50 protein-coding genes and 1 riboswitch (1 of these 51 cut by a window edge) are annotated in these 57,671 nt (G+C 65.0%); of the genes, 31 read left to right on the top strand and 19 right to left on the bottom strand.

Annotation, left to right across the window (positions count from 1 at the left end):
- Nucleotides 1–401, bottom strand: partial view of a ComF family protein gene (locus B2W55_RS13630; RefSeq protein WP_024581963.1) — the 5' end (the start) only. 409 nt of this gene lie to the left of the window's left edge; only the first 401 of its 810 coding nucleotides appear in the window; the start codon lies at nt 399–401; its stop codon lies beyond the left edge, outside the window.
- Nucleotides 402–478: 77 nt separating this feature from the next.
- Between B2W55_RS13630 and B2W55_RS13625 the strand changes: the two genes are divergently transcribed.
- A complete protein-coding gene (locus B2W55_RS13625) occupies nt 479–1,321 on the top strand; it encodes a methyltransferase domain-containing protein (RefSeq protein WP_024581964.1) in 843 nt (280 codons plus the stop codon).
- Between the two features lie 401 nt (nt 1,322–1,722).
- On the opposite strand, the gene B2W55_RS13620 is transcribed toward B2W55_RS13625, so the two are convergent.
- Nucleotides 1,723–2,133 (bottom strand): (deoxy)nucleoside triphosphate pyrophosphohydrolase, encoded by a 411-nt coding sequence (locus B2W55_RS13620; protein ID WP_024581965.1) that lies wholly within the window; start codon nt 2,131–2,133, stop codon nt 1,723–1,725.
- Nucleotides 2,134–2,305: 172 nt separating this feature from the next.
- Between B2W55_RS13620 and B2W55_RS13615 the strand changes: the two genes are divergently transcribed.
- Nucleotides 2,306–3,634 (top strand): TadE/TadG family type IV pilus assembly protein, encoded by a 1,329-nt coding sequence (locus B2W55_RS13615; protein ID WP_024581966.1) that lies wholly within the window; start codon nt 2,306–2,308, stop codon nt 3,632–3,634.
- Between the two features lie 164 nt (nt 3,635–3,798).
- Here B2W55_RS13615 and argJ read toward each other — a convergent pair whose 3' ends face one another.
- Nucleotides 3,799–5,040, bottom strand: a complete 1,242-nt coding sequence (gene argJ, locus B2W55_RS13610) for a bifunctional glutamate N-acetyltransferase/amino-acid acetyltransferase ArgJ (RefSeq protein ID WP_024581967.1) — start codon at nt 5,038–5,040, stop codon at nt 3,799–3,801.
- Between the two features lie 276 nt (nt 5,041–5,316).
- Nucleotides 5,317–6,255: a peptidylprolyl isomerase gene (locus tag B2W55_RS13605; protein WP_024581968.1), complete on the bottom strand. Its 939-nt coding sequence runs from the start codon at nt 6,253–6,255 to the stop codon at nt 5,317–5,319.
- 371 nt (nt 6,256–6,626) lie between these two features.
- Here B2W55_RS13605 and secA point away from each other — a divergent pair, with 371 nt between their 5' ends.
- The 3 genes from secA (at nt 6,627) to B2W55_RS13590 (ending at nt 13,802) form a co-directional block, all read left to right on the top strand.
- Nucleotides 6,627–9,491, top strand: a complete 2,865-nt coding sequence (secA, locus tag B2W55_RS13600) for a preprotein translocase subunit SecA (RefSeq protein WP_024581969.1) — start codon at nt 6,627–6,629, stop codon at nt 9,489–9,491.
- A 392-nt stretch (nt 9,492–9,883) separates the two neighbouring features.
- Nucleotides 9,884–12,886 (top strand): tetratricopeptide repeat protein, encoded by a 3,003-nt coding sequence (locus tag B2W55_RS13595; RefSeq protein WP_080890909.1) that lies wholly within the window; start codon nt 9,884–9,886, stop codon nt 12,884–12,886.
- A gap of 160 nt (nt 12,887–13,046) precedes the next feature.
- Complete coding sequence (locus B2W55_RS13590) at nt 13,047–13,802, top strand: outer membrane protein (protein WP_024581971.1); 756 nt, start codon at nt 13,047–13,049, stop codon at nt 13,800–13,802.
- 76 nt (nt 13,803–13,878) lie between these two features.
- On the opposite strand, the gene B2W55_RS13585 is transcribed toward B2W55_RS13590, so the two are convergent.
- Nucleotides 13,879–14,313 (bottom strand): VOC family protein, encoded by a 435-nt coding sequence (locus B2W55_RS13585; RefSeq protein ID WP_024581972.1) that lies wholly within the window; start codon nt 14,311–14,313, stop codon nt 13,879–13,881.
- A gap of 169 nt (nt 14,314–14,482) precedes the next feature.
- Nucleotides 14,483–14,926 (bottom strand): MarR family winged helix-turn-helix transcriptional regulator, encoded by a 444-nt coding sequence (locus B2W55_RS13580; protein ID WP_024581973.1) that lies wholly within the window; start codon nt 14,924–14,926, stop codon nt 14,483–14,485.
- A 178-nt stretch (nt 14,927–15,104) separates the two neighbouring features.
- Here B2W55_RS13580 and B2W55_RS13575 point away from each other — a divergent pair, with 178 nt between their 5' ends.
- The 8 genes from B2W55_RS13575 (at nt 15,105) to B2W55_RS13540 (ending at nt 23,884) form a co-directional block, all read left to right on the top strand.
- A complete protein-coding gene (locus tag B2W55_RS13575) occupies nt 15,105–16,286 on the top strand; it encodes a substrate-binding domain-containing protein (RefSeq protein WP_024581974.1) in 1,182 nt (393 codons plus the stop codon).
- Between the two features lie 68 nt (nt 16,287–16,354).
- The gene (locus tag B2W55_RS13570; protein WP_024581975.1) at nt 16,355–17,554 is read left to right on the top strand and encodes a substrate-binding domain-containing protein; all 1,200 of its coding nucleotides are present in this window, start codon (nt 16,355–16,357) and stop codon (nt 17,552–17,554) included.
- A gap of 162 nt (nt 17,555–17,716) precedes the next feature.
- Nucleotides 17,717–19,231 carry an amidase gene (locus B2W55_RS13565; RefSeq protein ID WP_024581976.1) on the top strand — a complete coding sequence of 505 codons (1,515 nt, stop codon included), beginning with the start codon at nt 17,717–17,719 and terminating at the stop codon, nt 19,229–19,231.
- 42 nt (nt 19,232–19,273) lie between these two features.
- The gene (locus B2W55_RS13560) at nt 19,274–20,131 is read left to right on the top strand and encodes a branched-chain amino acid ABC transporter permease (RefSeq protein WP_024581977.1); all 858 of its coding nucleotides are present in this window, start codon (nt 19,274–19,276) and stop codon (nt 20,129–20,131) included.
- Between the two features lie 3 nt (nt 20,132–20,134).
- On the top strand, nt 20,135–21,355 hold the full coding sequence (locus B2W55_RS13555; protein WP_024581978.1) for a substrate-binding protein: 1,221 nt from the start codon (nt 20,135–20,137) through the stop codon (nt 21,353–21,355).
- Between the two features lie 7 nt (nt 21,356–21,362).
- On the top strand, nt 21,363–22,469 hold the full coding sequence (locus B2W55_RS13550) for a branched-chain amino acid ABC transporter permease (protein WP_024581979.1): 1,107 nt from the start codon (nt 21,363–21,365) through the stop codon (nt 22,467–22,469).
- Nucleotides 22,456–23,190, top strand: coding sequence for an ABC transporter ATP-binding protein (locus B2W55_RS13545; protein ID WP_024581980.1), 735 nt, complete (start codon nt 22,456–22,458; stop codon nt 23,188–23,190). Before B2W55_RS13550 ends, B2W55_RS13545 begins: the two co-directional genes overlap by 14 nt.
- Nucleotides 23,183–23,884, top strand: a complete 702-nt coding sequence (locus tag B2W55_RS13540; RefSeq protein WP_024581981.1) for an ABC transporter ATP-binding protein — start codon at nt 23,183–23,185, stop codon at nt 23,882–23,884. The genes B2W55_RS13545 and B2W55_RS13540 overlap by 8 nt, the downstream gene beginning before the upstream one ends.
- 58 nt (nt 23,885–23,942) lie before the next feature.
- Here B2W55_RS13540 and B2W55_RS13535 read toward each other — a convergent pair whose 3' ends face one another.
- The 4 genes from B2W55_RS13535 to B2W55_RS13520 form a co-directional block, all read right to left on the bottom strand.
- On the bottom strand, nt 23,943–24,440 hold the full coding sequence (locus B2W55_RS13535; protein ID WP_024581982.1) for a RidA family protein: 498 nt from the start codon (nt 24,438–24,440) through the stop codon (nt 23,943–23,945).
- Between the two features lie 48 nt (nt 24,441–24,488).
- A complete protein-coding gene (locus B2W55_RS13530) occupies nt 24,489–24,962 on the bottom strand; it encodes a c-type cytochrome (RefSeq protein WP_080890908.1) in 474 nt (157 codons plus the stop codon).
- Nucleotide 24,963: 1 nt separating this feature from the next.
- The gene (locus tag B2W55_RS13525) at nt 24,964–26,511 is read right to left on the bottom strand and encodes a flavin monoamine oxidase family protein (protein ID WP_244442226.1); all 1,548 of its coding nucleotides are present in this window, start codon (nt 26,509–26,511) and stop codon (nt 24,964–24,966) included.
- Nucleotides 26,512–26,870: 359 nt separating this feature from the next.
- Nucleotides 26,871–27,248 (bottom strand): nuclear transport factor 2 family protein, encoded by a 378-nt coding sequence (locus tag B2W55_RS13520; protein ID WP_024581985.1) that lies wholly within the window; start codon nt 27,246–27,248, stop codon nt 26,871–26,873.
- Between the two features lie 160 nt (nt 27,249–27,408).
- Here B2W55_RS13520 and B2W55_RS13515 point away from each other — a divergent pair, with 160 nt between their 5' ends.
- A complete protein-coding gene (locus B2W55_RS13515; protein WP_245438869.1) occupies nt 27,409–28,569 on the top strand; it encodes a helix-turn-helix transcriptional regulator in 1,161 nt (386 codons plus the stop codon).
- Nucleotides 28,570–28,591: 22 nt separating this feature from the next.
- Here the strand turns inward: B2W55_RS13515 and B2W55_RS13510 are convergent, their stop codons facing one another.
- The 4 genes from B2W55_RS13510 to B2W55_RS13495 form a co-directional block, all read right to left on the bottom strand.
- Nucleotides 28,592–30,091 (bottom strand): L,D-transpeptidase family protein, encoded by a 1,500-nt coding sequence (locus B2W55_RS13510; protein WP_024581987.1) that lies wholly within the window; start codon nt 30,089–30,091, stop codon nt 28,592–28,594.
- Nucleotides 30,092–30,319: 228 nt separating this feature from the next.
- Nucleotides 30,320–31,282, bottom strand: a complete 963-nt coding sequence (locus B2W55_RS13505; RefSeq protein ID WP_024581988.1) for an acetyl-CoA carboxylase carboxyltransferase subunit alpha — start codon at nt 31,280–31,282, stop codon at nt 30,320–30,322.
- Between the two features lie 212 nt (nt 31,283–31,494).
- Entirely contained in the window at nt 31,495–32,514 is a 1,020-nt protein-coding gene (gene xerD / locus B2W55_RS13500; protein ID WP_080890915.1) for a site-specific tyrosine recombinase XerD, read from the bottom strand.
- A 17-nt stretch (nt 32,515–32,531) separates the two neighbouring features.
- Nucleotides 32,532–32,678, bottom strand: a complete 147-nt coding sequence (locus B2W55_RS13495) for a hypothetical protein (RefSeq protein WP_016843561.1) — start codon at nt 32,676–32,678, stop codon at nt 32,532–32,534.
- Nucleotides 32,679–32,823: 145 nt separating this feature from the next.
- On the opposite strand from B2W55_RS13495, the gene B2W55_RS13490 reads away from it, so the two are divergent.
- From B2W55_RS13490 to B2W55_RS13480, 3 genes are all read left to right on the top strand, one after another.
- Nucleotides 32,824–33,456, top strand: a complete 633-nt coding sequence (locus tag B2W55_RS13490) for a shikimate kinase (RefSeq protein ID WP_024581990.1) — start codon at nt 32,824–32,826, stop codon at nt 33,454–33,456.
- On the top strand, nt 33,453–34,598 hold the full coding sequence (gene aroB, locus B2W55_RS13485; protein ID WP_024581991.1) for a 3-dehydroquinate synthase: 1,146 nt from the start codon (nt 33,453–33,455) through the stop codon (nt 34,596–34,598). The genes B2W55_RS13490 and aroB overlap by 4 nt, the downstream gene beginning before the upstream one ends.
- A gap of 86 nt (nt 34,599–34,684) precedes the next feature.
- Nucleotides 34,685–35,995, top strand: coding sequence for an HlyC/CorC family transporter (locus B2W55_RS13480; RefSeq protein WP_024581992.1), 1,311 nt, complete (start codon nt 34,685–34,687; stop codon nt 35,993–35,995).
- Between the two features lie 276 nt (nt 35,996–36,271).
- Here the strand turns inward: B2W55_RS13480 and B2W55_RS13475 are convergent, their stop codons facing one another.
- Both B2W55_RS13475 and B2W55_RS13470 read right to left on the bottom strand, forming a co-directional pair.
- On the bottom strand, nt 36,272–36,721 hold the full coding sequence (locus B2W55_RS13475) for a hypothetical protein (RefSeq protein WP_024581993.1): 450 nt from the start codon (nt 36,719–36,721) through the stop codon (nt 36,272–36,274).
- 126 nt (nt 36,722–36,847) lie between these two features.
- Nucleotides 36,848–37,123 carry a BolA family protein gene (locus tag B2W55_RS13470; protein WP_024581994.1) on the bottom strand — a complete coding sequence of 92 codons (276 nt, stop codon included), beginning with the start codon at nt 37,121–37,123 and terminating at the stop codon, nt 36,848–36,850.
- A 109-nt stretch (nt 37,124–37,232) separates the two neighbouring features.
- Between B2W55_RS13470 and B2W55_RS13465 the strand changes: the two genes are divergently transcribed.
- Nucleotides 37,233–37,868 carry a J domain-containing protein gene (locus tag B2W55_RS13465; protein WP_021082239.1) on the top strand — a complete coding sequence of 212 codons (636 nt, stop codon included), beginning with the start codon at nt 37,233–37,235 and terminating at the stop codon, nt 37,866–37,868.
- Nucleotides 37,869–37,947: 79 nt separating this feature from the next.
- Here the strand turns inward: B2W55_RS13465 and B2W55_RS13460 are convergent, their stop codons facing one another.
- The gene (locus B2W55_RS13460; protein WP_024581995.1) at nt 37,948–39,042 is read right to left on the bottom strand and encodes a citrate synthase/methylcitrate synthase; all 1,095 of its coding nucleotides are present in this window, start codon (nt 39,040–39,042) and stop codon (nt 37,948–37,950) included.
- 76 nt (nt 39,043–39,118) lie between these two features.
- Between B2W55_RS13460 and B2W55_RS13455 the strand changes: the two genes are divergently transcribed.
- A complete protein-coding gene (locus B2W55_RS13455; RefSeq protein WP_024581996.1) occupies nt 39,119–40,342 on the top strand; it encodes a citrate/2-methylcitrate synthase in 1,224 nt (407 codons plus the stop codon).
- Here the strand turns inward: B2W55_RS13455 and B2W55_RS13450 are convergent, their stop codons facing one another.
- Nucleotides 40,343–41,005 carry a DedA family protein gene (locus B2W55_RS13450; protein ID WP_024581997.1) on the bottom strand — a complete coding sequence of 221 codons (663 nt, stop codon included), beginning with the start codon at nt 41,003–41,005 and terminating at the stop codon, nt 40,343–40,345.
- Between the two features lie 294 nt (nt 41,006–41,299).
- On the opposite strand from B2W55_RS13450, the gene cobS reads away from it, so the two are divergent.
- The 8 genes from cobS (at nt 41,300) to B2W55_RS13410 (ending at nt 50,056) form a co-directional block, all read left to right on the top strand.
- The gene (gene cobS, locus B2W55_RS13445; protein WP_024581998.1) at nt 41,300–42,298 is read left to right on the top strand and encodes a cobaltochelatase subunit CobS; all 999 of its coding nucleotides are present in this window, start codon (nt 41,300–41,302) and stop codon (nt 42,296–42,298) included.
- A gap of 3 nt (nt 42,299–42,301) precedes the next feature.
- Nucleotides 42,302–42,712: a GNAT family N-acetyltransferase gene (locus tag B2W55_RS13440; RefSeq protein WP_024581999.1), complete on the top strand. Its 411-nt coding sequence runs from the start codon at nt 42,302–42,304 to the stop codon at nt 42,710–42,712.
- Nucleotides 42,709–44,607: a cobaltochelatase subunit CobT gene (gene cobT, locus B2W55_RS13435; protein ID WP_024582000.1), complete on the top strand. Its 1,899-nt coding sequence runs from the start codon at nt 42,709–42,711 to the stop codon at nt 44,605–44,607. The genes B2W55_RS13440 and cobT overlap by 4 nt, the downstream gene beginning before the upstream one ends.
- 3 nt (nt 44,608–44,610) lie before the next feature.
- Nucleotides 44,611–45,705: an esterase-like activity of phytase family protein gene (locus B2W55_RS13430; RefSeq protein ID WP_024582001.1), complete on the top strand. Its 1,095-nt coding sequence runs from the start codon at nt 44,611–44,613 to the stop codon at nt 45,703–45,705.
- Nucleotides 45,706–45,833: 128 nt separating this feature from the next.
- The gene (locus tag B2W55_RS13425) at nt 45,834–46,946 is read left to right on the top strand and encodes an NADH:flavin oxidoreductase/NADH oxidase (protein ID WP_024582002.1); all 1,113 of its coding nucleotides are present in this window, start codon (nt 45,834–45,836) and stop codon (nt 46,944–46,946) included.
- Between the two features lie 130 nt (nt 46,947–47,076).
- Nucleotides 47,077–47,184, top strand: a riboswitch (SAM-I-IV-variant riboswitch).
- 39 nt (nt 47,185–47,223) lie between these two features.
- Nucleotides 47,224–48,147 (top strand): homoserine O-succinyltransferase, encoded by a 924-nt coding sequence (locus tag B2W55_RS13420; protein ID WP_024582003.1) that lies wholly within the window; start codon nt 47,224–47,226, stop codon nt 48,145–48,147.
- Between the two features lie 136 nt (nt 48,148–48,283).
- The gene (locus tag B2W55_RS13415; protein ID WP_024582004.1) at nt 48,284–49,384 is read left to right on the top strand and encodes an LLM class flavin-dependent oxidoreductase; all 1,101 of its coding nucleotides are present in this window, start codon (nt 48,284–48,286) and stop codon (nt 49,382–49,384) included.
- Nucleotides 49,385–49,636: 252 nt separating this feature from the next.
- On the top strand, nt 49,637–50,056 hold the full coding sequence (locus B2W55_RS13410; protein ID WP_024582005.1) for a hypothetical protein: 420 nt from the start codon (nt 49,637–49,639) through the stop codon (nt 50,054–50,056).
- 6 nt (nt 50,057–50,062) lie between these two features.
- Here the strand turns inward: B2W55_RS13410 and B2W55_RS13405 are convergent, their stop codons facing one another.
- Nucleotides 50,063–50,677 (bottom strand): TetR/AcrR family transcriptional regulator, encoded by a 615-nt coding sequence (locus B2W55_RS13405; protein WP_024582006.1) that lies wholly within the window; start codon nt 50,675–50,677, stop codon nt 50,063–50,065.
- Between the two features lie 52 nt (nt 50,678–50,729).
- Here B2W55_RS13405 and B2W55_RS13400 point away from each other — a divergent pair, with 52 nt between their 5' ends.
- From B2W55_RS13400 to B2W55_RS13385, 4 genes are all read left to right on the top strand, one after another.
- Complete coding sequence (locus tag B2W55_RS13400; RefSeq protein WP_024582007.1) at nt 50,730–50,987, top strand: hypothetical protein; 258 nt, start codon at nt 50,730–50,732, stop codon at nt 50,985–50,987.
- Nucleotides 50,988–51,272: 285 nt separating this feature from the next.
- The gene (locus tag B2W55_RS13395; RefSeq protein WP_024582008.1) at nt 51,273–54,719 is read left to right on the top strand and encodes an acyl-[ACP]--phospholipid O-acyltransferase; all 3,447 of its coding nucleotides are present in this window, start codon (nt 51,273–51,275) and stop codon (nt 54,717–54,719) included.
- A gap of 75 nt (nt 54,720–54,794) precedes the next feature.
- Nucleotides 54,795–56,579, top strand: coding sequence for an NAD(P)-binding domain-containing protein (locus B2W55_RS13390; protein WP_024582009.1), 1,785 nt, complete (start codon nt 54,795–54,797; stop codon nt 56,577–56,579).
- 14 nt (nt 56,580–56,593) lie between these two features.
- Nucleotides 56,594–57,556 carry an alpha/beta hydrolase gene (locus B2W55_RS13385; RefSeq protein WP_024582010.1) on the top strand — a complete coding sequence of 321 codons (963 nt, stop codon included), beginning with the start codon at nt 56,594–56,596 and terminating at the stop codon, nt 57,554–57,556.
- The last annotated feature ends 115 nt before the right edge of the window (nt 57,557–57,671 follow it).

Here is a 57,671-nt window from a genome sequence, read left to right as displayed (position 1 = left end):
GCCATCCAGTGGCCCATTGTCGGCGCCAGATCGGTGCGATCCTGGTATTTCAATGCATGCACCAGGGTACGGGCGATATCGTCATAGCGCACCGCGGCGCGCGCACGCTGGTAGGCCGGCGGATTGGCGATCGCCTCCATCGACAACAGCTCCGGCCCGGGATCGTAGACAAAGGGGATGCCGAGCCGCGGACAGAATGGCGGCGCGATGAACGACAATTTGGCCCAGCAGGCCGCGCACACCCCCTCGCCATGGACCGGCTCGCGGCAGGACACGCATAGCGTCGGCAGCGCGATGTCGAGCGCCAGCCGCGCGGTGCGCAACCAGGCGCCGCCGACCGCGCCGAGCGCGCGCTGGACCTGACCGGTAATGGAGCGTGTCGGTGATGCCTCGGCGTCCATGACACGAAGGCTAGCGTTTGCGCAACGCGGGCTCAAGGCGCATTGCCTGCGGCGGCGGTCCGGCGTAACCAGCCGGCATGGCAACCACCCCGGCCTCAGCCCCCATCCTGTTCGACCGCGCCTTGCTCGGCGCGCGGCTGGCGCGGGCACGGCGTGAGGGGGCGGCGACGTTCCTGCTCGAGCGCGCCACGGAGGACCTGGCTGACCGGTTGCGGGCGGTATCGCGCAGCTTCTCGGCGGCGGCCGATATCTGGACACCGGGTGACGGGCTCGCGAACGCCGTGCGCAAGCGTGTCGCCTCGGTCGATGCGGTCGCGTTCGCCGAGATGGAAGCGACCGGCCTGGCACCGGAGTCGCTCGACCTCGCGGTCTCCGCACTGGCTTTCCAGTTCGTCAACGATCTGCCCGGTGTGCTGGCGCAGATCCGTCGCGCGCTGAAGCCGGACGGACTGCTGCTGGCTGCAATGCTCGGCGGCGATACGCTGACCGAGCTCAGGCAGAGTTTTGCCGCGGCGGAAGCGGAATGCGAAGGCGGGGTGTCGCCGCGTGTCGCGCCGTTCGCCGATCTGCGCGACATCGGCGCGTTGTTGCAGCGCGCGGGCTTCGCGCTGCCGGTCACCGATGTCGACCGCGTCGTGGTGCGTTATTCGAGCGCGTTCGCACTGATGGCCGACCTCAGACGGATGGGCGCCACCAACGTGCTGCGCGAGCGCCGCCACACCCCGACCCGCCGCGCCACCATGCTGCGCATGGCGCAGATCTACGGCGAACGCTTCGCCGATCCCGACGGCCGCATCCGCGCCACCTTCGACATCGTCTGGCTCTCCGGCTGGGCGCCGCACGACAGCCAGCCGAAGCCGCTGCGGCCTGGCTCGGCGAAGGCCAGTCTGGAGGCGGCGGTGAAGCAGGTGAAGCGCTGAGGCGTAAGGTAAGCACGCGGCTCAGGCTCCCTCTCCCCTTGCGGGAGAGGGGTAGCCCCGGGCGAGATACCGGTGTGATCATCGCTTTTGCAATTCTGAGCCCGTCTTCAAGATGCATGCTGAGAGAGCGCGCCGTGTGGCACCCCTCTCCCCAGCCCTCCCCCGCAAGGGGGGAGGGAGGCCGTCCACCGTGTGTCCCTTACGGTCGGTGCCGCTTGATCTGCGCCGGCGAAACCACATCAGATGCGATGGCGGCCTGCACGATTTCGGAATAATGGAATTATGCCGGTGAGTTGCCCGACGTGTCAAGTCGCCTGGTCGAGGGCCGGCCACCGCCGGCTGCTTTGCATGGGGTTGTTTTCGATATTCTGGCAATGTGCCTCTCTCGCGAGAGGCGCAGATCACAGCAGCAGATCGATCAGATGCGGCAGCAGCGGGATGTCGGCGGGCGGCATCGGGTAGTCGCGCAGTTTGTTGGCCCGCACCCAGGCGAGGTTCTGGCCTTCGCGCGCCACCGCGATGCCCTCCCAGCGGCGGCAGATGTAGAGCGGCATCAGCAGATGGAAGGTCTCGTAGGCGTGGCTCGCGAAGGTCAGCGGCGCGAGGCACGGCTCGGCCACGGTGATGCCGATCTCCTCATGCAACTCGCGGATCAGGGTCTGCTCCGGCCGCTCGCCCGGCTCGATCTTGCCGCCAGGGAATTCCCACAGGCCGGCCAGCGCCTTGCCTTCGGGGCGCTGCGCCAGCAGCACGCGCTTGTCGGCGTCGACCAGCGCGCAGGCGACGACGAGGGTCAGCTTGATGTCAGCCATGCGGTGAGGACTTCCTTCTCGATCTTCAGATTTCATTAACCAGCAAAGCGCTCCGGGCCAAACGATTTGTGTCCGAGTGTTTTTCTGCGATCGCGATAAGCCTGCCTTAATTCGCAGCCGGCAGGGTGAAGTGTCACGTTATGTGTCCATCATATTCTTTGCCGATATAACCATGCGCATCTTGATCCGGGCTATCAGCCGTTTCCGCCGCGATCGCTCCGGCAACATCGCGATGACGTTTGGCCTCGCCGTGCTGCCGCTCGTCGTCGCCGTCGGATGCGCGGTCGACTATTCCCGGGCCAACCAGATCCGCAGCAAGTTGTTGTCCGCCGCCGACGCCGCGAGCGTCGGATCGGTTTCCAAGTCGTCGCCCGGCTTCATCGCCGCCGGCGCCATGACCTCGGACGGCCCGATCGCGGCCGGCCAGGCCGATGCGACCAACATCTTCAACGGCAACGTCCTGAACCAGAGCGGCTTCACCGTGACCAGCGTGACGCCGACCATGACCAAGACCGGCAGCGTCGTCACCTCGACGGTGCAGTTCACCGCGGTCGTTCCCACCCTGTTTCTCGGCGTGATCGGCCAGAGCAACATGACGGTGAAGGGTTCGTCGACCTCGACCGCCAACATGCCGCTCTACATCGACTTCTATCTCCTGCTCGACAATTCGCCGTCGATGGGGGTCGCGGCCACGCCGACCGACGTGACCAAGATGGTCAACAACACGCCCGACAAGTGTGCCTTCGCCTGCCACGACTACAACGATGCCAACAACTACTACAATCTCGCCAAGAAGCTCGGCGTCACCACCCGGATCGACGTGCTGCGCAGCGCCACCCAGCAATTGATGGACACGGCCGCGACCACCGCGACCTATTCCAACCAGTTCCGGATGGCGATCTACGATTTCGGCGCATCGTCGGCGACGATTGGCCTGCGCGCGCTGTTCTCGCTGTCGACCAGCCTGTCGAGCGCCAAGACCGCAGCCGGCAACATCGACCTGATGGGCGTCTACGGCAACAACGATTCCTACACGGCCGACAAGGACACCCAGTTCAGCGCGGTGCTTCCGGCGATCAGCTCTGCGATCAGCGCGCCCGGTCCCGGCACCTCGGCGGCGCCGATGAAATATCTGTTCTTCGTCTCCGACGGCGTTGCGGACGAACCGAATTCGAGCTGCCTGAAGCCGATCACCGGCGGCAATCGCTGCCAGTCGCCGATCAACCCGGCGCTGTGCACCGCGATCAAGAATCGCGGCATCAAGATCGCGGTGCTCTACACCACCTATTTGCAGCTGCCGACCAACAGCTGGTACATGAGCTGGATCGATCCGTTCAACAAGGGCCCGTTCGGACCCTCGCCGAACAGCGAGATCGCGCAGAACATGCAGGCCTGCGCGTCGCCGGGCTTCTACTTCGAGGTCAGCCCGACCCAGGGCATCGCCGACGCGATGAACGCGCTGTTCAAGAAGGCCGTCGCCGACGCGCGGATCAGCAGCTAGCGGAGGCCGATGCCTTCTCTCCCCGTCACCCTGAGGAGCCGCGCTTTCGCGCGGCGTCTCGAAGGGTCGACGGCCCGACTCTCTCCACGCGGCGCCATCCGGGCCGTGCATCCTTCGAGGCTCGCTCCGCTCGCTCCTCAGGATGACGGGTAAAGAGATGAACCCTACGACCGATAGTCCCCGTTGATCGCGACATATTCCTTGGTGAGATCGCAGGTCAGCACGCGGTCCTTGGCCTTACCGAGGCCGAGCGCGACCTTGATCTGGATCTTCGGCGCCTTCATCGCCTCCGACACTTCCTTCTCGTCGTAGGACGGGTCGCGCGCGCCGCTCTTGGCGACACGGATGCCGTTGAAGGAGATCGAGAGCTTGTCGCGATTGGCGGGTTCGCCGGCCTTGCCGACCGCCATCACCACGCGACCCCAATTGGCGTCCTCGCCGGCGATCGCGGTCTTCACCAGCGGCGAATTGGCGATCGACATCGCGATCTTGCGTGCCGACGGTTTCGTCGTCGCGCCCTCGACCACGACCTCGACCAGCTTGCGGGCGCCTTCGCCGTCGCGCGCCACCTGCTCGGAGAGGTCGGCGAGGATCTGCTGGAACGCCTTGGCAAAGGCCTTCAGGCGCGGGTCGCTGGCGCGCGAGATCTTCGGCGCGCCGTTGGCCGCCGCGGCGCCGGTCGCGAACGCCAGCAGCGTGTCCGAGGTCGAGGTGTCGCCGTCAATGGTCAGCGCGTTGAAGGTGTCCTCGACACCGGCCTTGAGCAGCGATTGCAGCACGCCGGCCGACAGCGGCGCGTCGGTGAAGATGAAGGACAGCATGGTCGCCATGTCGGGCATGATCATGCCGGCACCCTTGGCCATGCCGTTGATCGTCACCTTGGCCTTGCCGAGCTTCACGGTCGCGGTCGCGACCTTCGGGAAGGTGTCGGTGGTCATGATCGCACGGGCCGCATCCATCCAGAGATCGGGCGTCGCGGTCTCGGCGAGCTGCGCCAGCACGCCGTCGAACTTGGTGGCGTCGAGTGGCTCGCCGATCACGCCGGTCGAGGCAAGGAACACATCCGAGGTCGAGCAGCCGACCGCCTTGGCGGCGATCTGCGCGGTCAGCGCGGTGGACGCCTTGCCGGTCTTGCCGGTGAAGGCGTTGGCGTTGCCGGAGTTGACCACCAGCGCGCGCGCAGCCCCGCCTTTCAGCTTGGCGCGACACCATTCGACCGGCGCTGACGGGCATTTCGACTTGGTGAAGACGCCGGCGACCGTGGTGCCTTTGTCCATCAGTGCGAGCAGCACGTCGGTGCGCCCCTTGTAACGGATGCCGGCGGCGGCGGTTGCAAGCCGCACGCCCGCGATCACGGGCATCTCGGGAACATCTGGCGGGGCGAGGGGGGAGACGGCGGTGGACATCGGCAAGCTTCCGGCTACGGGGAGGGAAGCGCTGCATAACATCTTGGCGGCTGAATCGGGAGAGGGCTGCGAAGCGAACGCGCAACGCCGTCGTCCCGGACCCATAGCCACCGTCATCAATTGTTCAAGAAACGACTGCCGCGGCAAGAAGTGCTCCGCCGCGGCGTATGGGTCCTGGTCTGCGCCGGGACGACGCGATCAACCGAAGGTACCGCAAAAGCAAATGGCCGGGACGTGCCCGGCCATCGCAACGCAATCGGTTCGGCTTCGCGAAGCTTACTTCTTCGCCGGCGCCATCTTGTTGTCGGCCGGCTTCGGCGCGTCCTTGGCGGCATCCGCCGGCGGCGTCGCGTCCTTGGCTGCATCGGCCGGCTTGTCCATGCGCTCGACCTTGGCGGCCTCGCGCAGCTTGGCGACATAGTCGGCCTGGGCCTTGCGGGTCACGTAGGTCTCGATCTGGGCCTTGACCTGCTCGAAGTCGGGCGCCTTGCGGTTGCGCTTTTCCTCGACCTTGATGATGTGCCAGCCGAACTGCGACTTGACCGGATCGGAGATCTTGCCCGGCTCGAGCGAGAAGGCGACCGCGGAGAATTCCGGCACCATCTGTTCCTTGGTGAAGAAGCCGAGGTCGCCGCCGTCGGAGGCGCCGGGGTCCTTGGACTTCTTCTTGGCGAGCTCGGCGAAGTCGGCCCCCTTGTCGAGCTCGGCCTTGATCGCCTTGGCCTCGTCCTCGGTCTCGACCAGGATGTGGCGGGCGCGCACCTCCTGCTCGCCGGTGATCTGCTTGGCGGCGTCGTCATAGACCTTCTTCATGGCCTCGTCGGTGGTCGCGGCCTTGCCCTCGCTGGCCAGCAGGCTGTCCATCAGCAGGCGGCTGCGGGTGAAGGCGAGGCGCTTCTTGAAGTCGTCGCTGTTCTCGACCTTCTTGTCCTCGGCGGCCTTGGACACGATCTTCATGTCGATCAGGAAGGACAGCACGTTGTCCTTCTTGGTCGCCGGGTCCATCTGCGCGAGGCTCGGGCCCAGTTCTTCCTCGGCGAGCGCGACGTCGCTGGCGCGGATCTCGGAACCATTAACCTTCGCCAGCACCGGGTCGGAATCCGCGGCGCGGACCGGCAGGCTGGCAGCCAGCACTGCGACAAGACAGCCCGTTGCGGCCAGGGTGGCGAGGCCGAGGCGCAGGCCGGTTTTGGTTTCCGGAGGCGAGGTGGTCATGCAAAATCCTTGGTCTAAAGGGGGGAAGCTCGAGCGGGGCGGACACTCGCCCAATCGTGTTACATTGGCAACGCGAAAGTCTTGTCAAAATGATGAATTCCTTGACATCTTGGCGGCGTTGACAACCCCCCGGGCGGGCCATATCTCTGGCCGGCCGTGTCGGCGGTGAGAGCGCTTATTTTGCTGCGTTTTTCGCCGTTGAACCGAGGATGGCCGGTTTCCCACTCAATTGGCGGAGGAGTGCCGGGTCGGGGCTCGACCAGCAGCGCGTCACGGTGAGTTGATAGGCGATCCGGCGGACCATCTCAGGCTGTAACGCAAGACCGAATTGAACCAAGACCGAACTCGAGACCGAAGAACAGGAATTTCGCATGATCGGCGCGCTCGCCCGCAAGTTTTTCGGCTCCTCCAATGACCGCCGCGTCAAGGGATATCAGTCCCGGGTCAACGCCATCAACGCGCTGGAGCCCGAGCTCATCAAGCTCACGGACGATCAGCTCAAGGCCCGCACCGCCGAGTTCAAGCAGCAGCTCGCCGAAGGCAAGACGCTCGACGACATCCTGGTTCCGGCCTTCGCCACGGTGCGCGAAGCGGCCAAGCGGACGCTCGGCCAGCGCCATTTCGACGTGCAGCTGATCGGCGGCATGGTGCTGCACGAGGGCGACATCGCCGAGATGAAGACCGGTGAAGGCAAGACGCTGGTCGCAACCCTCGCGGTCTACCTCAACGCGCTCGCCGGCAAGGGCGTCCACGTCGTCACCGTCAACGACTACCTCGCCCGCCGCGACTCCGGCTGGATGGGCCAGATCTACGCGTTCCTGGGGCTGACCACCGGCGTGATCGTGCACGGCCTCGACGATGCCGAGCGCAAGGCGGCCTATGCCTGCGACATCACCTACGGCACCAACAACGAATACGGCTTCGACTATCTGCGCGACAACATGAAGTACCGCCTGGAGGACATGGTCCAGCGCGCGCACTTCTACGCGATCGTCGACGAAGTCGACTCGATCCTGATCGACGAAGCGCGCACGCCGCTGATCATCTCCGGCCCGCTCGACGACCGTTCGGATTTCTACAACACCATCGACACCTTCATGCCGAAGCTCGCCAAGAAGGACGACTACGAGGTCGACGAGAAGCAGCGCACGGTGACGCTGACCGAAGGCGGCATGGAGAAGCTCGAGAACCTGCTGCGCGATGCCGGCCAGCTCAAGGGCGATTCGCTGTACGACGTCGAGAACGTCTCCGTCGTGCATCACGTCAACCAGGCGCTCCGCGCGCATACGCTGTTCACCCGCGACAAGGACTATATCGTCCGCGACGACGAGGTCGTCATCATCGACGAGTTCACCGGCCGCATGATGCAGGGCCGGCGCTACTCGGAGGGCCTGCACCAGGCGCTGGAAGCCAAGGAACACGTCACGGTCCAGCCCGAGAACCAGACGCTGGCCTCGATCACCTTCCAGAATTATTTCCGGATGTACGCCAAGCTGTCCGGCATGACCGGTACGGCGCTGACCGAAGCCGACGAACTGTTCGACATCTACAAGCTCGAGGTCGTGGAGATCCCGACCAATCTGCCGGTGGCGCGCCTCGACGAGGACGACGAGGTCTACCGTACCCAGAACGAAAAATACGGCGCGATCCTCGCCGAGATCGAGCGCGCCAACAAGCGGTTGCAGCCGGTGCTGGTCGGCACCGCCTCGATCGAGAAGTCGGAAGTGCTGGCCGACTACCTCAAGAAGCACGGCTACAAGCAGATCGATTTCACCTCCGAATCCGGCATGGAGAAGCTCTATGCCGCGGCTCGCGCCGGCAAGCCGGCAAAACTGTTCGCGGTGCTGAACGCGCGCTTCCACGAGCAGGAAGCCTATATCGTCGCCGAAGCCGGCGTGCCGGGCGCGATCACGATCGCGACCAACATGGCCGGCCGCGGCACCGACATCAAGCTCGGCGGCTCGCTCGAGATGCGGATCCAGCAGGAGACCGCAGGGATCACCGACGAGGCCGAGAAGGCCAAGAAGATCGAGCAGATCAAGGCCGACATCGAGCGCTTCCGCGAGATCGTGCTGAAGGCGGAAGAGGATTTCGAGGTCGAGCCCGCCAAGGGCAACAAGCCCGCCAAGACCGTGAAGAAGCCGGGCGGCCTCTACATCATCGGCTCCGAGCGCCACGAATCCCGCCGCATCGACAACCAGCTGCGCGGCCGCTCCGGCCGTCAGGGCGACCCCGGTCGCTCGAAGTTCTTCCTGTCGCTGGAAGACGATTTGATGCGCATCTTCGGCTCCGACCGGCTCGACAGCATGCTGCAGCGGCTCGGCCTCCAGGAAGGCGAAGCCATCATCCATCCCTGGATCAACAAGGCACTGGAGAAGGCGCAGCAGAAGGTCGAGGCGCGCAACTTCGACATCCGCAAGAACCTGCTCAAATTCGACAACGTCCAGAACGACCAGCGCAAGGTGATCTTCGACCAGCGCGTCGACCTGATGAAGGATGACAGCGTCGTCGAGATGGTCACCGGCATGCGGCATGATTTCATCGAGGATGTCGTCGCCAAATACATCCCCGAGCACGCCTATGCCGAGCAGTGGGACACCGCGGGCCTCAAGGAGGAATTGAAGCGCGTGCTCGATGTCGACCTGCCGGTTGACGAATGGGCCAAGGAAGAGGGCATCGCCGACGAGGAGCTGTTGGCGCGCATCGAGAAGCATGTCGATGAGCGGATGGCGGCCAAGGTCGCGCAATGGGGTCCCGACGTGATGCGTTACGTCGAGAAGACCATCCTGTTGCAGACCCTCGACCATCTCTGGCGTGAGCATCTGATCATGCTCGACCATCTGCGCCAGGTGATCGGCCTGCGCGGCTACGGCCAGCGCGATCCGTTGCAGGAGTACAAGACCGAGGCCTTCAACCTGTTCCAGGAGATGAGCTCGCATCTGCGCGAGGCGGTCACCGCGCAATTGATGCGGGTCGAGATCGTGCCGCCGGAGGAGCCGCCGCAGCCACTGCCGATGATGGAAGCACACAAGCTCGATCCCAACACCGGCGAGGACGAGTTCGCGCGTGCCAGCCTGACCGAAGCGACCTACGCCCAGGCCTCGCTGGCGCCGGGGTTGCCGGCCGCCGAGCGCAATCCGAACGACCCGGCAAGCTGGGGCAAGGTCGGCCGCAACGAGGACTGCCCTTGCGGAAGCGGCAAGAAGTACAAGCACTGCCACGGCCGGTACGCCTGAGCCGCGGCTTCAATGAGGTCGGCGTCCATTACGGACGCCGGCAATCCGTCGCGAACGGCGTTTCGCGCGATCACCATTGTACAATGTGTCGAAGGTCGGCTTGCTCTTGCCGACGATCGGGACGGTCGGCGGCGTGATCGCCCCGTCACCGGCGGCCCCTGCATGGGCACCGGCTCGAAGCCGAGCGGGTCATCCGCAAAGCGCTCGGTATCAGCCCCTCGAAGCGATCGTTGACGAAGCTCTGCGGAGCCGTCCCGCGATTCGGGCGTTGCACCCTGGGATTGCGTGATGGTATTGCCGGACGCTATCATAGATTGACCGGCGGGGAGGACGCACTCCAGCCGGCATCGGGAACGATCCAGGATCAAGCCAGCGATGATTGGCCAGGGTGCATGAGCGCCGCCGCGAGAGCATTCCAAGATGCCACAAGGGCGATGAATGGCGGGAAGCCGCTGGAGGCCGAAGCGTTGTTCGCCAAGGCCGTGGCGCTCGAGCCCGGTCTGGCTGAAGCCTGGCTCGGTCGCGGCAATGCGTTGGCGGGACTCGGGCGCCATGACCAGGCGCTTGCAGCCTATGACAAGGCGCTGGCGCTCAAGCCCGGTCTGGCCGGGCCATGGCTCGGTCATCTGCTCGCCAATCTGGGGCGTCACCAGGAGTCGCTGGCGGCTTACGACAAAGCGCTGGCCATCAGGCCTGATCTCGCCGAAGCGTGGCTTGGGCGTTGCCATTCGCTGGTCAAGCTGGAGCGTTATGCCGACGCCCTGGCCGCCCACGACAAGGCGCTGACGATCGAGCCTCGAATGGCTGCGGCGTGGCTCGGCCATCTGTTCGCGAGCCTGGGCCGTCATCAAGACGCGCTTGCCGCCTACGACAGGACGCTGGGCTTGAGGGCGGACCTGATCGAAGCATGGTTTGGTCGCGCAGGCGTATTATTCAATCTGGGGCGTTTCGACGATGCGCTTGCGGCTTACGACAAGGTGCTGTCGCTCAAGCCCGACCTCGCCGAAGCGTGGCTCGGTCGCGGCAATTTGCTGATGGCCGTTCAGCGCTATGAATCGGCGCCCGCGGCTTACGACAGGGCGCTGTCGCTCAAACCTGATCTGGCCGAGGCGTGGCTCGGTCGCGGCAATCTGTTGGTCAGGTTGAATCGTCATGAAGAGGCCCGCACCGCCTACGACAAGGCGCTCGCGCTCAAGCCCGCTCTGGTCGAGGCATGGCTCAGTCTTGGCAATATTCTTGTGCAACTCGAGCGCCATGGCGAGGCCGATGCCGCCTTCAACAGGGCGTTGGCGCTCAAGCCCGATCTGGCGGAGGTGTGGCTTGGTCGGAGCCATTCATTCGTCAAGAGCGGACGCTTCGACGAAGCGCTCGCGGCCATCGACAAGGCGCTGGCATTGAGACCTGACCTGGCCGAGGCATGGCTCGGTCGGGGCAACGCGTTGTTCGAACAGGGGCGTTGCAACGAAGCTCTTGATGCTTACGACAAGGCATTGGCACGCAAGCCCGACCTCGCCGAGGCTTTGCTTGGCCGGGGCAACGTGTTCTCCAGGCTGGAACGGCCTGACGACGCCCTTGCTGCCTGCGACAAGGCGCTGGCGCTCAGGCCTGACCTTGCCGAGGCGTGGCTTGGTCGGGGCAATGCACTTGCCGAGCAGGAGCGTTGTGACGAAGCCCTTGCCGCCTACGACAAGGCGCTGGTGCTCGGGCCCCGACTGGCCATGGCATGGCTTGGCCGCGGCAATGCATTCTCCAAGCTGAAGCTGCTCGACGAAGCCCTCATGGCTCACGGCAGGGCGCTGGCGCTCAAGCCGGATCTCGCCGAAGCATGGCTCGGTCGCGGCAACGTGTTCGCGGAACTGGAGCGCTATGACGAGGCGGTTGCGGCCTACGACAAGGCGCTCGCGGCAAAGCCTGGCCTGGCCGAGGCTTGGATCGGCCGTGGTGATGTGTTCATGGCAATGGAACGTCATGGCGAGGCGCTTGCGGCCTACGACAGCGCGCTGGCGCTCAAGCCCGATCATGTCGCGCTCGAAGGCCTCCGTCTGCGCGCGAAGCAGAATATTTGCGATTGGGATGGCTTCGAGGCCGATTGCAGCCACCTGATCGAATCGGTCGCCAACAACAAACCGAGTACCGATCCATTCACGTTTCTCTCGCTGGCGTCGCGTGGCACGGACCAGCACAATTGTGCGCGGCTGTGGATCGACAGGCGGCATCCGGCAGTCAAGCCGCCGCTCTGGAATGGCGAAATCTATCGGCACGACAAGGTTCGCGTCGGTTACGTATCCGCCGACTTCCAGGAACATGCAACGGCCTATCTGATGGCCGGCATGTTCGAAGATCACGACAAATCGGTGTTCGATGTCACCGCCATCTCGATCGGCCAGCGCGACGATTCACCGATGCGCCGCCGCCTCGAGGCCGCCTTCGACACCTTCCTCGACGCCGGACGACTTAGCGATGCCGAAGTCGCCGCGAAGATACGAGCCGCGGAGATCGACATCCTGGTGGACCTGAAGGGCTTTACCAGAAACGGCCGCACCAGCATCTTCGCGCACCGGGCAGCCCCGATCCAGGTCAACTATCTGGGATTCCCCGGCACGATGGGAGCCGATTACATCGACTACGTCATTGCCGATCGGACGGTCATCCCGAGCTCCAGGCAGAGCGAGTTCTCGGAGAAAATCGCCTATTTGCCGAATTGCTATCAGGTGAACGATTCAAAGCGAGGCATCTCGGAGAAGGCGTTCACGCGGGAGGAATGCGGGCTGCCCGAATCCGGTTTCGTGTTCTGTTGCTTCAACAACAACTACAAGATCACGCCGGAGGTCTTCGATCTCTGGATGCGGATTCTGGGCGCGGTGGAAGGCAGCGTCATTTGGCTGTTCGAGAGCAGCGCGACTGCGGCAGCGAACCTGAAAGCGGCGGCGGAGCGGCGAGGCGTCGCCGCCGAGCGCGTCGTGTTCGCCAAACGAATGCCGCTTCCCGATCATCTGGCGAGGCATCGTCTGGCGGATCTGTTTCTCGATACGCTGCCCTACAATGCGCATACGACGGCGAGCGATGCCTTGTGGGCAGGTCTGCCGGTGCTGACGCGGATCGGCGAGACCTTCGCGGGCAGAGTGGCTGCGAGTCTGTTGAATGCCGTCGGGCTGCCGGAGCTCATTGCGCGGGATGCGCGCGAATACGAACATCGTGCGATCGAACTCGCACAACACCCTCAGGCGCTCCAGGCCATCAAAAGCAAGCTCGCGGACAACCGCCTCACGAGCCCGCTGTTCGACACCAGGCTTCTGACCCGGCAGATCGAGGCGGCCTACATCGCGATGTACGAACGACATCAGGCCGGCCTGCCGCCGGACATGATTGCCGTTCCGGATCGTGCACAGGGCTGACGGTTCCGCAGCCTGCGCGCGCCGGGCGGGTTGTGCCAGACACGATCGGCCTCCGGCTCTGGAGGTATTCGGGTCATCTTTCCTTCATTGTTGTATTGCCGCAACAGCGCTGGAGGCTTGGCCGCTGTATCGTCGGTGAGGGTGTACTTGAGGGGGACGCATGCTCAAGACAGCGCTCATTGGCCTTGGTGCCATCGCCGTGCTGGCGGGATCGCCGGCCCTCGCGGCTGACATGGCGGTGAAGGCTCCGCCGCCGGTCATGTTGCCCGTCTATAGTTGGACGGGCTTTTATATCGGCGCCCAGGCCGGATACGGTCTCAGTGACTACAGAAGCACGTTTTCCGGCTTTGATGCCGGCGACACGCCTCCGCCCCAATCGCCGCATGGCGACGGGTTCGTCGGCGGCGGCGAGGTCGGGTACAACTTTCAATCCGGAAAATTTGTGGTCGGCGTCGAAGCCGATATTTCCTATGCCGACATGCGCGGACGCGCCACCGGCGTCAGCGCGTTCGGCATCGTGCAGACCGTCGAACAGAAGATTGACTGGCTCGGCACGGTGCGAGGCCGTCTTGGCGTCGTGCCGGTTGAGCGGCTGTTGCTGTTCGCGACCGGCGGTGTGGCGTTCGGCGGCACCGGTTTGTCGGGCAGTGATAATCCCGGCGTGAATTGCGCTGTCACGTCGTGCGGTGCGGGATCGACCTCGAGCACCAACACGGGTTGGACTGCCGGCGGAGGCATCGAATATGCCTGGTCCAATCAGCTCTCACTGAAGGCTGAATATCTGCACGTCGATCTCGGCAGCAATTCTCTGACCTATCCGGTTACGCTCGCGGTCAGCCAAAGCACGACCCGCGCCGAGTACCGGGCGGACATCGTACGGTTTGGCATCAACTGGAAGCTCGGCGCCTACAATTGAGTGCGCGCGAATTCCGATCCGCGCCTGGGGCGGGCGCGGACGGGTTGATTGGCCTGGGGCGCGTGACCGGCGTTGCTCAGCCCGCGTACGCCCTGTCGAGATCGGCGATCACGATCTTCTGCATCTTCAGCATCGCCTGCATCACGCGGTCGGCGGCCTTGCGGTCGGCGTCGCTGAGGTAGCGGCCGAGCGCAGTCGGGACCACCTGCCAGGACAGGCCGAATTTGTCCTTGAGCCAGCCGCAGCGCGATTCCTGGCCGCCATCGGTCAGCTTGCTCCAGAAGTAATCCACCTGCTCCTGGGTCTCGACGCTGATGAAGAACGACACCGCCTCGTTGAACTTGTGCTGCGGCCCGCCATTGAGCGCATAGAACCGCTGCCCCTCGAGCTCGAAACTCGCCATGAAGTCGCTGACGGTCTCGATCTCGGCGTTCGGGAACACCGATTGGTAGAAAGCCACGGCGTCGCGGACGTTGTTGTCGAGCCAGAGGAACGGCGTGATCGAAGGCATGATGGGGTGTCCTCGCTAGTTTGTCGAACAGGATGGACCTCATGCGCCCAGGCGCGAAGGCTGCGCCACTGGCGCGCCCAAAGGACGCGCCGGTGCGCGATATCCCGACATTTCCCTGCCGGTCTTTTTCGATGATTTTCGATCGTGACGGCGCCCGACTGGCGCGGGCTCAGTTGGCGGTGCCGATCAGGCTTTCCAGCAGGCGCTTCAGCTCGCTGGTCGATTTGTCGCCATAGCTCTCGACGATGTGCTCTTCCTGGCTCACCGCCAGCGAGTTCAGCCGGCGGCACAGCGCCTTGCCGCGATCCGAGACGAACATCAGCACCTTGCGGCGATCCTTGGGGTCCTGCACGCGGTAGACCAGGGCATCCGACACCATGCGGTCGATCATCTTGGTCAGCGTCGGATGGTTGAGCAGCACGGCATCCGCGAGCTCGCCCATCGAATGACCGTTGCCGTCGGACAGCACTTTCAGGATGCGCCACTGCTCGACCGGCACACCTTCCTTGGCGAGCCGCGTCTCCAACTGCCGGTTGATCTCCCGGTTGGCTTGCGCGAGCAGGTAGGTGAGGTGTTCGGTGATCGGGGAGTTTTCTTTCGGCGGTTTAGCCACGGCGTGAGACCTGGTTCCTGACCCGGTGAATGAATGTCCGGCAACGCATGCCGTTTCTATATGCACTTCAATTGTTGAATATTCAATATTTTCACATAGGATATTCCCCCAACCAAAGGGCGGCTGCCGTGACCGCCCGCTGGCTGCGTTGCGTTCTGCTTCCCAGACAGGAGTTGGCGTGCTTTCGACGGACTCTTCCCAGGCGTATGGCGGCATGCCCGTCGCGCCGCCGAACCTGTTTCGAACCCCGTCGTCCTGCGCGGCCGATCTCGCTTTGATCGCCAAGCCGGGCTCCTCGCGCCGCGGCGGCACCGACAGCAAGCTTCGGGTCGGCAATTTCATCACCTTTTCCGGCGCTCCCGGAATCTGGGGGCCGATCTCGGCCAACAGCGTCATGCTCGCGGTCGCCGAGATCAACAAGCGCGGCGGCATCCGCGGCCGCGAGGTCGAATTGTCGATGTACGATGCCGGCGGGCCGATCGTGGATGTCGTGCGCCGCGCCGAGCGGGCGATCGCGTTCGACGAGATCGACATGATCATGGGGTCGCATATCTCCGCGGTGCGCCTCGCGCTGCGCAAGGTCACGAGCGGCCGCATCCCCTATGTCTACACGCCGGTCTACGAGGGCGGCGAGCGGACGCCGGGCGTGATGGCGATCGGCGAGACGCCCCGCGCCGAAAGCCGGCCGGCGATCCACTGGCTCGCCGAGGTCAAGAAGGCAAAGCGCTGGTATCTGATCGGCAGCGACTATGTCTGGCCCTGGCAATCGCACCGCGCGGTGAAGCACTACATCGCAGAGTCCGGCGGCCAGGTGGTCGGCGAGGAATTCGTCCCGCTCGGCGAGGACGATCACGAACCGCATCTGGCGCGGATCCGCGCCGCAAAGCCCGACGTCGTGCTGATCACCTTGATCGGCACCGACAGCATCACCTTCAACCGCGCCTTCGCCGAGGCCGGGCTCGCTGCCACCACGTTGCGCTATGCCGGCGCAATGGACGAGACCGTGTTGCTCGGCATCGGACCCGACGCGACGGAGAACCTGTTCTGCGCGTCCGGCTATTTCGGCTGTATCGACTCGCGCGCCAACGACGATTTCCGGATCAGCTACCGCGCGATGTTCGGCGCGCACGCGCCGCCGATCGGCTCGGTCGGACAATCCAATTACGAGGGGATGCGGTTCGTCGAGGCGGCGGCCAACCGGGCCGGCTCGCTGGCGGTCGGGCCGCTGTTCGCCGCGGGACGCAACGTCATCTACAGCGGCGGGCGCGGCGAAGTCACCATTCGCGACGGCCGCGCCGAAATGCCGATCTATCTCGCGGAGGCCGACGGTCTCGACTTCAATGTGATCAAGACGATCTAGCGTGGCACCGCTGCCCGCGAGGGCAACGCCGGGCTCGCCCCAGGGCGCGGTGCCAGACAGGAGCAGGTGTGCATTCGACGCTCAACGTCAGGGCCGGGCGATTCAACGGGAATGACAATCTCCCGTTCCCGCCGTCCCTGCTGTTCAAGAACCTGGCGTCGGCGGGGTCGGATCGCGTGCTTGCGCCGATGGATCGCAGCAGGTTCGGTCCGCGCGGCGCGCGCAACCGGCTGCGGGTCGCCGGCTTCGTCTGCTGCACCGGCTCGCCCGGGATGTGGGGCCCCGCCACGACCTCGGCCGCGCAGCTCGCCGTTGCGGAGATCAACCGGCGCGGCGGCATCCTTGGCCGCGAGATCGAGCTCTCGGTCTACGACGCCGGCGGACCGCTCGAAGAGGTGCTCGACCGCGCCGAGCAGGCGATTGCGTTCGACGAAGCCGATCTCGTCATGGGCATGCACACCAGCGCGGTGCGCGTCGCGCTGCGCAAGGTTACCCGTGGCCGGATTCCCTACATCTACACGGCGGTCTACGAGGGCGGCGAGCGGACGCCCGGCGTGGTCGCGATCGGCGAGACGCCGCGCTGGCAGATCCGGCCGTCGATCCACTGGCTCGCCGAGACCAGGCGCGCCACGCGCTGGTACCTGATCGGCAGCGATTACGTCTGGCCGTGGCAATCGCACCGCGCGGTGAAGCGCTACATCAAGGAGACCGGCGGCCTCGTGGTCGGCGAGGAGTTCGTGCCGGTCGGCGAGGACGATCACGAGGCGCAACTGGAGCGGATCCGTGCCGCGAAGCCCGACGTCGTGCTGATCTCGTTGATCGGCACAGACAGCGTGACCTTCAATCGCGCTTTCGCCGATGCCGGGCTTGCGTCCACCACGCTGCGCTTTGCCGGCTGCGTCGATGAAACGTCGCTGCTCGGCATCGGCGCCGACAAGACCGAGAACCTGTTCTGTGCGTCGGGCTACTTCCCCAGTGTCGGCTCGCATGCCGGCGACGGTTTCAGGGACCGCTATCGCGCGATGTTCGGTCCGTACGCGCCGCCGGTCGGCTCGTGCGGCGAGTCCGCCTATGAAGGCTTCTGCCTGCTCGAGGCCGCCGCCAACCGCGCCGGCACGCTCGACATGCGGCCGTTGCTCGCGGCCGCCGACAACCTCGTCTATCGCGGCCCGCGCGGTCCGGTCACGGTGCGCAGCGGCCACGCCCGGATGCCGATGTATCTCGCGGAAGCCGACGGCCTCGACTTCAGGGTGATCAAGGCGATCTGAGCCGGGTGCGACGGTGTCGCGAGCCTGTTTGTGAAATAATACTTGAAAAGGAAAATATTTCCGTTTTCAATACAGCGAAGGGGTGAGCGGTTCGCGCGGGTCAACGCGCAGCCCGCTGCCCCGAGGGATCAAATCCAAGATCAAAAACTTCAGGAGAGCGCCGTGACCGTCGTCCTTCCCACGCCAATCCAACTTCGCGCCGTCGCCGAGCAGTGCGGCCTGTCGCTCACCGATGAGGATGTGGCCTCGTTCCGCGGCCTGATGCAGGGCTCGATCGATGCCTACAATCTGGTCGCCGCGATGCCGGACGAACTGCCCGAGGTGAAATATCCGCGCACGCCGGGCCATCGGCCCGCGCCGGAAGAGAACAAGCACAATGCCTGGTACCGCAAGTCGACCGTGAAGGGTGCGGCCTCCGGCAAGCTCAAGGGCAAGACGGTGGCCCTGAAGGACAACATCATGCTGGCCGGCGTGCCGATGATGAACGGCTCGGCGACGCTGGAAGGCTACGTCCCCGATTTCGACGCCACCATCGTCACCCGCATGCTGGACGCCGGTGCCGAGATCGCCGGCAAGGTGCACTGCGAATCCTTCTGCATGTCCGGTGGCAGCCACACTGGCGCGGTCGGCGCGGTGCACAATCCGCACAAGATGGGCTATTCGGCCGGCGGCTCGTCGTCGGGCTCGGGCGTGGTGGTCGCGCTCGGCGAGGTCGATATGGCGATCGGCGGCGACCAGGGCGGCTCGATCCGGATGCCGTCCTCGTTCTGCGGCACCTATGGCATGAAGCCGACCTGGGGCCTCGTGCCCTATACCGGCATCATGCCGATCGAGATCTATGTCGATCACACCGGTCCGATGACCGCGACGGTGGAAGACAATGCGCTGCTGCTCGAGGTGATCGCCGGCGACGACGGCTACGATCCGCGCATCAAGGCGCCGAAGGTCGAGGACTACACCAAGGCGATCGGCAAGGGCGTCAAGGGTATGAAGATCGGCATCCTCAAGGAGGGTTTCGAGCAGCCGACCGCGGAAACGGCCGTCAATGAAAGCGTGCGCGAGGCGGCCAAGCGCTTCAAGGATCTCGGCGCCAGCGTCGAGACGGTCTCGGTTCCGATGCACATGACGGGGCCGGCGATCTGGACCCCGATCGGCACCGAGGGCATGACCCAGACCATGATGTTCGGCGACGGCTACGGCCTCAGCCGGGCGGATCTCTATTCCACCACGCTGATGGACTTCCATCGCGGCTGGCGCCGGCAGGCGGACTCGCTGTCCGAGACCACCAAGCTGTTCATGCTGCTCGGCACCTACATCAACAACAATTTCGGTCCGCGCTTCTATGGCAAGGCGCTCAACATCTCGCGCCGGCTGACCGCGGCCTATGACAAGGCGTTCAAGGACTACGACCTGCTGCTGCTGCCGACCACGCCGATGAAGGCGACGAAGCTGCCCGAGGCCAATGCCAGCCGCGAGGACTACGTCGCTCGCGCGCTGGAGATGATCTCCAACACCGCGCCATTCGACATCACCCATCACCCGGCGATGTCGCTGCCCTGCGGCATGGTCGACGGGCTGCCGGTCGGCCTGATGCTGGTCGGCCGGATGTTCGAGGAATCCACCATCTACCGCGCTGCGCACGCCTTCGAGCAGGCCGGCGACTGGAAGAAGATGTGAGGCGCCGCTTGTTGCAGACGCAGGCTGGATGGATCGAGCGCCATGGCTAGCACCTTCGCCGCGGCGTTCGAGATCATAAGCTTCGGCGCGATCATCGTGCTGGTCGTGCTCGGGCTCGGCATCATCGCCAGCATGATGGGCATCTTCAACTTCGCGCAGGGCGAGTTCGTCCTGCTCGGCGCCTATGTCACCTATCTGGCCTATGCCCATGGCGCGCCGGTCTGGGCCGGCATGGTCGCGGCGCCCTTCGTGGTCGGCGCGATCGGCTTCGTGCTGGAGGCGCTGATCATCCGGCGGTTCTACGCCGCGCCGATCGTGGCGATGCTCGGCACCTATGCACTCGGCCTGATCATCCGCGAAAGCGTGCGCGGCCTGATCGGTGGCTTCTATCTCACGGTGCCGGAGCCGATCGGTGGCTCGATCGACCTCGGCTCCGTGCACATCTCGGCCTGGCGCTTCACCATCATCGTGATCACGCTGCTGGTGATGGGCGGCTGCTATCTGCTGCTGGCGCGCACCTCGTTCGGGCTGCGCGTCCGCGCCACGCTGGAGAACCCGGCGCTGGCGCGCGCTTCGGGTATCTCGACGCCGTTGATTTATGGCGCGACGTTTGCGTTCGGGGCCGCGCTCGCAGGTCTCGCCGGCGCGCTGATCGTGCCGGTGTTCAGTCTGTTCGCCGATCTCGGCATCCGCTTCCTGATCCAGGGCTTCGTCGCCGTGATGGTCGGCGGGGTCGGTTCCTTCATCGGCCCGGTCGCCGGCGCCGGCGTGATCGGCACGCTCAGTGCCGCGCTGCCATGGGTGATGTCGCCCGTCGTCGCCGACGTGCTTGTCTTCGTGCTCGCCATCGCCTTCATCAAATTCCGGCCGCAAGGCCTCATTGCTGGGAAAGGGGTCTAGTCAATGTCGATTGAACGCATGAACCTCACACGCCGCCGTTTCATGGGCAATTTCGCCTTCGCGACCGGCGCACTCGCGACCGGGGTCGGCAGTTGGGTGGTCCGGCCAGATTGGGCCAATGCCGCCGAGGGGCCGATCAAGGTCGGCATCGCGACCGACCTGACCGGGCCGATCGCCTATGCCGGCAATGCCGATGCCAACGTCGCCAAGATGGTGATCAAGGAGATCAATGCCGGCGGTGGGCTGCTCGGTCGGCCGCTCGAGCTCTACATCGAGGACACCGCCTCGAACGAATCGGTCGCGGTCGGCAATGTCCGCAAGCTGATCCAGCGCGACAAGGTCGACATGGTGCTCGGTGGCATCACCTCGTCGATGCGCAACGCGATCAAGGACCCGATCGTGGCGCGCGGCAAGACGCTGTACATCTATCCGCAGCTCTACGAGGGCAAGGAGTGCACGCCCTATCTGTTCTGCACTGGACCGACCCCGGCGCAGCAATGCGACACCTTCATTCCATGGCTGATCAAGAACGGCGGCAAGAAGTTCGCGCTGCCGAGCGCCAACTACGTCTGGCCGCACACGCTCAACGTCTACGCCCGCAAGGTGATCGAAGCGAACGGCGGCGAGGTCGTGTTCGAGGAGTATTACCCGCTCGACCAAGTCGACTTCTCGGCGACGGTGAACCGCGTCATCTCCAACAAGGTCGACGTCGTCTTCAACACCGTGATCCCGCCGGGCGTCGGGCCGTTCTTCAAGCAGCTCTATGAAGCGGGCTTCCTCAAGAACGGCGGGCGGCTCGCCTGCGTCTACTATGACGAGAACACGCTCAACATCAATCAGGCCAACGAGATCGAGGGCCTGGCGAGCTGCCTCGATTACTTCAAGGTGCTGACCAAGGAAAACCCGTTCGACGCCAAGATCCAGGCCGCCTACGAGAAGGATTTCCCCGGCAACTTCCTGTTCGCCGCCGGCAGCGCCGCCACCGGAACCTATCGCGGCCTCAAGCTGTGGGAAGCCGCGGTCAAGGAGGCCGGCAAGGTCGACCGGGAATCGGTCGCAGCCGCGCTCGACCACGCCAAGATCGCCGAAGGACCCGGCGGGCCCGCCGAAATGGTGCCGGGCAAGCGTCACTGCAAGATGAAGATGTACACCGCTGTTGCCAAGGGCGGGAACTATGAGATCGTGGCGCGCAGCGACGGTCTCGTTGATCCCAAGGAATGCTGAGCGATCAATGGGTGGAGCAAGAGAGGCCGTCGCGCGCATCGACCAGGGATCGGATGTCGTGACGGGTGAGCATGCACCGGCCGCAAGCGCGCCGGCGGGACGGGCATCGACAGGATGGAAGGTCCTGCCGATCGTGGAAGGGCTGGTGCTGCTGATCGCACTGGTCCTGCCATGGGTGTTGCAGGACTACCTGACGGTGTTCGCAACTCGCGTGGTGATCCTCGCGCTGTTCGCGCTGTCGTTCGACCTGGTGTGGGGCTATGCCGGCATCATGAGCTTCGGCCAGGCACTGTTCTTCGGCGCCGCCGGTTACGGCGTGGCACTTCTGGCACGCGACCTCAACGTCACCTCGATCCTCCTGATCCTGCCCGCCGGCACGCTGATCGGGCTCACCGCATCGCTGCTGCTCGGCGGCTTCCTGCTGCTCGGGCGCTATCCCTCGAGCGTGATCTTCGTCTCGCTCGGAACGCTGACCGGCTCCTATGCCGCGGATCGGCTGGCGCGCGGCTGGTACTATCTCGGCGGCCAGAACGGCATCCCGTCGATCCCGCCGCTCACCCTCGGCAGCTACGAATTCGAGGAAGGCGCGGTCTATTACTACATGGTGCTCGGCATCCTCGTGGTCGCCTATCTGCTCTGCCGCTTCCTGGTCCGCTCGCAATTCGGCCTCGCGCTGGCCGGCCTGCGCGAGAACGAGCCGCGCATCGCTTTCTTCGGCTACAAGACGCAGCATCTGAAGGCGATCATCTTCGCGGTCGGCGGCACCATCGCCGGCCTTGCCGGCAGCCTCTATGCCTTCCACGAAGGCTTCGTCTGGCCCAACATGCTGGGCGTCGTGTTCTCGACCCAGGTCGTGCTCTATGTGCTGTTCGGCGGCTCCGGCACCTTGATCGGCGCTGTCATCGGCACTGTGATCATCGAGGGCGTCTCGTTCTGGCTGTCGGACAATTACCGCGACGTCTGGCCGATCATCCTTGGCGTGCTGCTGCTGCTCGTCATCATGTTCCGCCCGCTCGGGCTGATCTCCTTCGTGCTCGGCGAGCGCGAGCGGGTTGGCAGTTTCGGCAAGGCACCCAACAAGGCGTCAAAGGAGGCCGGCAATGCCGCTCCTTGAGGCGCAAGGGATCAGCAAGGTGTTCGGCAAGCTCACCGCGCTCGACGGCGCGGCGCTCACCGTCGGCGAGAACGAATTTCACGGCCTGATCGGCCCGAACGGCTCGGGCAAGAGCACGCTGATGAAATGCGTCGCCGGGGCCGAGGTGCCGACCACGGGCAAAGTCAGCTTCATCAACACCGACATCACCGCGTTCACGCCGACCGAGCGCGCCCGCGCCGGGATGAGCCTGAAGTTCCAGATCACCTCGGTACTCCCCACGCTGACGCTGTACGACAACATCCTGCTGGCATTGCAGGCGCAGTCCTCGCTGTTCGACCTGGTGCTGTCGCGCACCCGCAGGAAGCTGCACGACCAGGTGATGACGATGCTGACCCAGTTCCGGCTCGCCGATCGCGCGCATGATGCCGCGGCAGCGCTGTCTCATGGCCAGCAGCAATGGCTCGAGATCGCGATGGCGCTCGCCGGCAAGCCGCGGCTGTTGCTGCTCGACGAGCCGACCGGCGGCATGAGCCTCGAGGAGCGCCGCGTCACCGGCGAGCTGTTGCAGCCGATCAAGCAGCATTGTTCGCTCGTCATCGTCGAACACGACCTCGATTTCATCCGCGACATCTGCGATCGCCTCACCGTGCTCGACCAGGGCAAGGTGCTGGCGTCCGGTACGGTCGCGGAGATCCAGGCCAACAAGAACGTCCAGGAGATTTATCTTCGCCGTGCCTGACCAATCCTTCCTCGATATCAGGCATCTCGATGCCGGTTATGGCCGCAGTCAGGTGCTGTTCGATGTCAACATCGGCATCCCCTGGCGCGGCGGTGTCGCCGTGCTCGGCCGCAACGGCGCTGGCAAGACCACGCTGATGAAGACCATCGTCGGCGAACTCGCGAGCTCGCAAGGCGAGTTGTTGTTCGACGGCCGCGACATCACCCGCCGCCGCACCGAGGAGCGCGTGCGTTCCGGCATCGGCTATGTGCCGCAGGAGCATTCGGTGTTCGCGCGACTGTCGGTGCGCGACAACCTCGCGGTCGGCTCGCTGTTCAATGCCGATGCCAGCGCGGTCGATCGGGTGCTCGAGATCTTCCCCAAGCTCGGCCAGCGGCTCGACCAGCCGGCCGGTACGCTGTCCGGCGGCGAGCGCAAGATGCTGGCGATCGGCCGGGCCATGCTCGGCAATCCGAAGCTGCTGCTGCTGGATGAGCCGACCGAAGGCGTCTGGATCGGCGTGATCGAGGAGATCACCGAGCGGCTGACCGAGCTCGCGAAAAGCATCTCGGTCGTGATCGTCGAGCAGCATCTCGATCTCGCGCTGCGCGTCGCCGACTACGCCTATGTGCTCGACCGCGGCCGCGTCGCGCTGCAAGGCGAGGCGGCCAAAGTGCGCAGCGATCCCGAATTGCTGCGCTATCTTGCACCGTAGATCATGATGCGTTTCCATCGAAACGCATCATGATCGCATCTTGGGTTCGCGTGCGGCCTTATGGGCGAATCGCCACCACCTCGATCTCGACCAGGAAGCCCGGATTGGCCAGGCCGGCAACCTGGACCACCGATCGCGACGGCAGGTTCGGCTGCGCCGCGGTGCCGAAGAACTGGGTATAGCCCGCCATGAAGCCGGCAAAGTCCATCTTGCCGCCCTTGGCGGGATCGCCGACCAGGAAGACTTGCATCTTGATGACGTCGCTCATCTTGAGATGGAGGCTTTCGAGCGTGGTGTTGATCGACTTGAACACCGATACGGTTTGAGCCGTGGTGTCGCCATAGGCTGCGACGGAATTCTTGTCAGCCTTCTCGTCGGCAACGCTCGGCACTACGCCGCTAAGGTACACGGTCGTCTTACCTGCCGGAACCTCGACCGCCAGCGAGATCGGAAAGCTTGAATTCGGAATCTTGTGGCGGACGATATCGTCGGCTCTGACGACGGTCGCCTGCGTGGCGAGCAGTATCACGGCGGCGGCCGCGGTGGTGAGTCTCATGTCTCGTTCCTTTTACATGGATTGCCGAATCCTGGTCGGCAGGTTGCTTCAGTCCAGTGTGGAGTAGATGGCGTTTGGCTGGCGGTTCGACTTCACGTCATCGCCGGAGACCTTGTCGGTGTAGCTGTTGCCGAAATTGCTGCGGACATAGTTCACGACCGCCGCGACCTGGTCGTCATCCAGGAAGCCGCCGAAGCCGGGCATGGCTTTCTGCCCGTAGAGAACGAGATAGATCGGATAGCCCGCACTCTCGAGATTCTTGTTGCTGGCAAGCGCGGGATAAGCGCCTGCGCCGACCGCGCCCTTGCCGTTCGGCATATGGCAGCCCTGGCAGATGGTGGCATAGAGCGTCTTGCCATCCTTGGCTGCGAAGTTATTGGCGCCGACCACGCCGGCCGAATCCGCAAGGCCCGTTCGTGCGGGAAAGCTGATCGCCGCCATCACCATGAGGCCGATCGCGAAGCATTGGGGTGCGCGCCGTACTGCGGGGAGATCACGAAGTGATGTGCCGTTGCTCGCCATGTCAGTTTCCTCCAACCGCGCGCTTGTGCAGGCGCTCAATGGCGGAAAGCGAAGACAGGATGGCGCCCTCCTGCCAGGCGTTGACATAGGAGCAATGCTCGCCGGCGAGCACGATGCGGCCATCGATGTCGCACAGGTTCTTGTAGTGGTCGCGCCGCGTATCCTCTTTCCACATCCCGAAGCAACCCAGCGTCCAGGGCACGCGATGCCAGGACACGGCGATGCCGTTGTCGAACTCCTTCGTCATCTGGGGATGCAGCTTGCTGCCATGTTCGAGCGCGCGCTTGACGCGGTCTTCCGGCGCCAGCGCGGTGAACTCGACCCCGGCGACGCCGAACACATAGGCGCCGAGCAACACGCCCTTGCCGGGGCTCAGATAATCCGTGCTGGGGTAGGAGATCTGCCCGATCGGCAGGTCGGTGAAGCTGATGCCGCCATAGATCGCCTCGTCCTGCTCCCAGAAACGGCGCTTGAATTGTAGGCCGACCTTGGTGGACGGCGCGTAGGGCACCGCCTCGATGGCGCTCTGCATCTTGGGCGAGAAGTTGGCCTTGATCTGGCTGAGAACCGAAAGCGGAATCGTGCAGACGCACCAGTCGGCCTTGAGCTTCTGCACCGGGCCGTCGCCCTTTGCGCCGGAATAGCTGACGGTGACGCCGTCATTGCCCTGGGCAATCTCGGTGACCTTGACGTTGAACTTGATGAGATGGCCGACTTTGCTTGCAAAGGCGTCCGCAATCCTCCCCATGCCGCCGACCGGCTGGAACAGGGTCTGTCCATATTCGTAGGAGAGCGGGAAGTTCAGATAACTCCACAGCCGCGATCGCAGGATGTCGTTGCCCGCGATCGGGGTAGACGGCGTCGGTGCGCCGTCGGGGCCGCCGCCGGGATCCTTGTCGTTGCCGCGCAGCGCGCTTGCGGTGGCCGCGCTGTATTTGTAGTTCTTGTCGAGCGCTCCCCAGGTGCGTAGCGCTTCGAGCAGGATTTCCCGGTCTTCCTTGCTCACGGGCTCGTCGAGCTTGTCGGCATTGGCCGCCTTCGCCAGCAACTCCGATGTATAGCCGTTGAAGTCGGACATGATATGGCGCCAGCGTTGCGGCTTGCCGCCAAAGGCGGCGCTGCGATGCAGATAAGCATTGGCGTTGTGTTCGACAAAAGCCTCCAGCTTCACGCCAAGCAGCCCGCAATAGTAAAGCAGGGCGCGGTGATGATAGGGGATGCGCCACGGACCGGGATTGATATAGAGCCCCTTGTCGAAATTGCAGGTTTGCGAGAAGCCACCGAGCTCGGTGTAGGTGTCGCCGCCGCGCAGTGTCCAGCTGCGGCCGCCGGCCCGCTCGCGATATTCCAGCACCGTGACCTTGTAGCCGGCCTTGCTCAATTCGAGCGCGGCCGTCATGCCGGCAAGGCCCGCGCCGAGGACGACGACCGACGCGCCCTTTGGCGCTCCCTGGAGTTTGATCGGATCGGTAAAGTCGGACTCCGCAGCATGTCCAAGACTGCTCATCGCCTGATACAGCACCGCTGTACTCGTGGCGGTGCCGATCATCGACAACAGATTTCTGCGCGTGAAGGGGGATGAATTCCCGCAATCCATTGATTACCTCTCGGATTTTTCGAGGTCAGCACCGCGAGCGTGGACCGTCGCGCAAGCTGTCGCCAAATCCGGATGACGGGCTGAACGTCTGGGAATTTTGCGGAACCCTCGATTGCATTGTTGAGTATCACACCAAGTGCGAGGCTTGGCAATCGGTCGTGGGAGTTCCGCAGTTGTCGTCAGGAATTCTCTGTTGTCGTGTGAATTGGAATCGCCGCGACCGCAATCGCGATGGCGCCATGATGATTCGTAATGCCCTCCAGAATGCATTGGCGATCAAGAGCTCACGAGCAGCATCGTGCGGCCCGCTTTCATTGGCGCTCGACAAGATGCGCGCGCGACGGTCCGGGATCGAACGCGTCGGCGAAGTACTGCGTTTCGTGCGCGACCAGCCCGTCGCGGAATTCCATGATGCTGACCACATAGGATGGCTTGCCGTCATAGGTCAGCACGAATTCGGTGACCCAGAGGTCGCCGCTGCCGATCATGCGCCGGATCGTGAATCGCTTCGTGTTCGGCTGGACCGTCCGGCTCTCCTGGATCTTGCGTCGGCCGCGGATCCGTTCGCCCGATTGCGGATAGTCGAGCACGGCATCCTCCCGGTAGATGTCGTGCTCGCGCTCGAAATCGCTCGCGTCCGAAGCGTCCCAATGGCGCTGCAGCGCCGCTCGCGTGGCTTGATCGTCCATCGCTGCCTCTCACGTCGACATCCCGCTTCATGTCATCGCGGTCCGCGCGCTTGGCAAGGGGGCAAGGGGGATCAACGCGACGCTGACGCCATATCGCCGAGCCTCGAAGAGTCCGATGCTGCCGTGCCGGGCGGTTCCAAGGCTTGATAATCTCCGGCCCTTGGCGCACGCTGACCCGATTGGGCTATGTTTTTGCGAGCCTTGGCGGACTTTGGTCCAACCGGGATGGTGCATGGAACCGTTTGATCAGGAACGGATCACGCGTGCCTTGGCCGCCGCCGCGGTCGATCCCTCGCTTTGGACCGAGGCGCTCGAGACAGCCTCCAAATGCACGGGATCATTTGGCGCCGTCCTGTTCCCGCTGGTTGGGGCGCTGCCGTTCGTCTCGTCCGCCCCTGCGATGGAGAAGAGCTGGAATCTCTACGTCGAGGATGGTTGGATCGATCGGGATGAACGCTACCGCGCGGAGGCCAAGCTGTTGCGCGACGGCGTGGTGACGGATGATGATTGCCTGCCCGCCGAGGTCCGCAAGCGGTCGCCCTACTATCAGGACTTCCTCGGGGCCTGCAATCTGACCGACTGGGCCGGCGTGCGGGTCGGTCGCGGCGAATTCGTCTGGGTGCTGAGTATTCAGCGAACCCGCGACCAGGGGCCGTTTTCCGCGACCGAATTGAGTGGGCTCGCCGCATTGTCGAATACGTTCGACTCGGTTGTCCAGACCGGCGCAGCACTCGGATTGGCCAGGGCGGAGGCCGCGCTCGATGCATTCGATTTTTCCGAGCGCGCCGCGATCCTGCTCGATCGGCGGGGAAGCGCGGTCCGCGCCAATGCCGCGGCCGAGCGCCTGATTGGAGAGGACCTCGGCATATCCGCAGGGCGGATCTTCTGCCAGGATGCCGAAGCCAACGAGCAACTGGCGGGTGCCATCAAGACGCTGCTGTGGAGCCAGACGACTTCGACGGTGCCACCGGTCGTGCTGCCCAAGAGGTCGGGCGGCAAGCTCGTCATCTATCCGATGCGGCTTCCCGGGCTGACGCGTTCTCCGCTGTCAGCATTTCACGGAATCCTGGTCATCTCGGATACCGATGCGCCGTACGCCGCCGCGACGGCAACCTTCAGCGAGGTGTTCGATCTGACGGCCGCCGAGGCGCGCCTTGCGGTGGCAATCGCCACCGGCAAGGACCTCAATTCGTTCTCCGTCGAACGACGGCTCTCGAAGGAGACGGTGCGCAACCAGCTCAAGTCGATCTTCCTGAAGACCGGGACCAACCGCCAGGCGCAACTGGCGGTGATGTTCTCGACCCTCGTCCCGAAGAAGTGAGGTCGTGCGGTGCGCGCCGCGACTACTTCGCCGCCGAGAAGCGGGTGTCGAACGAGTTGGACTGCACCACCGGCGCGGAGCCGGCGAGCTGAGTGCCGGTGCCTGCGGCCGGAGCGGCTGCGGCAGTGTCGGTGACCGATGGCTTCAGCGCCGGCCTGGCGGCCTGCTTCGGTTCAGCCTTCGGTGCGACGCGAACCACGGATTGCGGTTTTGTCTCGGCGACCTTCGGCCTGACCGGCGCGGCGACGACCGGGGCCTGTGGTTGGGGCCTGGTGGCCGGCTGGCTCGCATCGGCGGTGCCGCCGATGCCGACCTTGCGCGCGAAGCTGGAGAGGAAGCCTTCCGACTTGTCAGACGCGTTCGCCGAGGCGACACGGGTGCCGGCCGGCGGGGTGGACGACGGCGCTCTCGCGACCGTGGTCGATGATGTCGTCGCGACCACGGGCTCTTCCTGCTGGACCGCGAGGTTGGGCCGGGGCGGATTGACCGTTCCGGGGATCGTGCCGGGCGCGCGGGCGAGCGACATCGATTGCAGTGCCTGGCTGTCGCCGCCTTCGGAGAGACCGGTGTTTCCTTCCGGAATCTTCGAGGCGAAGATCGCGTTCATGCCGCCGTCGATGCCGGTGTTGAGGCGCGCGACCGGCGTGCCCTTGGCGGCCAGCTTGGCCATCTCGGCGTCGTCGCGCTGTTCCTTCTCGCGCACCGCGCTCGCGATCTCCTCGGGGATCACATAGGCCGGGCACTTCGCCGAGGCATTGAAAACCGGATCGCGGGTCGCGTCTGCCGGCTTCGCTGCGTCGAAGACGTACTTCTTCTCGCAGAAGTCGACCTTCGGCTCCTGCTTCGTCACTTCGAAATGATCATTGCCGACCTTGATCATCTTCCAGAACGGCATGTTCGGGTTGTTGCGGTGCTTGGCCATGTTCACCGCGGTCATCCGGAACGGATAGGCCTGAAACTGGAACGCCTTCTGGCCGCCGAAGAAGGATTCGCGGCCGAGCGAATAGATTTCCGCGATCTGCTCGTCGGTCATCGCGTAGCAGCCGCGCGACGAGCAATCGCCATGCACCATCAGCTCCGAACCGGTGCGGCCGAGCGACTTGTCGAAGGCGTTGGGATAGCCGGTGTTGAACGACAAATAATAGGCCGACTGCGGATTCATCTGGCTGGGGTTGATCGAATAGAACCCTTCGGGCGCCTGGCGATCGCCTTCGCGGACCTTCGGGCCGAGATCGCCCGACCAGCGGCAGATCGGATAGGTCTTGAGCAGCGCGAACTGGCCGGAGCGGGTCTGCTTCCAGACCTCGAGCTCGGCCTCCTGCTTGAACAAGCGGATCAGGATCGGCGACTGCATATCCATGTCCTTTTCGGCCATGGCAGCGACGAGTTTTGGCGGGACCGGCTGGTTGGCCTTGGCGTTCTGGGCGAGCGAGATCTGATCGCTGTCGCAACCGGCGAGCAAGGCACTCGCGGCGAGCATCGCCGAAGTCAGAAGCGCGCGTACGAGCGTGCGATGAGTCAAGTCCGAGCTCCACACCCACCGGGCGATTTTCGCGACCCCAACACGGCGAATATGCCCTGAAGCCATTGTGTAAAATATTAGCCTTCGACGACCCCTGCTCGCAACCTGAACCGGGGCTGACGGCCCTCACGGTAGCAGGCATGGTTCAAGGAACGTTAAAGACCCGGCTCGGGGCCCAATTGCGGCGAAATTGCCCAGTTTGGGCGAAAAATCCGGCGTTTGGGCGCCTCAGCCGAGCTTGCGGCCGATATCCAGGAATTTCTGGCGTCGCTGCTTGCGAATCGCGTCCGGATCAAGATTTCGTAGGTCGTTGAGCGCCTGGGCGACGGCATCGCCGGTGGTCGCGATCATCGCGGCGGGATCGCGATGAGCGCCGCCGGCGGGCTCCTTCAGGACCTGGTCGATCACCCCGAAGCGCAGCATGTCCTGGGCGGTGATCTTCATGCTGTTGGCGGCTTCCTGCGCCTTGCTGCCGTCGCGCCATAGGATCGAGGACGCCGCCTCGGGCGTGATCACGCTGTAGATCGCGTGCTCCATCATCAGCACGCGGTTCGCGGTGGTGATGGCGATGGCGCCGCCCGACATGCCTTCGCCGGTGACGATCGCGACATTGGGCACGCCGAGCGACAGGCAGGCATCGATCGAGCGCGCGATCGCCTCGGCCTGGCCGCGCTCCTCGGCGCCGATGCCGGGATAGGCGCCCGCGGAATCGACGATCGACAGCACCGGGATGCCGAAGCGGTCGGCCATCTCCATCAGGCGCACCGCCTTGCGATAGCCTTCGGGACGCGCCATGCCGAAATTGTGCTTGATACGGCTCTCGGTGGTGCCGCCCTTCTCCTGGCCGACCACGCAGATGCTCTCGCCGCGGAAGCGGCCGAAGCCGCCGATCAGCGCCTCGTCGTCGGCGAATTTGCGGTCGCCGGCCATTGGCGTGAATTCGGTGATCAACGCGCCGACGAAATCGGTGAAATGCGGCCGCTGCGGATGCCGCGCCACCTGCGTCTTCTGCCACGGCGTCAGATTGGCATAGAGCTCGGTGAGCGCCTGCGCCGCCTTGTCCTCGATCCGTGCGACCTCGTCGCCGATATCGCTGCCGCTGGCGGCAAGCGTGCGCAACTCGTCGATCTTGGATTCAAGCTCGGCGACAGGTTTTTCGAAGTCGAGATAGCTGCGCATCGGGTCGGGCATCAACTCAATATAGGGAGGAACGGTGCGAGGGGCGAAGCGGATTCAGCGAATGACAAAGAAGTTTTGTAACTTCAATTGGTTAACGCGCATTCAGGCAGAATGCACGCCTCGGGATCGCAGGCAGGTGACGCTGTTTCTGCGGAGATGGTGCGGAAGTCAAGGCGGATGAGGCGACGGTATCGATGTCCCGACGCGATTGGGGTACGCCGGATTTACTTCTCGGCCAGCGGATGCAGGTCGCGGACCATGCTCTTCAGCCGCTCCTCGACCACATGAGTGTAGATCTGGGTGGTCGAGATGTCGGTGTGACCGAGCAGGGTCTGCACGATGCGCAGGTCCGCGCCATTATGCAGCAGGTGGCTGGCGAAGGCGTGACGCAGCACATGCGGCGAGACCAGCCGCGGCGCGAGGCCGGAGGCGCTCGCGAGCTCCTTGAGATCGCGGGCGAAATGCTGCCGGGTCAGATGGCCGCTCTCGCCGGAGGAGGGAAACAGCCATTTCGACGGCGCGGCCTTCTTCGCCTTCGGCGTCATCACCTCCAGCGCCGCGAGGTAATCCGCCATCGCCTGGCGCGAGGCATCGTTCAGCGGCACCAGCCGCTCCTTGTTGCCCTTGCCGCGCACCACGATCATCCGCGCGTCGCGCCGCGCTGCCGAGACCGGCAGCGACACCAGCTCGGAGACGCGCAGCCCGGTGGCGTAGAGTACCTCGAGCAGGCAGTGCAGCCGCAGCGCACGCAACCGCTGCGCTGGCGAGACGTCGGTCTGGGTCAGTTGCTTGGCGCGGGTCAGCATGCGGTCGACGTCGGCGATGGAGAGCACCTTCGGCAGGCCACGGCCGCGCTTCGGCCCGGACAGGATCGCGGCCGGATCGTCGGTGCGGATCCGTTCGTTGAGCAGGAAACGATACAGATGCCGCATCGCCGACAGCCGCCGCGCCACGCTGGTCGACTTGAAACCCCTGGTATCGAGGTCGGCGAGATAGCCGCGCAGGGCCTCAGTGTCGGCGCCGGTGAAATCGGCGCCCGCACGGGCGAGATAATCGGAGAAATCGGTGAGGTCGCGCCGGTAGGCGTCGAGTGTGTTGGCGCCGGCGCCCTGTTCCGCGGCGAGCATGTCGAGGAACAGCGCGGTCAATCTGGCGTCGGAGGACTTCGGCTGCGCGGTCCTGGCCGGAGCCGTTGCGGGGGTCTTGCGGGCGATCTGGGTGGTGATCTTGGCGGATGCGGTCATGCCAAGACTCATAGCGCCTATTTCTTGAGGAACTTATCCGGTGGGATGGTCACGGTCATTTCCCGCGGCTTCGGATGCACGAAATTCGCCAGCGCGAAGACGATGCCGTAGCCGATCCCGAAAATCACGGCGACGACCGTCAGGAAGCGGAACAGGCTGGGCATGGAAGCGACTCGGGCGGCGAATTAACCAATGAAATCATCCAACATGTTCCCCGCGCGGTTGCAAGAGTCGCTGGTAACGGTATCGCCGGGGGTAGTATAGGTGGCTCGAATTCTGAACAATTCGTCCCAATATCCGAGCTTTTTGATGTCCGACGCGGCCGTACCCGCACCCACCCACCCGACCCTGGAGGCCGACATCGCGGCCGCGCTGGGGACGCGGTCGATCGTGCTGGTCGGCATGATGGGGGCCGGCAAGTCGACCATCGGCCGGCGGATGGCAGCGCGGCTCAAGCTGCCGTTCACCGATGCCGACACCGAGATCGAGACCGCGGCGGATATGACGATCCCGGAGATATTCGAGACCCATGGCGAGCCGTATTTCCGCGACGGCGAGGCGCGCGTGATCGCGCGCATCCTCGACAGCGGCCCGGTCGTGCTGGCGACCGGCGGCGGCGCCTTCATGCGCGAGGAGACCCGCAACCGGATCCGCGAGCGGGCGATCTCGATCTGGCTCAAGGCCGACAGCGAGATCATCATGCGCCGGGTCCGCCGCCGCGCCGATCGGCCGCTGCTACAGACCGCCGACCCCGAGGCGACGGTGATCCGGCTGCTCGGCGAGCGCGAGCCGATCTACAGCAACGCGGATCTGACGATCGCTTCGCGCGACGTGCCGCACGACCGCATCGTCGACGAATGTCTCGAGGCCCTGCATGCGCATCTGTGCGGCGTGCGTCCGGCCGAAGAACCACCATCTGATGGAATGAACACGACCTCATGACTGCGCCCTTGAAACACCCTGCTTCCGTTACCGTCGATGTCGCGCTCGGCGACCGCGCCTACGACATCGTCATTGGCCGCGACGTGTTGCAGTCCCTCGGCGCGCGCGTCGCGGCGCTGCGGCCCGGCGCGCGCACCGCCATTGTCACCGACCGAACCGTCGCCAGGCACTGGCTGGAGCCGACCGAGGCGTCGCTCGCATCGGCAGGCGTGCCGACGTCGCGGATCGTCGTCGGGGAGGGTGAGGGCTCGAAGAGCTACGCCACGCTGACAGAGGTCAGCGAGGCGCTGATCGCGGCGAAGATCGAGCGCAACGACCTGGTGATCGCGCTCGGTGGCGGCGTGGTCGGCGATCTCGCAGGCTTCGCGGCCGCGATCCTGCGCCGCGGCGTCGACTTCGTGCAGGTGCCGACCTCGCTGCTGGCGCAGGTCGATTCCTCGGTCGGCGGCAAGACCGGCATCAATTCGCCGCAAGGCAAGAACCTGATCGGCGCGTTCCACCAGCCGGTGCTTGTGATCGCCGATACCTCCGTGCTCGATACGCTGTCGCCGCGCCAGTTCCGCGCCGGCTACGCCGAGGTCGCGAAATACGGCATTCTTGGTGACGAAGCGTTCTTCGCCTGGCTCGAGACCAACCACGCCGACATCTTCGCCGGCGGCGCCGGACGCGAGCACGCCATCGCGACCTCGTGCCGCGCCAAGGCCGGTGTCGTCTCCCGCGACGAGCGCGAGACCGGCGAGCGTGCGCTGCTCAATCTCGGCCACACTTTCGGCCATTCGCTGGAGGCCGCGACCGGCTTCTCGGACCGGCTGTTTCATGGTGAGGCCGTTTCGGTCGGCATGGTGCTCGCCGCCGAATTCTCCGCGCAACTCGGCATGATCTCGACCGATGATGCAGCCCGCATCGCGCGTCATCTTTCCGCGGTAGGATTGCCAACGCGCCTGCAGGATATCGCAGGCTTCACGCAGGAGGGGCTCGCCGATGCCGACGCGCTGCTGGCGCTGATGGCGCAGGACAAGAAGGTCAAGCGCGGCAAGCTCACCTTCATCCTGCTGGAGGCCGTCGGCCGCGCCGTGATCGCCAACAATGTCGAGCCGCAGCCGGTGCGCGACTTCCTGCAGCGCAAGCTTGATCAACGCTAGGGCATGATGTGGAGCCGGCGGACCGTATTGGCGAAAGGTCGAGGCCGGCTCTGCAAGACGTGCTCGCAAGGTTCGGGTGAACGAAGTTGGACTGGATAACCCTTTCCATCGTCATTGGCTGTCTGCTGGTCTCCGCCTTCTTCTCGGCGAGCGAGACCGCGCTGACGGGCGCCTCGCGCGCCAGCATGATGCGGCTGTCGAAGCAAGGCAATGGCGAGGCGACGGTCGTTTCCAGCCTGATGGCGATGCGCGAGCGGATGATCGGCGCGCTGCTGCTCGGCAACAACATCGCCAATATCGGCGCCTCCGCGCTTGCGACCGGCATCTTCACCGCGTGGTTCGGCGACGTCGGCGTGCTCTATGCCACCGGCGTGATGACGGTGCTGGTGGTGATCTTCGCGGAAGTGCTGCCGAAGACCGTGGCGATCAACGCGCCGGAGCGGGTGTCGCTGCTGGTGGCGCGGCCGATGCGGCTTACGGTGCTGGTGCTCGGTCCGCTGCTGACCGTGATCGAGGTCATCGTTCGCGCCCTGATGAGGCTGCTCGGCATCAAGGTCGGGGCGCATCAGGCGGTGCTGTCGCCGACCGAGCGCCTGCGCGGCGCGGTCGATCTGCTGCATCACGAAGGCAAGGTCGAGAAGCAGGACCGCGACATGCTCGGCGGGCTGTTGGACCTGAGCGAACTGCAAGTGTCGGACGTGATGGTCCATCGCACCGAGATGACCACGGTCAACGCCGACCTGCCGCCCGAGGAGTTGGTGCGCGAGGTGCTGGCGAGCGAATACACCCGCATTCCGCTGTGGCGGGAGAAGCCGGAGAACATCGTCGGCGTGCTGCACGCCAAGGACCTGCTGCGCGCGATCCGCGCCAACGAGGGCGACATGTCCGCGATCGATGCGTCGGCGATCGCACTGCCGCCCTGGTTCGTGCCGGAGATGCGTCCGGTCTCCGAGCAGCTGAAAGCGTTCCGTCGCCGCAAGACCCATTTCGCCCTCGTGGTCGACGAGTATGGCGAGGTCGAAGGCATGGTGACGCTGGAGGACATCCTGGAGGAGATCGTCGGCGACATCTCCGACGAGCACGACGTCGTCGTCGCCGGTGTCCGCGCCCAGCCGGATGGTTCGGTGGTGGTCGATGGTTCGGTGCCGATCCGCGATCTCAACCGCGCGATGGACTGGCACCTGCCCGACGAGGAGGCGACCACCGTCGCCGGGCTCGTGATCCATGAGGCGCGCTCGATCCCCGATCGCGGCCAGAGCTTCACCTTCCACGGCTTCCGTTTCCGCGTGCTCCGCCGCGAGCGCAACCGCATCACCGCGCTGCGCATCGTCGCGGTTCCGCGCGAGGCGGCCGAACTCGACGAGCGGAAGCCGAAGCGGGCGGGGACGGCGTTTTAGAGCCCCGTTCCGATGGAATCGGAACAGAGCTCTAGGTTCTTGTGTTGACGCGTTTTCTTCACGCGAACCGGTATCCACTTCGCTCGAAAACGCTCTAGTTTGCGCGAACCGTCTGCCGGCACCGTCACCCCCGCGCAAAGGCTCCGCCTTTGTCGCTGGAGGAGCGCGCCTTGCGCGTCTCGAAGGGTCGACGGCCCGACTGGTGGCCGTGCATCGTTCGAGACGCCGCTTCGCGGCCCTCAGGATGACGGGTCTGATAGGCGGCGTCGGCCGCTGCTAATGGATGTCGATCGCGATGCCGGACAGCTTCCACGCGCCGTCGGAGGAAATGAAGCCGAGTTGATAGTTCACCTGCTTGGGCGTGGTGTCGAAATGGCCGTTCAGCCGCAACACGCCCTTCTCGTCTATCTTGGCGTCCTGATCGAGGACGATCGGCTTGGCGACCACGGCATCGAACACCGCGTGCTTGTCGACCAGATCCTTGAAGATGGTCTTCAGCTTGTCGGGCGAAAACTGGTCGCGGAACGGCTTCGAGATCTTGGTGTGAAATACCGTGAAATTGTTCGCGGCCACCGCATCGTTGAGCGAGACCAGGATGCTCTTGATCAACACTTCCTGGACGAACGGGCTCGGCATGTCGAGAGCCGCGGCCGGGCGCATCGCGCAGATCAGCAGCAGGCCGACGGCGGTGATGGTCGACCGGAAGCGCGGCCAGCAAGGGATCATGAACGGCCCATCCAAATCGGCGGCGATACCAAGCGCAATGTCCTGCTCATATCTGAAGCAGGTCGATCGCCAGGGTGCTCGTCTCAATATCGGAAAACCGGCGTGGCGTCTTGCGGCAAGCACGGACTAGCGCGGCTTTTCCCCGGGGGCGTGTGCGTGGATCGCCAACGCATGCACCGAGCCGGCGAGTTCCTGCGCCAGTGTCGCATTAATCGTGCGATGGCGTTCGATCCGGCTCTTCCCTTCGAAGGCCGGAGACACAATATATACCCTGAAATGTGTCTCCCCGCCTGGCCTGTGGCCGGCGTGGCCTTCATGCAGATGTGACTCGTCGATCACGTCGAGGCTTTCCGGCAAGAAAGCTTCACGCAACTTGTTTATGATAACGTCTCTGGTGCTCATGGCGGCGGAGTTAGGTTCGCGGCGGCTTTTCGTCAATGGTGCAAGCGGGAAACAAGGTCTGCGCAATGTCAAGACTTGAAGAATTGTGCATTGCGTAGTCAAAGAGAACATGCCGATCGATTCATCAAAATTCTTCGACTCCATTCGCATCAAGCCGACCAAGGTCAGTGCGAAGCGCCAGGCGCAGGCTGGCGAGCAGGCTGTGACCTGCGAGTGGGCGGGTTGCCAGAACAAGGGCGCGCACCGCGCCCCGAAGGGCCGCGAGAATTCGCGCGAGTATTGGCACTTCTGCCTCGATCACGTCCGCGAATACAACCAGTCGTACAATTTCTTCCAGGGTATGAATCCTGACGACGTCGCGCGCTACCAGAAGGATGCGCTGACCGGTCACCGTCCGACCTGGAAGATGGGCGCCAACAACGGCAAGAAGGAGAGCGGTCTCGATGCCGCCTCCGATCCGTTCCATGTCTTCTCCGAACTCAACGGCCGCGGCCGCTGGCGTCCGGGACCTGGTGGCGCGGAGCCCAAGCCCGAGACCCGCAAGGTCATGAACGCCGAGCGCAAGGCGCTGCTGGTGATGGGGCTCGGTGCCGGGGCGACGCTCGAAGACGTCAAGTCGAAATACAAGGCGCTGGTGAAGCAGCACCATCCCGACGCCAATGGCGGCGACCGCTCCACCGAGGATCGCCTGATCGAGATCATCAAAGCGTATAATTATCTGAAGACCGTGGTGCGCGAGGCCTGAGTTCGCACTTCCGTCGCCCCTGCGTTCGCAGGGACGACGGCGGAGTTTGTGGCTCCGCCGTCGCATGTTTTCCGCTGTTTCAGCCTTTCGGCACTGCCCCGACATAGGACGAGCTCGGCCGGATCAGCCGCCCGGTGCGGCGCTGCTCGAGCGCGTGCGCGGTCCAGCCGGCGGCGCGGGCCACGGCGAAGATCGGCGTGAACGCCTGTCGTGGGATCTTCAGGGCGTCGAGCAGGATCGCGGTGAAGAACTCGACATTGGTCTCGAGCGGCCGCTCCGGATTCTTCTTCCGCAACGCCTCGCGGATATAGGCTTCGACCTCGCCGGCGAACGGCAGGTCGGCACCACTGGCTTCCAGTCGCTCGATTGCGACCTTCAGCACGTCGGCCCGCGGGTCGCGCACGCGATAGACGCGGTGGCCGAAGCCCATCAGCCGTTCGCCATGCGCCAGCGCGCCGTCGACCCAGGGCTTGATGCGTTCCCGCGTGCCGATCGCGTCCAGCATCTCCAGCACCGGCTCCGGCGCGCCGCCATGCAACGGGCCGGTCAGCGCGCAATAACCTCCGGTGATGGCCGCGAACAGGTCGGCCTGCGTCGAGGCGATCACCCGCGTGGTGAAGGTCGATGCATTCATGCCGTGATCGCAGACCGTGACGAAATAAGCATCGAGCGCGGCAGCTTCGCGCGGCTCGGCCGTGTGACCCAGCAGCATCCGCAGCGTATCGGCGGCGTGGCTCGCATTCGCCTCCGGCGCGATCGGATCATGCCCCCTGGCGCGCTGGACCAGGGCGCCGGCGATCACCGGGAAGGCGCCGACAATGGTCGCCTCGTGCTCCAGCCCGTTCTCGCCGCGCAGTCCCGCGATGGCGGCACGGAAGCCGTCGACGATCGACATGCCGCGGGTCGCCGGCAGCAGGTCCGGCAGCCGGGCGAAGGCGCGTTCGCGGGCGGCCCCGAGGCTGGCGCGGACATTGGCTTCGCTCAGCGACTTGCCGGTGGCGCCGTTCCACAGCCGCGCGGTAACGCCCTCGAAGCTCGACTTGCCTGCGAGGTTGGCGACGTGCTCGCCGGCGATGATCAGTTCGCCGCGCTCGCCGTCGACATGGCTCAACACGGTCTCGGCGGCGGGAACGCCGTCCAGACCGATCTGGCTCTTGGTGAGAATCATGTTCATGGCCCGATCTCCTTGCTTCACACCGCAAAGGTCGGGCCCCTCGACGAGTTGATCAATCTTGATTATATCAATCAATATGAAAAAATCCGCCGAGCTTTACCTCTCTGCCCGAGAAGCCGCCGCCGAGCTCGCGATCTCGCCGGCGACCCTCTATGCCTATGTCAGCCGCGGGTTGATCCGCTCCGAGCCGTCGCCGGATTCGCGCAGCCACCGCTACCGTGCCGAGGACATCAGGGGCCTGAAGGAGCGCCGTGTACCGTCGCCGGAACCGCGCGGGTTCCGCAATTTCGACGCCGAACTGCCGGTGATGGATTCGGCGATCGCCACCATCACCGAGCAAGGCCCGATCTATCGCGGTGTGAACTGCGTCGATCTCGCTGAACGGGATACGCTGGAGCACACCGCGACGCTGCTGTGGGACGTCACCGGCGTCGATCCGTTCGCCTCCGACAATTGTCCGCACGTCTCCGATGAAATGCGCGCGATCGCGGAGGCGGCGCGGCGGGCGCAGCCGATCGACCGCACCGTCGCCGTGCTGGCGCTGGCGGCAAGTGCCGATCCCGGCGCCTTCACCCGCGCGCCCGACGGCCGCGCCATGGTTGGCGGGCGGATCTTGCGGCTGCTGGTCGCGACCATGCTCAACGCCGTGCCGTCGGCCGAACCGCTGCATCAGCAGGTGGCGCGGGTGTGGGCGGCCGACAACAAGCATGCGCCCGACCTGATCCGCCGCGCACTGGTGCTGCTCGCCGATCATGAATTGAATGCCTCCACCTTCACCGCGCGTTGCGCGGCATCGACCGGGCTCAATCTGTACGACGCGGTGATCGCAGGCCTCGTCGCGCTGAAAGGGCCGATGCACGGCGGCGCCGGCGTGCTCGCCTCGCGCCTGGTCAAGACGATGCTCGACAACGACGTAGCGCCTGTGGTCCGCGAGCGCGTCGCGCTTGGTGAGCGCTTCGCCGGCTTCGGCCACGGCGTCTACAAGAAGGGCGATCCGCGCGCGATCTCGCTGCTCGAGGCGCTGACGCGGGCCGGTGCGCCGCGCAAATTCACCCGGGAGGTGCCGGAGCGGATCGCGGAGGCGACCGGCGAGTTCGTCAACATCGATTACGCGCTGGCGGTGCTGGTGCATGCGCTGCGGATGCCGGCAGGCAGCGAGCTCGCGCTGTTCGCGATGGCCCGCAGCGTCGGATGGATCGCGCATGCCAGCGAGCAGCTCGCGCTCGGCAGGCTGATCAGGCCTCGTGCCCGCTATGTCGGTCCGGCGCCGGGGCGGGCCGGCGCGACCAACAGCATCTAGCTATTTCGTCGGCTTGGCGGTTTCGATCAGGCCGCCGCCATGCCGGCGGCGGATGGTCCAGACCGCGAGCGCCAGGATCACGGCACAGCCCGCCACCGCGAACATCCACAGGTGCTTGCCGACATGCTCGTGGTGCGGCAGGCCGGCATAGTCATGCAGCGCGGTGACCGCGAGCACGCCGGGCAGCACATGCGCCGGCGCCCAGAGCAGGATCGCGGGGATGTTGACCGCGTAGAAGCGCTGTGGCGGCATGTCGAGCGCGCCCGCCGTGAGCGGTACGAAGGCACGGATCGGCGGCACGAAGCGGGCGAAGAACACCGCCAGCACGCCCCAGCGGTTGAAGAAGGCCTCGCTCTGCGCCACCACCCGCGGATAATTGGACAGCGGCCAGGCCGACAGGATCTCGCGCTGGCTGCGATAGCCGATCAGGTAGGCGGTGCCGTCACCGAGCATTGCACCGGCGGCCGCGGCGGCCAGCACCGGCCACAGCTTCAATTCGCCGCCGGGCACCAGCGCGCTCAGCGCCAGGATGATGGTCGAGCCCGGCACCAGCGAGCCGACCACCGGAACGGCCTCCAGCAGGGCAGCCAGAAACAGCGTCAGATAGGCGAGCCAGGCATGGGCCGAAACGAATGTGATCAGGGGATCGAGGAATGAAGTCACAAGATTCCTGTGGCGGCGTGCGTGTGGGTGTCAGACCTAACAACTCGGGTCAGGGGTGAAAAGTGCCTGGTTCCGGTCAGGCGTCGGCGTCGATCGGACAAAAGTACGGCGCGATTCGCAGGGCAGCCCTCCAAAAACCGAACGCCGGCCCTATCTTCATGATAGAACAACGGAACTTTGATTGGCCCTCGGGCTTCTGCCGACCGTTGCTCTCTGCTAGGCTGGCGTTTAGCACCCAATCCGCAGCCAAACGATCAATCTGGTTTCGGGAATGCCCGGGACCTCGGAGGATGAATGACGACCGCCGTCCAGACCAAGAATCAGGAACCCGTCGGCTTGCCCGACATGAAGGTGTCGGTCCGGCAGGTGTTCGGGATCGATAGCGACCTGGAAGTTCCCGCCTATTCCGAAGTCGACCCGCACGTGCCGGAGGTCGACAGCGACTATCGCTTCGACCGCGCCACCACGCTCGCGATCCTCGCCGGCTTCGCCAAGAACCGCCGCGTGATGGTCACCGGCTATCACGGCACCGGCAAGTCGACTCATATCGAGCAGGTCGCGGCCCGGCTCAACTGGCCTTGCGTCCGCGTCAACCTCGACAGCCACATCAGCCGTATCGACCTCGTCGGCAAGGACGCGATCGTGGTCAAGGATGGCAAGCAGGTCACCGAATTCCGCGACGGCATCCTGCCTTGGGCGTTGCAGCACAATATCGCGCTTGTGTTCGACGAGTATGACGCCGGCCGCCCGGACGTGATGTTCGTGATCCAGCGCGTGCTGGAAGTCTCCGGCCGCCTAACGCTGCTCGACCAGAACAAGGTGATCAAGCCGCATCCGGCGTTCCGCCTGTTCTCGACCGCCAACACGGTCGGCCTCGGCGACACCTCGGGCCTCTATCACGGCACCCAGCAGATCAACCAGGGCCAGATGGACCGCTGGTCGATCGTGACCACGTTGAACTACCTCGCTCATGACGAGGAAGTGGAGATCGTGCTGGCCAAGGCGAAGCACTATCGCACCCAGGAAGGCCGCGACATCGTCAACAAGATGGTGCGGCTCGCGGATCTGACCCGCAACGCCTTCGCCAATGGCGATCTGTCGACGGTGATGAGCCCGCGCACGGTGATTACCTGGGCCGAGAACGCCGATATCTTCAGCGACATCGGCTTCGCGTTCCGCGTCACCTTCCTCAACAAGTGCGACGAGCTGGAGCGGCCGCTCGTGGCCGAGTTCTACCAGCGCTGCTTCAACGTCGAGCTGCCGGAATCCTCGGTCAACGTGGCGCTCAGCTAGTCCATGCCGAAACTCTCCGTCGAGCGCACAGTCACACAGACGAAGAAAGCGGTGCTCGGCGGATTGCTCCGCTACAACAACGAGAAGATGGGGAAGCAGAAGTACAAGCGCTTCGCCATCTCGCTGCGCCAGGGTGACGAGATCGTCGGCGGCGTCGTCGGCGAGGTCTGGACAGCGGTGTTGTTCATCCAGTTGTTCTGGCTGGAGCAGAGGTTTCGCAGCAAGGGCTTCGGCGCCAAGCTGATCAAGGCGATCGAGGACGAGGCGCGGCGCTTCGGAGCGACGCAATCCTACGTGGATACGATGAGCTTCCAGGCGCCGGGCTTCTACCGCGCCAACGGATATAAAGAGTTCGGTTCGATTGAGGGATATCCCGGTGGCGTCACGCGCCATTGGTTTACGAAATCGCTATGACAACCTCCAACATCAAATTCCGTCCCGGGTCGAAGGAAGCGCCGACCGAGCCGTTCAAGCGCTCGGTGTCGGCGTGCCTGAAGGCGATCGCCAAGAAGCCGGAGCTCGAGGTCTCGTTCGCCGCCGAGCGTCCCGGGCTCGCGCCCGGCAAGGCGCGGCTGCCGGAGCCGGCGCGCAAGATGACCAAGCGCGATGCGGCGATCGTGCGCGGCCACGCCGATTCGATCGCGCTCAAGATCGCCTGTCACGATCCCAAGGTGCATCGCAAGCTGATGCCGGGCAATCCGCAGGCGCGTGGCGTGTTCGAAGCGGTCGAGCAGGCGCGTGTCGAGGCGATCGGCTCGCGGCGGATGGCGGGTGTCGCCAAGAACCTGACCGCGATGCTCGACGACCATTTCCATCGCGGCAAGTATGACGAGATCACCGATCGCGCCGATGCGCCGCTGTCGGATGCGCTGGCGATGCTGGTGCGCGAGCGCCTCACCGGCCTCGCTCCGCCCGCCGCCGCGAAGAAGATGGTCGATCTCTGGCGTCCGTTGCTGGAGGACAAGATCGGCTCGCGGCTCGACAAGCTCAGCCGCTTCACCGAGGACCAGGCCCGGTTCGGCGACCTCGTCCATGATCTGCTGTCGGCGCTCGATCTCGGCGACGACCGCAACATGGATTCCGACGATGACGACGACCAGGACGAGAACCAGGACGGCGAGAGCGATCAGTCCGGCGCCGAAGGCTCGCCCGATTCCGATGCCGCGCAGGAGATGAGCGCCGACCAGGCGCAGACCACCGCGGAGGAGATGAGCGAGAGCGCGATGGAGAGCGCGCAGGCTTCGACGTCTGATACGTTCGACGATGGCGAACTCGGCGACGACGAGACGCCGGGCGAGGCGACGCGGCCGAATTCGCGCGGCCAGAACGAGCCGCGCGGTCCGGAGTATCATGCCTTCGCGCCGAAATTCGACGAGGTGATCGCGGCCGAGGATCTCTGCGATCATGACGAGCTGGAGCGGCTGCGCTCCTATCTCGACAAGCAGCTCGCGCATTTGCAGGGTATCGTGGCGCGGCTCGCCAACCGCCTGCAGCGCCGCCTGATGGCGCAGCAGAATCGCGCCTGGGAGTTCGACCTCGAAGAGGGCATCCTCGATCCGGCGCGGCTGTCGCGCGTCGTCACCGATCCCTATCACCCGCTGTCCTTCATGCACGAGAAGGAGGCGACCTTCCGCGACACCGTGGTGACGCTGCTGCTGGACAATTCCGGCTCGATGCGTGGCCGCCCGATTACGGTCGCGGCCACCTGCGCCGACATCCTGGCGCGCACGCTGGAGCGCTGCGGCGTCAAGGTCGAGATCCTGGGCTTCACCACTCGCGCCTGGAAGGGCGGGCAGTCGCGCGAGGCGTGGCTTGCCGCCGGCAAGCCGGCCAATCCGGGCCGCCTCAACGACCTGCGCCACATCATCTACAAATCGGCCGATGCGCCATGGCGGCGTGCGCGCAAGAATCTCGGCCTGATGATGCGCGAGGGTCTGCTCAAGGAAAACATCGACGGCGAGGCGCTGGACTGGGCGCACAAGCGCCTGCTGGCGCGTCCCGAGCAGCGCCGCATCCTGATGATGATCTCCGACGGTGCGCCGGTGGACGATTCCACGTTGTCGGTCAATCCCGGCAATTATCTCGAGCGGCATCTGCGTCACATCATCGAGGAGATCGAGACCCGCTCGCCGGTCGAACTGATCGCGATCGGCATCGGCCACGACGTGACGCGCTATTATCGCCGTGCCGTCACCATCGTGGACGCCGAAGAGCTTGGCGGTGCCATCACCGAAAAGCTCGCCGAGCTGTTCAGCGAGACCCACGGCTCTGCGCCCGCCCCGGGCACCCGGCGCCGCCTCCACTCGTGAGACATGCGCTCACATTCTAGCCGCCGCCATTTCCTGAGAGATATGGCGGCGGGGCTGTCGGTCGCGGCATTGCCGCGTCTCGCGCAGGCGCAAAACGCGACGCAGCCTCCATTGCCGCCGAGACCAGCCGCCGGTCCGAGTGCGTCCCGCGTCAACGAACCCGTTTCGATCGAGGTCAAGGCCCGGCCGCTGGCCTCATTCGATATCCGCGATCGTTCGCGGGTGCGGTTCGGTGCGCTGGAATTTCGCAGCGGCCTGATCCTGACCTCGTCGTTCGCAGGTTTCGGCGGCTACTCGGCGTTGCGCCTCGATCCCAGGGGTGAGCGCTTCATCGCGGTCAGCGATCGCGGTAGCTGGCTCACCGGCCGCATCGTCTATCGCGGCCGGGAGATGGTCGGGCTGGGTGACGTCGAGGCTGCACCGCTGCTCGGCGCAGATGGCAGGCCGATCACAGTCAACAGGGGCTGGTTCGATTCGGAATCGCTCGCGCTCGACGGCTCGATCGCCTATGTCGGGCTCGAGCGGGTCAACCAGGTGCTGCGCTACGATTTCTCCAAAGGCTTCACCCGCTCGCGCGGCGAGGTGGTGCCGCTGCCGGCGGCGGCGCGCAAGCTTCCCAACAACAAGGGGCTGGAGGCGCTGGTCTTCGTTCCCAAGACGATGGCCAACGTTCAACCGCTTGCCGGCACGCTGATCGCACTGTCCGAGCGGGGCCTCGATGCCAGCGGCAACCTGATCGCCTTCCTGGTCGGCGGCAAGACGCCGGGTCAGTTCAGCGTTCGCCGCACCGACAATTTCGACATCAGCGACGCGGTGCTTCTACGCTCTGGCGATCTCTTGATCCTGGAGCGGAAATTCTCCTGGATCGGCGGCGTCGGCATCCGCATCCGCCGCCTCGCGCTGTCGGACATCGTGCCAGCTGCCCTGGTCGATGGGCCGGCGATCTTCAACGCCGATCTCGGCAACGAGATCGACAATATGGAAGGCATCGATGCCCATGTCACCGACGAGGGAGAGACCGTGCTGACCATGATCTCCGATGACAATTTCTCCCTGATCCAGCGTAATCTGCTGCTGCAATTCACGCTGGTGGAATGATCCGCGGGCAACGGCGTCAGAGCATTGCTGCTCTGCGTCCCGGCCTCTCCGCGGCTCCTGCCTGTTGGTGATCGACCGGGCGGCCCCTATGTTAACGGCGCCTTTCCCCCGATCCCGGATATCCCCGCATGAGCACCCTGTTCTCTCCGATCGAACTGCGCGGCCTCAAGCTCTCCAATCGCATCATGGTTTCGCCGATGTGCCAGTATTCGGCCGACGACGGTTCGGCCAATGACTGGCACTTCACCCACATCAACATGCTGGCGCTGTCGGGAGCTGCGATGTTCTGCATCGAGGCCACCCATGTCGAGGATATCGGGCGGATCACGCCGGGCTGCCTCGGCCTTTACAGCGATGCCAACGAGGCGGCGCTGAAGCCGATCCTGGCCTCGGTGCGCAAGCATTCGAAGGCCGCGGTCGCGATGCAGCTCGCTCATGCCGGCCGCAAGGCCTCGAGCCAGCGTCCCTGGGAGGGCGGGCAGTTGATTCCGATCGCCGAAGGTGGCTGGCAGACGGTGGGACCGTCTGCGGTCCCGCATAAGGACGGCGAGGCCGCGCCGGTGGCGCTCGATGATGCCGGCCTGAAGCGCATCCGCGAAGCATTCGTCGCTGCCGCGAAGCGCGCCGACCGGCTCGGCATCGATGCGCTCGAACTGCACGGCGCGCACGGCTATCTGCTGCATCAGTTCCTGTCGCCTCTCGCCAACAAGCGCACCGACCAGTATGGCGGCTCGCTCGAGAACCGGATGCGCTTTCCGCTGGAAGTGTTCGACGCCGTGCGTGCTGCATTTCCGGACCGCAAGCCGGTCGGCGTCCGGGTCTCGGCGACCGACTGGGTCGAGGGCGGCTGGGACGTCGCGCAGACCGTCGAATTCACCAGGGAGCTGAAGAAGCGCGGCGTCGACTGGATGGACGTCTCGTCGGGCGGCGTCTCGCCGTTGCAGAAGATCCAGCTCGGGCCGGGCTACCAGGTGCCGGCGGCGCAGGCGGTGAAGGAGGCGACCGGCGTCACCACGATGGCGGTCGGCCTGATCACCGAAGCCAAGCAGGCCGAGGAGATCGTCGCGTCAGGCAAGGCCGACATGGTGGCGCTCGCCCGCGGCATGCTCTACGACCCGCGCTGGGGCTGGCACGCCGCCGCCGAACTTGGCGGCGAGGTCTCGGCACCGCCGCAATACTGGCGCTCGCAGCCGTCGACGCAGAAGGCGCTGTTCGGCAAGATCACCTTCGGTGCGCGGTAAGGCTGCATCGGTCGCGAAGCCCGCTTCGCCATGAGGCTTTCGTCGATGCGAGGAGCGATGCCGGCATCGCTCCTCGCATCGGTTTGGAGGCGGAATAATTGCATCGCGGCATACCCGCGTGCTAGCGTTCCACTCGCATCAAGAGTTGGGGCGACGCCCAACGCCAACCTGCCAATCCGGGCAAGGTGGCACTCCCTCCCGGGAGGATGTGGCCGAGCCGGCAACCAAGCGGACCCGAGCCACCAGCGTCGTTCCTCAGGCAAAGGAATGCCGCGTCATGCCGATCAAGATCCCCGACGATCTCCCCGCCCGTGAAACGCTGGAAGCAGAAGGCGTCGCGGTCATGCGCGAGGCCGACGCGATACGGCAGGACATCCGCCCGTTGCGGATCGGGCTGCTCAATCTCATGCCGAACAAGATCAGCACCGAAACGCAGATCGCTCGTCTGCTGGGCGCAACCCCGCTCCAGATCGAACTGACGCTGGTACGGATCTCCGATCATGTGGCGCGTCACACGTCGGCCGACCATCTGGCGGCGTTCTATCGGCCATGGAGCGACGTCAGCACCGAGCGCTTCGACGGCTTCATCATCACAGGCGCTCCGGTCGAGCGCCTGCCGTTCGAAGAGGTCCGCTACTGGCCCGAGTTGCGGATGATCTTCGAGTGGACGCAAACCCACGTCCACAGCTGCTTGACCATCTGCTGGGCCGCTCAGGCGGCCCTCCATCACTTCCATGCGGTGCCGAAGCACGAGCTTGCCCGCAAGGCCTTCGGAATTTTCCAACATCGCAACCTGGCCCCGGCGTCGCCGTACATGAGAGGATTTTCGGACAGATTCGACGTCCCGGTCTCGCGTTGGACGGAGGTCAGGACCTCCGACATTTCGCAAAGCCGCGGCCTGCATGTCCTCGCCGCCAGCGAGGAGGCTGGTCCTTGCCTCGTGAGCGATCCGCGGCGCCGTTCGTTGCATATCTTCAATCATTTCGAGTACGAGACCGGCACGCTCGCGGATGAGTATGCGCGCGACGGCAACGCTCAGCTGCCTGCCAATTATTTCCCGGGCGATGATCCCTCGCGACGCTCAGAGAACGTCTGGCGCAGTCACGCCCACCTTCTGTTCGGCAACTGGATCAACGAAATCTACCAAACCGCGCCGTTCGATTCCGCCACGATCGGCCGCGCCTCGCCGGTGATGTCCTAGCGCGTTACCGATCACGGAGTCGTCGTCGCTCGCTGCGGATCATGGAGCGACAAAGCCATTGTCCTGCCGCGGCCTGGGCAGGTACTCTCGGAGCGCGTGCGCAAGACACGCATCAACAATGCGAGAGAGGAAACCCATGGAACTCGGATACTTCGCGATGCCGTCGCATCCGCCGGAGTGCGGATTGAAAGAGGGCCACGACTGGGACCTGCAAGTGCTGCGCTGGCTCGATGAACTCGGCTATCAGGAAGCCTGGATCGGCGAGCACCACACCGCGCCCTGGGAGCCGCACCCGTCGCCCGATCTCTTGGTGGCGCAGGCGCTGTTGCAGACCAAGAATCTGCGCATCGGCCCCGGCGGCTTCCTGCTGCCGTATCACCATCCCGCCGAACTCGCCAACCGCGTCGCGATGCTCGACCACATCTCGAACGGCCGCCTGAATTTTGGCGTTGCGGCATCAGGCCTGCCGAGCGACTGGGCGATGTTCAATGTCGACGGCATGTCCGGGCAAAACCGCGACATGACCCGCGAGGCGCTCGAGATCATCCTGAAGATGTGGACCGAGCCGGGACCCTGGACGCACAAGGGCAAGTTCTGGACGGTCACCAAGCCGGACACGATGTTCGACTTCCTCAAGCCGCACATCAAGCCTCAGCAAGCGCCGCATCCGCCGATCGGCGTCGCCGGCCTGTCGAAGAACTCGGACACCTTGAAGCTCGCCGGCGAGCGCGGCTTCATCCCGATGAGCCTCAACCTGAACCCGGCCTATGTCGGCAGCCACTGGGATTCGGTAGAAGCGGGCGCCGCCAAGACCGGTCGCAAGCCGAGCCGCAAGGACTGGCGGATGGTACGCGAAGTGTTCGTCGCCGACACCGACGCGGAGGCCTGGAAGCTCTCGACCGGCGACATGATGGGCCGGATGATGAGCGAATATTTCCTGCCGCTGCTCGGTCACTTCGGCTTCAAGGATTATCTGAAAGCCTCGCCCGACGTGCCCGACAGCGACGTCACGGTCGAATATTGTGCACGGAACAACTGGATCGTCGGCTCGCCGGCAACCGTCACCGAGAAGATCGAGAAGATCTATCACGAGGTCGGCGGCTTCGGCGTGCTGCTGGTGTTCGGCTTCGACTACAAGCACAAGCCCGAGGCCTGGCACAATTCGCTGCGGTTGCTCAAGCAGGAGGTGCTGCCGCGACTGAAGCATCTCGATGCATCGGTTGGCCGCGCGGCCTAGCTTTTGACGGTGAGAAAGAACGCGGGGCAGCGGCGAGGCTGCCCCGTTGTCATGTGAGGTCGGACAATCGACGTCATGCGCAGGCGGAATGCGCCGCATGCGTTGATCCGATTACCCCGTGGATCGGTGTAACTGGTTGCAGTAACCGCAGAGTGTGGTGCCGGTCGCAGTCATGTGAGTGGGGAGCACTATCGCGATGCAGCGAAAAGGCCTAGCCTGAACGACGGCGCAATTCATTGATGAGGCAGAGCAATGCGCAGCCGCGTCAGAAAATTTGCCCATGTGCTGGAGCGTTTCGGGCTTGCCCTGGCGGGAGCCGCGAGCGGCCTGTTCGTCGCCATCCATGTCGGCTCGAGCGTCTCGGCGCTGACGTCGCAGGCGTTCCTGCTCATCATGATGCTGGGTGGCGCGATCGGGTTCTATCTCGGCATCGATACGCCGCCGAAGCTGTTTCGCCCGAAGGACTCGGCCTCGACGCGCAAGATCGACGCGGCGGAGTTGCTCAGCGCGGTCGGCACCTTCCTCGCCACGCTGGTGGCGTTCTTCTCGGTCGGCGTGATCGTGCTGCGCAGCGAGCCGGACATCGCCTGGACCGCGGCGATCATGACAGGCTGGGTGCTTGGCGTCGCCATGCAGATCGTCGCCGGCACGATCGCGCGCACCCGGGCCTGATTGGACTCAGCCGGCGATGCCCAATCCGGCGAGATGCGTGTCGACGAATTGCGTGAGCCGCTCGCGTAGCCGCTCCGGCGGCACCGCGACCATGCGTTCCTCGAGGCCGAGCGAGATGATGCCGTGGACCGCGGAGAACATCATGCGCGACAGCAGCGCGATATCGTCCGGATCGCGATCGGGCAACAGCCGCACCAGCGGTGCGTGCATCAGCGCGAACGCGTCCATCACCATCGCGAGGATATCTTCCGGAAACGGCCGGTCGTTCTCCATCCGATGCTCGAACAGCGAGCGCAGCAGATTGGCGTGCTCGGTGGCGAAGCCGAGATAGGCATCGGCGAGCCCGTGCAACTGGCGCAGGGGATCGTCGGCGGGAACCGCCTTGAGCCGGGCGGTCAGGGCCTGAACGGTCTCCCGGTTCACGGTCAAGATCAGGCCGTCGAAGTCGCCGAATTCATTGTAGACGCTGCCGATCGAGCAGCCGGCTGCCTCGGCAACATCACGAACCTTCAATGATCTCAATCCTTTAGTGGTGATGTACCGGCGCGCGATCTCGATCAGCAGAGCTCGCCGCTGAAGTTTTCTCCGGTCCCGTCGCGATTCTTCTTGAACAATGTTCATTTTCGTATTACTAATTTGAGCGTTGCTCAAGTTGGCATAGGAGGCCACTCACATGCAGACCCTAGCACTTCAATTGACCACCACCTTTGTCGATGACGCGATCGAGTTCGTGAAGGGCTTCGGCCGCGTCATGTTCGATCTGGCGACTGCGCCGATCGAGCGGATCGCCCGCGCCTGCGACGTCGCCGGCGTGCTGGAGCAGCGGCGCGCGGATCGACACGCGCCGCGCCCGTCGGCTGCTGGCGGCGGCCGTTGCAAATCGCGCAACTGCCGTTGGTCGCCGTTCCGCGGCCTGAGTGAACTGACCTGAAGTGCGCAGTCCGCAATTGTCGCCGAAACCGCAACAAAGCACTCACTATGTCCCCGCGAACTGATGTCGAGATCAAACAACCCCAAGTCTGGATAAGGTCTCGTACATCTCTCGCGGGCAATGTCCCGTCGTTTCGGCGCTGCGGATGTGCGCCGGTTCGAACCGAACCATTGCGAAAAAGACTAAAAGCTGCGGCATCTCCGTCATTGTCACCCCGCCCATCCCTCTCTGCCACGCGAACTCCCTGACTGCTGGCGCCGTGCGCGCTAACCCAAGGAACCGGTCATGATCAAGGAATTGATGACGTCCCGCCGCTTCGCGCCGCTGTTCTGGTCGCAGTTCTGTTCGGCATTGAATGACAACGTGCTCAAGAATGCGCTCGTCATCATGCTGCTCTATAGCGTGGCGACCGAGCAGGGGCCGGCGCTGGTGCAACTCGCCGGCGCGGTGTTCATTGTTCCGTTCTTCGTGTTGTCTGCGCTCGGCGGCGAACTCGCCGACCGCTACGTCAAATCCATCGTGGCGCGGCGCCTGAAATTCTTCGAGATCTTTGCCGCGGCCTTTGCCGCCGCCGGCTTCTTCATGCACTCGATCCCGCTGCTGTACGTCGCATTGGCGCTGTTCGGCGTCGTGGCTGCGCTGTTCGGCCCGGTGAAGTATGCGATGCTGCCCGACCAGCTCTCGGTTTCGGAGCTCGCGACCGGCAACGCGCTGGTCGAGGGCGCGACCTTCATGGCGATCCTGATCGGCACCATCGCGGGCGGCCTGTTCGTCGCCGGCGCGAGCCACATGGGCTGGATCTGCACCGCCGTGGTCGGTCTGTCGATGCTGTCCTGGGTGTTCGCCTCGCGCATCCCGGTCACGCAGCCCTCCGCGCCTGAGCTTGCCATTACCAAGAACCCGTGGACCTCGACGGTGCGCCTGTTGAAGTCGCTCTATGCCGAACAGCGGCTGTGGGACGGCATGGTGATCGTGTCCTGGTTCTGGATGGTCGGCGCGATCGTGCTGTCGCTGCTGCCCGCGCTGATCAAGGAGGGCGTCGGCGGCACCGAGGGCGTGGTCACGCTGTGCCTCGCCGTGTTCGCGATCGGCATCGCCGCCGGCTCACTGTTCGCCGCGCAGCTGAGTCATGTTCGGCCGAACCTTGCGCTGGTTCCGATCGGCGCCATCGTGATGGGCCTGGTCGGCCTCGACCTCGCTTGGGCGATCGCCACCACCTCGCTCGGCAAGGACGTCACGGCGGCTGCGTTCGCGACCTCGTTTGGCGGCTTCCGCATGCTGGCCGACTTCTTCCTGTTTGCCTTCGGCGGCGGCCTGTTCGTGGTGCCGTCGTTCGCCGCGGTGCAGGCCTGGACCGCGCCGTCCGAGCGCGCCCGCATCATCGCCGCCGGCAACATCTTGCAGGCCGGCTTCATGGTCGCCGGTGCGGTGTTCGTCGGCGCGCTGCAAGCCATCGGTCTTCCGATCGCCTGGATCTTCTTCGGCCTCGCCATTGCGAGCTTCGGCACGGTCTGGTTCGTGCTGAGCAAATGGGGCAAGGAAGGCGTCCGCGATTTCGGCGCGTTGCTGTTCCGCGCGCTGTTCCGGGTCGAGGTCCGCGGCATGGAAAACCTGCCGCCCGAGGGCACGCGGATGCTGATCGCGCCCAACCATGTCAGCCTGGTCGACGGTCCGCTGCTGCACGCCACGCTGCCGATCGACGCGAGCTACGCGGTCGATACCGGAATCTCCAAGGCATGGTGGGCCAAGCCGTTCCTGAAGATGATCAAGCACTACACGATGGATCCGTCCAAGCCGCTGGCCGCGCGCGACCTGATCAAGCTGGTCGCGGCCGGTGAGCCGGTGGTGATCTTCCCGGAAGGCCGCATCACGCTCTCCGGCTCGCTGATGAAGGTCTATGACGGCACCGCGATGATCGCCGACAAGGCCGATGCCGTCGTTGTTCCGGTCCGCATCGAGGGCGCGCAGCGCTCGCATCTGAGCTATCTCAAGGATGGCCAGATCAAGCGCTCCTGGTTCCCCAAGGTGACGATCTCGATCCTGCCGCCGGTGAAGCTGCCGATTGACCAGGCGCTGCGTGGCAAGGCGCGCCGCAACGCCGCCGGCGCCGCGCTGCAGGACGTCATGATCGACGCCATGGTGCAGAATGCGATGCTCGACCAGACCCTGTTCGAGGGCCTCGGCCATGCCTATCGCGACCGCGACACCGGCAAGCCGATCATCGAGGACGCGCTCGGCACCAAGCTGACCTATCGCAAGCTGATCCTCGGCGCACAGGTGCTGAGCCGCAAGTTGGAGCAAGGCACTGCGGTGGGCGACAATGTCGGCGTGCTGTTGCCGAATTCGGCCGGCGTCGCCGTCGTGTTCTTCGCGTTGCAGACCATCGGCCGGGTGCCGGCGATGCTCAACTTCTCGGCCGGTCCGGTCAATGTGCTGGCCGCGATGAAGGCGGCGCAGGTCAAGACCGTGCTGACCTCCAAGGCCTTCATCGAGAAGGGCAAGCTCGACAAGCTGATCGCCGCGATCGCCGGCCAGGCGCGCGTGGTTTATCTCGAGGATGTCAGGGAGGGCATCAGCCTCGCTGACAAGATCGCGGGCTTCCGCGCCGGCATCGCGCCGCGTGTCGCGCGCAAGGCCAACGATCCCGCGGTCATCCTGTTCACCTCAGGTTCGGAAGGCACGCCGAAGGGTGTCGTGCTGTCCCACCGCAACATCCTCGCCAATGCGGCGCAGGCGCTGGCGCGGGTCGATGCCAATGCCGACGACAAGGTGTTCAACGTCCTGCCGGTGTTCCATTCGTTCGGTTTGACCGGCGGCATGATGATGCCGATCCTCGGCGGCATCCCGATCTTCATGTATCCGTCGCCGCTGCACTACCGGATCGTGCCCGAGCTGATCTACCAGACCGGCGCCACCATCCTGTTCGGTACCGACACCTTCCTCACCGGCTATGCCCGCTCGGCGCATGCCTATGACTTCCGTACGTTGCGGCTCGTCATCGCCGGCGCCGAAGCGGTGAAGGAGCGCACGCGGCAGGTCTATATGGAGCGCTACGGCATCCGCATCCTCGAAGGTTACGGCGTCACCGAGACCGCGCCGGTGCTCGCGATGAACACGCCGATGGCCAACCGCCAGGGCACTGTGGGTCGCATCTCGCCGCTGATGCAATATCGCCTTGATCCGGTCCCAGGCATCGAGGAAGGCGGCCGCCTCTCCGTAAAGGGGCCGAACGTGATGCTCGGCTATCTCCGCGCCGAGAATCCCGGCGTGCTGGAGCCGCTGCCCGAAGGTTGGCACGACACCGGCGACATCGTTACGATCGATGCGCAGGGCTTCATCGCGATCAAGGGCCGCGCCAAGCGCTTCGCCAAGATCGCCGGCGAGATGGTCTCGCTGTCGGCGGTCGAGACCATGGCGACCACGTTGTGGCCGCAGGCGATGTCGGTTGCGGTCACGCTGCCCGATCAGCGCAAGGGCGAACGCATCGTGCTGCTCACGACGCAGAAGGATGCCGACCGATCAGCGATGCAGCGCCAGGCCAAGAGCGTCGGCGCCTCCGAGCTCGCGGTACCTGCCGACATCCGCGTCGTCGACAAGGTGCCGCTGCTCGGCACCGGCAAGACCGACTATGTCGGCGCGACGGCGCTCGCCAAGGAACTCGCGGCTGCGCCGGTTGTGCAGGCCGAGGAGCAGCCGGCCGAGCCGGAGCCGCTCGCGCAACATGTCGCATGAGTCTTGGCATGATGGTTGTGCTTTTCGGGCGCATGTTGTCAGATGGACGGCAACTGCTCCCGAGAAAGCACGATCATGCTGGACAGACTGAACCCGGCTACCGAAGACAGGCCTGAATTCGTCGCCGAACGATGGATTGCCGCGCTCGATGCAGCGCTCGCCGACCGTTCTCGTGAAACCGTCGCCGCGCTGTTCGCGCCCGAGAGCCACTGGCGCAACATCTTCGGCATCTCCTGGCATTTCGCGACCTTCAGCGGGCAACAGAGCGTCGTTTCCGAGCTGCTCGCGCGCGCTGAGGCGGTCAACGCGCGCGGCTTTCGTCTCGACGACCGTGCCTTGATACCGCGGCGCGCGGTGGTGGCCGGACGTGAGGTGATCGAAGCCGTCTTCGCCTTCGAGACGTCGAACGGCGCCGGCACCGGCGCGCTCCGCCTGCTTCCCGGCGCCGATGGAAATTCCGCGGCGTGGACCTTCTCCACCATGCTCGACTTCGACCGCATCTGTGATGCTCGCGCCGGGCAGGCCGCCGAACAATCTCACGCGCGCGATTTCGCCGCACCCGACTGGCTCGAGCAGCGGCAGGCCTCGCGCGCCTATGCGGACCGAGAGCCCGATGTCCTCATTGTCGGCGGCGGGCACGCCGGCATCGCGGCCGCGGTCGAGTGCAAGCGGATCGGGCTCGACGCCTTGATCGTCGATCGCGAGCGCCGCATCGGCGACAATTGGCGGCTGCGCTATCGCGGCCTCAAGCTGCACAACAAGACGCCCGTCAATCTGTTCCGCTACCTGCCGTTCCCGTTGAGCTTTCCGGACTACATCCCGAAGGATAAGATCGCGAACTGGCTGGAAAGCTATGTCGACATCATGGAGCTCGACTTCTGGACCGAGACCTCGTTCGAAGCCGCGCGTTATGACGAGGCGACACAACGCTGGACGGTAACGCTGCAACGGGGCGACGGTCCGCGCACGCTGCATCCGAAGCACATCGTGCTGGCGACCAGCGTCAGCGGCACGCCGAACATCCCGACCATCCCCGGCATCGAGCGCTTCGGCGGCAAGGTGCTGCATTCCAGCCAGTTCGCCGCCGGACGCGAATGGGCCGGACGCTCGGTGGTCGTGTTCGGCACCGGCACCAGCGCGCATGACATCTGCCAGGAGCTGCACGCTGCCGGCGCCGACGTCACCATGATCCAGCGCAGCCCGACCATGGTGGTCAACGTCGAGCCGGCGCAGCTCTACGACAAGACCTATCTCGGCGACGGGCCGCCGATCGAGGTGCGCGACATTCTCAATTCCGGCGTGCCGCTGCCGGTGATGAAGATCGCGCACAAGATCATCACCGACGAGGTGAAGCGGCTCGATGCGCCCCTGCTGTCGCGGCTGGAGCACGCCGGCTTCCGGCTCGAATTCGGCGAGGACGGCACTGGCTGGCCCTTGAAATTCCGCTCCCGCGGCGGCGGCTATTATTTCAACGTCGGCTGCTCCGAGCTGATCGCCGACGGCAAGATCCGCCTGGTCCAGGCCACCGACATTGCCGGCTTCACCGCAGACGGCCTTGCGCTCAACGACGGCACGTTGCTCGCCGCCGAGCTGTTGGTGCTCGCCACCGGCTACAAGGGCCCCGACCATCTGGTCGGCAGGCTGTTCGGCGAGGATGTCGCCGCGCGCGTCGGCCGGGTCTGGGGCTTCGACGAGGCGACGCAGGAGCTGCGCAACATGTGGACGCGCACCGGCCAGCCCGGCCTCTGGTTCACCGGCGGCGCGTTCTCGCAGGCCCGCATCTTCAGCCGCTTCATCGCGTTGCAGATATCAGCGATCGAGGCCGGCACGCTTTCGAAATCATCCAACTGCAAGCACTGATCTGAGGGATACCCATGCCGCTCCCGCTCGATGCCATCATTGCCAACATCATTCCGCTGCTGCCGCTGCGCGATCCCGCCACCATGACACCGCAGAGCGCGCGCGATTCGCTGCGTGCCTTGGCCGATGCCCGCGCCGCGGTGCCGCCGCCGCCGGTCGATGTTGCCAGCAATATCGAGGTGCAGGGCGCCGGCGGCAAGCTCGCCGCGCGGCTCTATCGCAACGGCCGCGGCACGGCGCCGACCGTGATCTTCTTCCACGGCGGCGGCTGGGTCGCCGGCGATCTCGAGACCCATGACCGCCAGGCCCGCAACCTCGCGATCGAGACCGGCGCTGTCGTGATCTCGGTGGATTACCGCCGTCCGCCGGAGACGCGCTTTCCCGGCGCGTTCGAGGATGCCTTCGCCGCGGTCCGCGACGTGGTGGCGCGGATCACAGAATTCGGCGGCGATCTCTCCCGCGTCGGCGTCGCCGGCGATTCCGCGGGCGGCAATCTCGCCGCGACCTCGGCGCTGGCCTGCCGCGATGCCGGCATCGCGCTTGCCGGGCAGCTTCTCGTCTATCCCGTCACCGACGTGGTCGGCAGTTTCGCCGATCCGGCGGAGAACGCGAAATTCCCGTCGCGCGCGGAGAATGCCGAGGGCTACTTCCTGTCCCGCGCGGTGATGGAATGGTTCTGCGGCCATTATCTGGCGAACTCCGCGCAAGGCACCGACTGGCGCGTCTCGCCGCTGCGTGCGTCGAGCCTCAAGGGGACCGCGCCGGCGGTCGTCACCACCGCCTGGTTCGACCCGCTGCGCGACGAGGGCCATGCCTATGCCAGGGCGTTGCAGGCGGCCGGCGTGCCGGTGACCTATCACACCGGCGAGGGCCTGATTCACGGCTATTTCGGTCTCGGCGACGCCTCGGAGGCCGCACGCGCCGAAGCGCAGCGCGCACGGGCGGATTTCAAGGTGTTGCTGGAGAAGGGGGTGTAGCCACGCTGTCGTCCCGGCGAAGGCCGGGACCCATAACCACCGCAGCCTGTTGTTCGAGCGGGCTGTGGCCCCAGCATCCCACCCAATTGTCATTCGGGGTAATGGGTCCCGGCCT

Origin of the sequence: Bradyrhizobium sp. UBA2491, assembly GCF_002341725.1 — a bacterium.
GTDB lineage: Bacteria > Pseudomonadota > Alphaproteobacteria > Rhizobiales > Xanthobacteraceae > Bradyrhizobium.
This window is presented reverse-complemented; position numbering and strand designations above follow the sequence as displayed.

Bases quoted from the DNA above. Each gene is read 5' to 3' on its own strand.
- B2W55_RS13625 (WP_024581964.1), top strand. From the start codon at position 479: ATGGCAACCACCCCGGCCTCAGCCCCCATCCTGTTCGACCGCGCCTTG.
- B2W55_RS13620 (WP_024581965.1), bottom strand. From the start codon at position 2,133: ATGGCTGACATCAAGCTGACCCTCGTCGTCGCCTGCGCGCTGGTCGAC.
- B2W55_RS13615 (WP_024581966.1), top strand. From the start codon at position 2,306: ATGCGCATCTTGATCCGGGCTATCAGCCGTTTCCGCCGCGATCGCTCC.
- argJ (WP_024581967.1), bottom strand. From the start codon at position 5,040: ATGTCCACCGCCGTCTCCCCCCTCGCCCCGCCAGATGTTCCCGAGATG.
- B2W55_RS13605 (WP_024581968.1), bottom strand. From the start codon at position 6,255: ATGACCACCTCGCCTCCGGAAACCAAAACCGGCCTGCGCCTCGGCCTC.
- secA (WP_024581969.1), top strand. From the start codon at position 6,627: ATGATCGGCGCGCTCGCCCGCAAGTTTTTCGGCTCCTCCAATGACCGC.
- B2W55_RS13595 (WP_080890909.1), top strand. From the start codon at position 9,884: ATGAGCGCCGCCGCGAGAGCATTCCAAGATGCCACAAGGGCGATGAAT.
- B2W55_RS13590 (WP_024581971.1), top strand. From the start codon at position 13,047: ATGCTCAAGACAGCGCTCATTGGCCTTGGTGCCATCGCCGTGCTGGCG.
- B2W55_RS13585 (WP_024581972.1), bottom strand. From the start codon at position 14,313: ATGCCTTCGATCACGCCGTTCCTCTGGCTCGACAACAACGTCCGCGAC.
- B2W55_RS13560 (WP_024581977.1), top strand. From the start codon at position 19,274: ATGGCTAGCACCTTCGCCGCGGCGTTCGAGATCATAAGCTTCGGCGCG.
- B2W55_RS13555 (WP_024581978.1), top strand. From the start codon at position 20,135: ATGTCGATTGAACGCATGAACCTCACACGCCGCCGTTTCATGGGCAAT.
- B2W55_RS13550 (WP_024581979.1), top strand. From the start codon at position 21,363: ATGGGTGGAGCAAGAGAGGCCGTCGCGCGCATCGACCAGGGATCGGAT.
- B2W55_RS13545 (WP_024581980.1), top strand. From the start codon at position 22,456: ATGCCGCTCCTTGAGGCGCAAGGGATCAGCAAGGTGTTCGGCAAGCTC.
- B2W55_RS13535 (WP_024581982.1), bottom strand. From the start codon at position 24,440: ATGAGACTCACCACCGCGGCCGCCGCCGTGATACTGCTCGCCACGCAG.
- B2W55_RS13530 (WP_080890908.1), bottom strand. From the start codon at position 24,962: ATGGCGAGCAACGGCACATCACTTCGTGATCTCCCCGCAGTACGGCGC.
- B2W55_RS13525 (WP_244442226.1), bottom strand. From the start codon at position 26,511: ATGATCGGCACCGCCACGAGTACAGCGGTGCTGTATCAGGCGATGAGC.
- B2W55_RS13520 (WP_024581985.1), bottom strand. From the start codon at position 27,248: ATGGACGATCAAGCCACGCGAGCGGCGCTGCAGCGCCATTGGGACGCT.
- B2W55_RS13505 (WP_024581988.1), bottom strand. From the start codon at position 31,282: ATGCCCGACCCGATGCGCAGCTATCTCGACTTCGAAAAACCTGTCGCC.
- xerD (WP_080890915.1), bottom strand. From the start codon at position 32,514: ATGACCGCATCCGCCAAGATCACCACCCAGATCGCCCGCAAGACCCCC.
- B2W55_RS13495 (WP_016843561.1), bottom strand. From the start codon at position 32,678: ATGCCCAGCCTGTTCCGCTTCCTGACGGTCGTCGCCGTGATTTTCGGG.
- B2W55_RS13490 (WP_024581990.1), top strand. From the start codon at position 32,824: ATGTCCGACGCGGCCGTACCCGCACCCACCCACCCGACCCTGGAGGCC.
- aroB (WP_024581991.1), top strand. From the start codon at position 33,453: ATGACTGCGCCCTTGAAACACCCTGCTTCCGTTACCGTCGATGTCGCG.
- B2W55_RS13475 (WP_024581993.1), bottom strand. From the start codon at position 36,721: ATGATCCCTTGCTGGCCGCGCTTCCGGTCGACCATCACCGCCGTCGGC.
- B2W55_RS13470 (WP_024581994.1), bottom strand. From the start codon at position 37,123: ATGAGCACCAGAGACGTTATCATAAACAAGTTGCGTGAAGCTTTCTTG.
- B2W55_RS13465 (WP_021082239.1), top strand. From the start codon at position 37,233: ATGCCGATCGATTCATCAAAATTCTTCGACTCCATTCGCATCAAGCCG.
- B2W55_RS13460 (WP_024581995.1), bottom strand. From the start codon at position 39,042: ATGAACATGATTCTCACCAAGAGCCAGATCGGTCTGGACGGCGTTCCC.
- B2W55_RS13455 (WP_024581996.1), top strand. From the start codon at position 39,119: ATGAAAAAATCCGCCGAGCTTTACCTCTCTGCCCGAGAAGCCGCCGCC.
- cobS (WP_024581998.1), top strand. From the start codon at position 41,300: ATGACGACCGCCGTCCAGACCAAGAATCAGGAACCCGTCGGCTTGCCC.
- B2W55_RS13440 (WP_024581999.1), top strand. From the start codon at position 42,302: ATGCCGAAACTCTCCGTCGAGCGCACAGTCACACAGACGAAGAAAGCG.
- cobT (WP_024582000.1), top strand. From the start codon at position 42,709: ATGACAACCTCCAACATCAAATTCCGTCCCGGGTCGAAGGAAGCGCCG.
- B2W55_RS13430 (WP_024582001.1), top strand. From the start codon at position 44,611: ATGCGCTCACATTCTAGCCGCCGCCATTTCCTGAGAGATATGGCGGCG.
- B2W55_RS13425 (WP_024582002.1), top strand. From the start codon at position 45,834: ATGAGCACCCTGTTCTCTCCGATCGAACTGCGCGGCCTCAAGCTCTCC.
- B2W55_RS13420 (WP_024582003.1), top strand. From the start codon at position 47,224: ATGCCGATCAAGATCCCCGACGATCTCCCCGCCCGTGAAACGCTGGAA.
- B2W55_RS13415 (WP_024582004.1), top strand. From the start codon at position 48,284: ATGGAACTCGGATACTTCGCGATGCCGTCGCATCCGCCGGAGTGCGGA.
- B2W55_RS13410 (WP_024582005.1), top strand. From the start codon at position 49,637: ATGCGCAGCCGCGTCAGAAAATTTGCCCATGTGCTGGAGCGTTTCGGG.
- B2W55_RS13405 (WP_024582006.1), bottom strand. From the start codon at position 50,677: ATGAACATTGTTCAAGAAGAATCGCGACGGGACCGGAGAAAACTTCAG.
- B2W55_RS13400 (WP_024582007.1), top strand. From the start codon at position 50,730: ATGCAGACCCTAGCACTTCAATTGACCACCACCTTTGTCGATGACGCG.
- B2W55_RS13395 (WP_024582008.1), top strand. From the start codon at position 51,273: ATGATCAAGGAATTGATGACGTCCCGCCGCTTCGCGCCGCTGTTCTGG.
- B2W55_RS13390 (WP_024582009.1), top strand. From the start codon at position 54,795: ATGCTGGACAGACTGAACCCGGCTACCGAAGACAGGCCTGAATTCGTC.
- B2W55_RS13385 (WP_024582010.1), top strand. From the start codon at position 56,594: ATGCCGCTCCCGCTCGATGCCATCATTGCCAACATCATTCCGCTGCTG.